Source organism: uncultured Microbacterium sp., assembly GCF_947632095.1.
Classification (GTDB): Bacteria; Actinomycetota; Actinomycetes; order Actinomycetales; family Microbacteriaceae; genus Microbacterium.
In genome coordinates this window covers 114,125-170,658 of record NZ_CANROA010000001.1, presented here as the reverse complement: position 1 = coordinate 170,658, position 56,534 = coordinate 114,125, and the positions used below count along the sequence as shown (strand labels likewise).

Sequence of the window (56,534 nt, the reverse complement as noted above, 5' to 3'; positions counted from 1 at the left end):
GTCGTAGATCGGCCCGCCGTGGGCGGCGCAATAGGCCAGCGCTGCCGCGGGGTCATCCGTCCAGGCACGTCGGAAGATGCGGTTGAACAGGGCGCGGACGTCCTTGATCTCCCAGTGCTCGCCCCGGTACTCGACGTAGTCGAATTCGCGGTCCCAGCCCGCCGGCCAGCCGCGACGGCGCACCGCGTCGAGCACCGGTGTCAGCCCGTCATCGTCGATCTCCGGGAGCGCCGGGCGTGCCCAGGTCTCCAGGAGGAGCTGAGTGAGATCGCGAGTCCGTTGGGCGATTGCGGCGGTTCCCCAAGCTTCCTGGTCTATCAGGGCGTGCGTGGCGGGCACGGCGCTTCGTGCATATGCCGTGTCGCGCTTGTCTGCGAAGGATGCTCCGAAGGCCCGCTCCGCCAGAGGCTGTTCGAGCAGCGTCAGGTTGCCCAGCGTCGGGGCAAGGGCGCGGTGGCTGTTCTGCTCGTCCTCGGTGTAGTCGCGCCAGGTGCGGATGCCGTCGCCCGACCAGGAATCGCCCGGCGACAGTGGAACGATGTGCTCGACGTCGAAATCGGTCGCATCGTCGACGTTTTCGATCCGGCTGAGGATGTAGGCGGCATGGGGGAGCTCCACATACTTCAGCACGGCAGCGACCCGCTCATCCGAAGGCGTGATGCGAGCGACGGCCCGCATGAAAGCATCACGACTCTCATCGCGGGCTCGGCACAGACGTGCGATCAGGCGCTCCATCGGAAGGCTGACCAGGGCGCGCCGAAGATAGAGCGCCTGAATCCACTCGAGCGACTCGATGAGCTCGGCGCGCGTCGTCAGCCCGCGTCGGTACTCGCTGAGGCTCCGCAGCACGAGCGGGTAGGCCGAGCGGCCGAACGTGTTCACCCCCTCGAGGTGTCGGCGGATCTTCTCGTCGTTTTCGAGAGCGGGCTCGAGCAGCGCGCCGTAAATCTCGGCGAAGTGACGCCAGGTCGCGGCATCCGACTGCAGGTGCTCGGCGTCGACGCGAGGGAAGGAACGTCGGAAGGCGCTGTACACTCCATGCTCACCATTCGCAGCGATCTCACGCCCGGTGGTCATGACGAGATAATGGCGCCAGAAGGCGCCGATCATCTCACCGGTGTGCTGCTCGATGGGCAACCAGAACCGATTCTCGACGTCGAGCTGCTCGGCGTGCGTCAGACCCATCAGGATGTAGTTGTGGATCAGCTCGTGATCGCGCAGAGGCTCACCGGTCGAGTTCAGGCTCTCGAAGATCTGCTGAGCGTTGGCCTGCGCGCCGAGGGTGATCGAGACGTGCTCGAGCTTCTGCAGACCTGCCCAGATCTGCGGAACCTCGTCGGCATGGATCTGGCTGCGGAAGAAGGCGTAGTTGTCGTCGAAGCGTGACTCGCGGTCGATGTCGGAGCGGCGGTCGAGCACGACGGAGTCGTAGAGGTCCGCCCAGGCGTCGTGCGGGCGCAGCTTCGTGCGCGACGGATCATCCGCGCGCACGAGCACGCGCTCGAGCTCCGCGGCGAGTGCCGGATCGTCTTCCTGCACCGAGTGGTGGAGGGCGGCGACCAGGAGCATGAGCGTGGTGATGCGCTGCTGGCCGTCGATGAGGATCAGATCGGTCTCGGAGGAGTCCTGGGCCGAGAGGATCGAACCGATGAAGTGCCGGTGGGTCTGGTTCTCGCCGGCGACGGCCCGAATATCGGAGAGGAGGCGCTCGCACCCGCCGATGTCCCAGCGGTACTGCCGCTGGTAAACGGGGACGACGATCGATGTTTCGGGTGCGGACAGCCACTGGATGGTTCCGACGGCGTTCGCTTCGACATTCGTGGCGGTGGCCATGGTGTTCGCTTCAGCTCCTCATAGCGGCGGAAACCTGCGCACCGCCCCGAACGAGTCTAGCCGCCGTCGAATTTCCACGGTCGTGTCACACGGCCTGTACAGCGCCCCCTGTTAGGATCGCCTTATCAGGGCTTGTTAAAACGTGCTCGCCCGCGATGAAAGGACATGACCTAACTCATGGGATACATCAAATCTGCAGCGCTTGAAGACAAGGGCTTCGTCATCCTCGACAGCTACGGCGCGGAGATGGACCCGAAGGAATGGCTCGACATCGAGTATGTCGACTGGAAGTCCTCTGGCGACACCCGCTTCGCGCCGCTGGCCAGTGCCAAGGGCGAGATCGAGTGCAACGGCTTCTGGAACCACAAGCCGCCGCGCACCGACAAGGACGGCGTCTGGATCGATTCCCAGACCGCGATCGCTCCGACCCTCACCGCACGCGCGCAGGAGCCGGGTGCGAACGTCGGCCGCTGCCGCATCATCGAGCTGCAGCCCACGCCCTATGGTGAGTGCCTCTACAACCTCCACCAGGATGACAACAACCGTCTGAACCCTGATGGCACCGGCTGGGTCGTCCGCGGATTCTTCAACCTCTCCGATGACAAGGACAGCTACTTCGTCCTGCGCGAGAACCGCACCGACCCGAGCATCGAGTACCGCATCGCGCTTCCCGCCGGAGCACAGCTCATCGTCGACACGCAGCGCCTGTGGCACGCGGCGACGCACAACGGCACCGAGCCGCGCTACTGCCTCATCACGTCGTGGGAGTCCGGCCCCGAGCTCGATGCCTACATCGAGAAGTACAACGGCACCGACCAGCACGAGCAGTTCGAGGTCGCGCAGGATGTCCTCGAGGCGGGTTACGCCGAGCAGGCCCGCAAGGATGCCGCTCGCGCTGCCTACTACGCAGCCAAGGGCCAGCAGGCCAAGCTCGCGATGAGCGAGGCATAAGCACCGCACGTCACTGCACCGATGGGGTCCGCGAGCATTCGCGGGCCCCATTCGTGCATGGGAGGATTCCACCGTGAAAAGTCGTTCTCCTGCACGAGTCGCCGTTGCTGTTGCGGTCTCCGCCGTTCTCGCCGTAGGCATGTCCGGGTGCGAGCAATGGCCGCGCGCAGCAGAGGAAGCATCTGCGATGCTTGCGGCGGTCGAGGGGTTGCCGGGCGTCATCGACGCCTATGAGATCAGCAGGGAGCGCACGTTCGACTCCGGCGCATACGCTTCCGTCACCGTGCAGATGGCCGACACCGCCTCCAGCGCCGAGATCCTCGACGTCGTGACGGCCTGGGGTGAGACCCACAGCGATGATTCGAAGACACGCATCGATATCCAGGTCGACATCGGCGACGACTGCCATCTCACCGTGGACGATGATGCGGATGACCCCCGACTGTCGGACACCGCCGACTTCTTCGTCGCGCTGTGCGATGCGGCGCCCGGCGCGGCCGTCTACCTGGAACTCGGATGGACCGTGCGCAGCGTCTTCGTCAACACGATGACGGACGCCGATGAAGAGAGGCTCGACGCGCTCGCCCAGCAGTGGCGCGAGCTGCCCGGCGCGCAGGTCGAACACGATCACTGGCGCATCGTCGACGCGGGACGGACCCAGAAGCTGTACCAGTGGTGAGCGGACCGCACGCTTGTCATTGCGGGCATGTTGGGTGAGAATGGCCTCATAACCGCATATCGTCCGCCACTTCGTGGATCAGGTCGTAGGGGAAGACGCACCTGACGAAACGGAGAGATCATGGCGACGGCTTACGCACGCGGAGTGGTGTATGTCCACTCGGCGCCTCGCGCGCTCTGCCCACACCTCGAATGGGCTGTCGGGCGCGCTCTCGGTCGTGCAGTGAATTTCGACTGGACGGATCAGCCCGTCCTCGAAGGCGCCCGACGCACCGAATTCTATTGGGACGGTCCCGCGGGCACCGGAGCCCAGATGGCCACGGCGATGCGCGGCTGGGAGCATCTGCGCTTCGAGATCACCGAGGATGCCACGGCGCGCAATGACGGCGGCCGGTGGATGCATACTCCGGATCTCGGCATCCACTACGCGCAGACCGACGCGGCCGGCAACGTCGTGATCGGGGAGGATCGCATCCGATATGCGATGGAGATCGCTGCGGGCGATGCTTTCGAACTGCAGCGAGAACTCGGTGTCGCTCTGGGATCTGCCTGGGATGACGAGCTCGAGCCCTTCCGGAACGTCGGTGATGCTGCCAGCGTCGTCTGGCTGCACAAGGTCGGGTGAGTGCGGCCGATAAGACTCGGCGCGGGAGGCACGAGTATCGGAGGCCGGTGACGAACCCTGGGAACTGAGAACGCGAATCCTGCTCCAACGCTGAAGGTCCTGACCCCGGACGAGGGCAGGACCTTCAGCGTTGGAGCGACGGGTCAGCCGTCGTAATCGGTGAACGCCACGACGGCGTTGTGGCCGCCGAATCCGAACGAGTTGCTGATCACGAGCTGTGGGCCGTCACCGAGCGCCTGGGCGTCGCGTGATACGCGCAGCGGGATCTCGGGGTCCTGCGTGGTGATGTTGATCGTCGGCGGCGCGATGCGGTCGCGGATCGCGAGCACCGCGAAGATCGCTTCGAGCGCTCCTGTGCCGCCCAGCAGGTGTCCGGTGGCGGACTTGGTGGCCGAGACGGGGATCTCGTGCACGCGGTCGCCGATGACGTTCTTCAACGCCGTGTACTCGTTCGGGTCGCCGACCGGGGTCGAGGTCGCGTGCGCGTTGATGTGGGTGATGTCGTCCGGGGTGCGCCCGGCGGATTCGAGAGCGAGCTTGACTGCGCGCTCTGCGCCCTCGGGGGCATTCGCGGTGATGTGGTAGGCGTCCGCCGTCACGCCACCGCCGACGAGCTCGGCGTAGATCTTGGCGCCGCGCGCCTTGGCGTGCTCCTCGGTCTCGAGGATGAGCACGGCCGCGCCCTCGCCCATGACGAAGCCGTCGCGGTCGACGGAGTACGGACGCGATGCGGTCGCGGGGTCATCATTGCGGCGGGACAGCGCCTGCATGGAAGCGAAGGAGGCGATCGTGATGGGGTGGATGGCCGATTCGGTTCCACCGGCGATGACGACGTCGGCCAGGCCCGCCTGGAGGTGCTCGTAGGCGTTCACGAGCGACTCGGTGCTCGACGCGCAGGCCGAGGCCACGGTGCGCGCGAAGGCGCGGGCGGTGAAGTGGAGGGAGAGATTGCCGGCGGCGGAGTTCGGCATGAGCATGGGCACCGTCATCGGCATGACACGGCGCGGGCCCTTTTCGCGGAGGGTGTCCCAGGCGTCGAGCAGCGTCCAGACGCCGCCGATGCCTGTGGCGAAATCGACGCCCAGGCGTTCGGGGTCGACATCAGGCGAGCCCGCATCCTCCCACGCTTCCATGGCGGCGATGAGCGCGAACTGCGATGACGGGTCGAGGCGCTTGGCCACCGGACGGGCAAGGACTTCCTCCGGACGCACGGACGCTTCCGCGGCGAAGGTCACGGGGAGTCCGAGTTCGGCCACCCACTCATGTGCGAGGGACTTGCCGCCGGAAACGCCGGCGAGCAGATTGGTCCAGTTCTCGGGGGCCGTACCGCCGATGGCGGAGGTGGCACCGATGCCGGTGACGACGATGCGCTTGGTCATGGGGTGTGGGTTCCTTGTCGAACGAAAAGCGGGGTGTTCTCGAGTGAAGGGAAAGCGGCGGATGCCACACCCCGCGAAGAGCGGGGGTGGCATCCGTCAGATGTCACTCCTGGCCGGAGACGATGAAGGAGACGGCGTCGTTGACGGTCTTGAGGTTCTTGACCTCGTCGTCGGGGATCGTGACGCCGAACTTCTCCTCGGCGTTGACGACGATCGTCATCATGGAGATCGAGTCGATGTCGAGGTCGTCGGTGAAGGACTTCTCGAGGGCGACCTCCGAGGCGTCGATGCCGGTCTCGTCGGTGATGAGCTCTGCGAGGCCGGCGAGGACCTCATCCTGGGTGAAAGCCATGTGGTTTTCCTCTTTCTTGCGGGTTGTATTCGGAACCGATGAACAGTTTAGGGAACCGGCGGGCCGGATCAGGGGAGGACGACGACCTGCGCTGCGAAAACGAGGCCCGCGCCGAAGCCGATCTGCAGCGCCAGACCCCCGGAAAGCTCCGGGTGCTCCGCCATCAGGCGGTGGCTGGCGAGCGGGATGGACGCCGCGGACGTGTTGCCCGTCGTCTCGATGTCTCGCGCGATGACGGTCGTCTCAGGCAGCTTCAGCTGCTTGGCGAATTCGTCGATGATGCGCATGTTCGCCTGGTGGGGGATGAAGGCGGCCAGGTCGCCGGGTTCGATGCCCGCGGCCTCGATCGCACGGCGGGCGACCTTCGCCATTTCCCAGACGGCCCAGCGGAAAACCGTCTGGCCCTCCTGTCGGAGCGTCGGCCAGGGGATCTCGCCATCGCCGTCGCGGTACTCGGTGAGCGTATGGTTCATGCCGACCGCTCCGGCCTTCGAACCGTCTGAGCCCCAAATCGCGGGTGCGATGCCGGGGGTTTCGCTGGGCCCGATGAGCGCAGCTCCTGCACCGTCACCGAGAAGGAAGGAGATGCTGCGGTCGGTCGGGTCGACGATGTCGGAGAGCTTCTCCGTGCCGATGACGAGGGCGTACCGTGCCGCACCGGCGCGGATCAGCGCATCCGCCTGGGCGATGGCATAGGCGTAACCGGCGCAGGCGGCGTTGACGTCGTATGCCGCGGCGGGGTTCGCGCCGACGCGGTCGGCCACGATCGCAGAGACCGAGGGCGACTGCTTCGGGTTGCTGATCGTCGCGACGATCACCAGATCGACGTCGGATGCCGGGATGCCGGCTGTGGCGATCGCCTCAGCGCCCGCATCCGCGGCGAGGTCGATGGCATTGGTCTCGGCGTTGGCCCGCGTGCGGGTGATGATGCCGGTGCGCTGACGGATCCACTCATCGCTGGAGTCGATCGGTTCGATGAGGTCATCATTCGGGACGGCGTTCTCACCGCGCGCCGCACCGTAGGCGAGGATGCGCGTGTACTGGGGGCCGGTGGCCTGCTTCAGGGTGATGCTCATGCGGCTGCTCCGTTCAGCAGCTCAGCCGCTGCATCGAGATCTTCGGGGGTCTTGACGGCCACGGTCGGCGTGCCGCGGAGTCCGCGCTTGGCGAGACCCGTGAGCGCCCCGGCGGGGGCGAGTTCGATCATGCCGCTGATACCTGCGTCGGTGAAGCTCGACATGCACTGATCCCAGCGGACAGGCGAGGAGATCTGATCGACGATGAGGTCGAGCGCAGCGCTTCCCGATTGCACCACGGAACCATCGCGGTTCGTCCAGAGCGTGATGCTCGGATCGTTCGCAGCGACATCGGCGACCGCCGAGCGGAGTGCGTCTACGGCCGAGGCCATGTAGGCCGTGTGGAAGGCGCCCGCGACCTGGAGCGGGATGACGCGCGTTCCCCTGAGCGGGGCTTCGGCGAGTTCTGCGAGGGACGCCAGGGCGCCGGCCACGACGATCTGGCCGCCGCCGTTGTAGTTCGCGGGGGAGAGGTTCAGCTCATCCAAACGTGCCAGAAGTGCATCTTCGTCTCCTCCGAGGACCGCGCTCATGCCCGTCGGCGTCTGTGCCGCGGCATCCGCCATGGCTCGCCCGCGGATGCCGACGAGACGCATTGCGTCCGCCGCGCTGATCACGTCTGCGCCGACGACGGCCGCGAGCTCGCCGACCGAATGGCCGGCGATGCCATCGGCGGTTCGTCCCGCACGTGCCCGAAGCGCGTCTCCGGCGATCAGTGAGGCGGCGACGATCAGAGGCTGGGCGATGCGCGTGTCGCGGATCGTGTCGGCATCGGATTCCGTGCCGTGCCGGATGAGGTCGACCTCAGCGGCCTCGGAGTATGCGGCGAGAGCCTCGCCGACTCCGTCGAGTTCGAGCCAGGGAGCGAGGAAGCCGGGGGTCTGAGAGCCCTGTCCAGGGCAGGCTACGACAATCACCTGTCCAGTCTGCCAAGGATCGCACCCAGACGGTGGATGAACCCTCACAAGATTCGGTGAATCCTTTATGGGCGTCACACAGGGGCGTGGGGGTCAGCGCGAACGACGGCCCGAAGGGCGCCGGCGGACGCTCTCGCTCGTGCCGATGGAGCCCAGAATCAACGCCGTCTGCAGGATCAGCGCCTCGCGCGGACCCGTGGCGTCCCAGCCGATGACCTCGCTGACACGTTTGAGTCGATAGCGGACCGTGTTCGGGTGAACGAATAGCTCCCGCGCAGTTGCTTCGAGCGAGCGGCCGTTGTCGAGGTAGCTCCACAGGGTGGTGACGAGATCCGTCGAGTGCGCCTGAAGCGGACGGTAGATGCGATCGATCAGCGTCTGCTTCGCCAGAGGGTCTCCGGCCAGGGCCCGCTCGGGAAGCAGATCATCAGCTTCGACCGGACGAGGAGCAGTGCGCCATGCGCGGGCGACCGCAAAACCGGCCAGCGCCGCGCGCGCGCTCTGCCCGGCGTCCACGAGCGCGGCCACCGGAGGGCCGAGGACGACGAATCCCGGGCCGAAAGACGACTCGAGGCGTGCTGCGATCTCCTCGAAGGCGAGGTCGTCCTCGGCTTCCTCCCGACCGGCCACCTGGGCCCGGCCGAGGACGAGCACGAGGCGCGAACCCTGAACGCCGATGAGTACATCGACGGCGAGTTTTCGCGCGGTGCGGCGGACGTGATCGACGTCGAACTGCGGGGGAGTCGTTCCCACGAGCACGCAGACCTCGCCGTGGCCATGCCAGCCGAGCGCCGCGATGCGACTGGGCAGCTCCTCATCGGCCTCGCCGGTGAGGATCGAGTCGACGACGAGGGCTTCCAGCCGAGCATCCCACAGGCCGCGCGCCTCCGCGGCGCGGGCGTAGACATCGGCAGCGGCGAACGCCACATCACGCGAATAGAGGAGGATCGCTTCCCGCAGGACCTCGTCCTTGTCGGCGATGCGCTCCTCGGTGATCTCGACCGTGACGCGGATCAGCTGCAACGTCTGCGTCAGGCTGACGCTGCGCAGCAGCTCTCGCGGAGCCGCGGCGAAGATATCCGCTGCGATCCACGGGGTCGACGTCGGATCATCGAACCACTGGATGAACGAGGTGATGCCCGCCTGGGCCACCAGCCCGACCGCAGAGCGGCGGGCTGGTGGCATATCGGCGTACCAGGGCAGCGTCTCTTCCAGACGCTGGATCGTCGCCGTCGCCAGGTCGCCGGAGATCCGGCGGAGCCAGGCGAGGGTGGCGTCCTTGTCCATCGAGGAGGCAGGCGACGCGGTCACGCGCCGCTCAGCTCTCGCCGCCGGCGTTTCCGCTCGTACCGGCGTTGACGTTGTGCAGGTCGTACTTCGCGATCGCCTCAGCGATCTTCGAACGCTCGATCTGCCCCTTGTCGGCGAGCCCCTGCAGGGCGCGGACGACCATGGACGGACCATCGATCTTGAAGTAGCGGCGTGCAGCGGCACGCGTGTCGGCGAAGCCGAAGCCGTCAGCGCCGAGCGTGTAGTAATCGCCCGGGATCCACTGGCGAACCTGGTCCTGGACCGCGTGCATGAAGTCGCTCGTCGCGATGAACGGGCCCTCGGCGCCCTGCAGCTTCTGCGTCAGGTACGCGACCTTCGGCTCGGCCTCGGGGTGGAGGAAGTTGTGCTCGTCGGCGGCGAGGCCGTCGCGGCGCAGCTCATTCCAGCTGGTGACGGACCAGACGTCGGCGGTCACGCCCCAATCCTTGGCCAACAGTTCCTGGGCCTCGATGGCCCACGGCACGCCGACGCCCGAGGCGAGCAGCTGCACGCGGGGCCCGGTGCCCTCGCCGACAGAGACGCGGTGGATGCCCTTGAGGATTCCCTCGACATCGACGTCTTCCGGCTCAGCCGGCTGCTTCAACGGCTCGTTGTAGACCGTCAGGTAGTACATGACATCGGGGTCGGGGTGGTTGCCGCCGTACATGCGCTCGATGCCGGCCTGGACGATGTGCGAGACCTCGTAGCCGTAGGCCGGGTCGTAGGACAACGTCGACGGGTTGGTCGATGCCAGCAACGGCGAGTGGCCGTCGGCGTGCTGCGTGCCCTCACCGGTCAGCGTCGTGCGGCCGGCGGTCGCGCCGATGACGAAACCGCGCGCCATCTGGTCGGCTGCCGCCCAGAAGGCGTCACCGGTGCGCTGGTAGCCGAACATCGAGTAGAAGATGTAGATCGGGATCAGCGGCTCGCCGTGCGTCGAGTACGCCGTGCCGGTGGTGGTGAACGCCGCGGTGGCGCCCGCCTCGTTGATGCCGACGTGCATGATCTGGCCCTGCGGGCTCTCCTTGTAGGCAAGGAGCAGCTCGCGGTCGACGGCCGTGTAGTTCTGGCCGTTGGGGTTGTAGATCTTCGCGGTCGGGAAGTAGGCGTCCATGCCGAAGGTGCGCGCCTCGTCCGGGATGATCGGCACGACGCGCTCTCCGAAGCCCTTGACCTTCATGAGGTCCTTGAGCATGCGGACGAACGCCATGGTCGTCGCGACTTCCTGGTTGCCCGAGCCCTTCTTGGGGAAGGCGTAGTCCTTGTCCTCGGGGAGCGTGAGCCCGACGTGGGTCGAGCGGCGCTCGGGGAGGAAGCCGCCGAGGTCGCGACGGCGGTCCAGCATGTACTGGATCGTCTCGTCCTGCGCGCCCGGGTGGTAGTACGGCGGGCGGTACGGGTCGGCCTCGAGCTGAGCGTCGGTGACCGGGATCTGCATGGTGTCGCGGAAGAGCTTCAGATCATCCAGCGTCATCTTCTTCATCTGGTGGGTCGCGTTGCGGCCCTCGAAGTGCGGACCGAGGCCGTAGCCCTTGACGGTCTTGGCGAGGATGACGGTCGGCTGACCCTTGTGCTCCATGGCCGCCTTGTAGGCTGCGTACACCTTGCGGTAGTCGTGGCCGCCGCGGCGCAGCTTCCAGATCTGGTCGTCGGTGTAGTCCTTGACCAGGGCCGCAGTGCGCTCATCGCGACCGAAGAAGTGGTCACGGACGAAGGCGCCGCTCTCGGCCTTGTAGGTCTGGTAGTCGCCGTCGGGCGTGGCGTTCATCAGGTTGAGCAGCGCACCGTCGGTGTCTCGGGAGAGCAGGTCGTCCCACTCGCGGCCCCAGACGACCTTGATGACGTTCCAGCCGGCGCCGCGGAAGTACGACTCCAGCTCCTGAATGATCTTGCCGTTGCCGCGGACCGGGCCGTCGAGGCGCTGCAGGTTGCAGTTGATCACGAAGGTGAGGTTGTCGAGGCCCTCGTTCGCTGCGACCTGCAGCTGCCCGCGGGATTCGACCTCATCCATCTCGCCGTCGCCGAGGAACGCCCACACGTGGGAGTCGGAGACGTCCTTGATGCCGCGGTTAGCGAGGTACTTGTTCGTCATCGCCTGGTAGATGGCGTTGATCGGGCCGAGGCCCATCGAGACGGTGGGGAACTGCCAGAAGTCGCGCATCATGCGCGGGTGCGGGTACGACGGGATGCCGTTCGGCGCGCCGGACTTCTCCTGACGGAACGCGTCGAGCTGGTTCTCGCTCAGACGGCCCTCGAGGAACGCGCGAGCGTACATGCCGGGAGAGGCGTGGCCCTGGTAGAAGATCTGGTCGCCACCGGAGGGGTGATCCTGACCGCGGAAGAAGTGGTTGTGGCCGACTTCGTACAGCGAAGCTGCCGAGGCGTAGGTCGAGATGTGACCGCCGACCCCGATGCCGGGGCGCTGTGCACGGTGCACCGTGACCGCGGCGTTCCAGCGGATCCAGTGGCGGTAACGGCGCTCGAGCTCTTCATCGCCGGGGAATTCCGGCTCGCTCTCGGACGCGATGGTGTTGATGTAGTCGGTGGTCGGAACCATCGGCACGTTGAGGTGCAGCTCCTTCGAGCGCTTGAGCATGCTGAGCATGATCTCGCGGCCGCGACCGGGGCCCTTGACGCCGACGAGCTCGTCAAGAGACTGCTGCCATTCGCCGGTCTCCTCCGGATCGCTGTCGAGGGGGCCCTGGGAGTACGGATCCTGGTCGTGAACGGTCACGTGGAGCCTTTCGTCAAGCTGGCAGGTCTTGCCAAGGAAACGGGAAGCGACGCGGGAAGCCTTGTCGGCACAGCACAACGCGCGCTTGGTTCAGCCTAACCCCCATTGAGGTGTGCGGCGCGCAACTGTGACATGGATATGATGGAAAGCACCAGGGCCTTTAGCTCAGCTGGTAGAGCGCCACGTTTACACCGTGGATGTCGTCGGTTCGATCCCGGCAGGGCCCACATCATCCGCATCCGTTGCTTCCGGGCCGCTTTCCGCTACAGTCCAGTCAGCGCCGTCGCATCCGCAGGCGGCTTTCCTATGCTGTGCATTCGAAAGGGGTTCTCATGGCCGACGCCGTTTCGCCTCGATCCACCACCGTTCAGGGCGGTTACCCGCCGGTGACGTTCACCTTCGACGGGGGAGCAGCCACCTGGCTCGGCGTCGGCATCGGCGGGTTCCTGATCACGGTGCTCACTCTCGGCATCTGCTACCCGTGGGCCGTCGTGATGACCTATCGCTGGAAGACCAAGCACACCTACCTCAACGGTCAGCGGCTGCGCTTCACGGGCAGCTCGATCGGCCTGTTCGGCATGTGGATCAAGTGGTTCCTGCTGTGCATCATCACGGTCGGCATCTACGGCTTCTGGGTCTACCCGCGTCTGCAGAAGTGGATCATCGAGCACCAGGTGCTCGACACCGCACGCTGAAGTCAGCTCTCCTCGTGAACGCGGGGATCGCCGTCGAACAGTCGGCCATCGGGACGCCCGAGGGCGGTGATCGCGTCGACTTCGTCGTCGGACAGCGTGATGGATGCTGCGGCGAGGTTCGCCTCCTGGTGCTCGAGCGAGGACGCCTTGGGGATCGCGACGCTCTCTCGTGCGACATGCCAGGCGAGCACCGCCTGAGCGGGGGAGATGCGGTGGGCATCGGCGATCTCGACGAGCACGGGCTCCTGCAGAACGTCGCGCGCCCAGCCGATCGGACTCCACGCCTCGGTGATGATGCCTTTCTCCCGGTGGTAGGCGAGCTGCTCGCTCTGCGGAAAGTACGGGTGTAACTCGATCTGGTTGACGACCGGTCGCACACCGGTCTCGCGCTCGAGCCGCTCGATGTGCTCGGGCAGGAAGTTCGAGACGCCGATCTGGCGCACAACACCGCGCTCGCGGGCATCGATGAGCGCGGCCCAGGCCTGGACGTACTCGTCCTGAATCGGGTTCGGCCAGTGGATGAGGTGCAGATCCGTCGCATCGAGGCCCAGTCGAGCGCGGCTCTCCTCGATGCTCCATCGTGCCTTTTCTCCCGAATGGTGCCGGCCGGGGAGCTTGGTGGTCACGATGACCGAACGGCGATCGGTCGAGGCATCCGCGACGGCCCGTCCGACGGCCCCCTCGTTCTCATAGTTGAACGCCGAATCGATGAGACGGTAGCCGGAATCGATCGCGGCGGCGATCGCTGTCGCCCCCGCATCGCCGTTCAGTCGATACGTGCCCAGTCCGATCGCGGGAAGCTCGAAGCCGTTGTGGGCGGTAGGGGTGGGAAGCGCGGGCATGGTGATCTCCTTCGATGACTGGGGCCAGCGTACGCGGCAGAATGGGGTCATGCGCTGCCCCTGTACATCCGGTGACATCTTCGACAGCTGCTGCGGGCCGATCCTCGCCGGTGCGCGGGATGCTCCCACTGCGGAGCGGCTGATGCGTTCGCGCTTCACGGCATTCGCTCTCGAGGATGCCGCGTACCTGCTGCGGTCGTGGCATCCATCGACCCGTCCCGCTGATCTCGACCTCGACGACGACGTGCGATGGACACGACTCGACATCCTCGATGTCGTGGAGGGCGGCCCGTTCGATGACTGCGGCGTTGTGGAGTTCGAAGCGTTCTACCGCGAGGAGGGCCGGGCGGGGTCGATGCGCGAGCGCAGCCGATTCCGGCGTGAGGATCGCATCTGGCGATATGTCGACGGCACGCCCGGTTGAAGAATCCGGGGCGGCGGATGTCGGCGCGCGCAGGTAGATTGGACGTGTGAACGCCAGCCCCGAGCAACAGCGCATCCTTCTCGACGTCGCCGACCTGGATCGTCGCCGCCAGCAGGCGGAACGAGCCCGAACCAATCCGGCCGAGGGCCCGCGCATCAATGAACTGGCCGCGCAGCGTCAGGAGCAGCTCCGCGAGCTGACCGCGCTCACCGGCACGCGCGATGATGTGCGCACCGAGCTCAGTCGGCTCGAGTCCGATGTCTCGGTCACCACGCAGCGTCGCACGCGTGATAGCGAGCGGCTCGCGACGTCGACCAACCCGAAGGACGCTCAGGCGCTCGAGCGCGAGGTCGCGAGCCTCGGGCATCGCATCAGCGCCCTCGAGGACGCTCAGCTCGAGGTCATGACCCGCGTCGAACAGGCGGAGGCGGCCGTCGCCGCGCAGCAGGCGCTGATCGACGCGACCACGTCCGAGGGCATCGCACTCACCGCGAAGGCGAAGAGCGCCGCGGCCGCGGCCGGCGAAGAGATCGAGAATCTCACGCGCGACCGCGCAGCGATCGTCGCTGACGTTCCCGCCGATCTGCTCGCGGATTACACGCGTCGTGCGTCGCGCGGAGTCGGCGTCGGACTGCTGCGTGCCAAGACGTGCGAGGGCTGCCGCATGGTGCTCTCCGAGACGCACCTCAGTGAGATTCGTCGTGCAGCGCAGGATGCCGTGGTCTCGTGCCCCGAATGCGGCGGCATCCTCGTCCGCACCGAAGAATCAGGACTGTGACGCGGCGGGCGGATCCGTCCGTCCGGCATTCACTGTGAACGTCCCCGCAGGCTGGCGTCCCGCTGACGGGATCCTGCTTTCGCGCTCATCTGCCGAGGGTCTTCTTGCCGTCCACGTCGACGCGGCGGGGAGTGAGATCGCCCGCCGATCCGTTGATGTCGAATGGGTGCGGAATGCGGAGTACGCCGACCATCCGCGCTGGATCCTTCGCAGTGCGCGTGACATCTACCCGGAACTGCTCTCGGCCGGCATCCGCCTGAGCCGGTCCCACGATCTGCTTCTCTGCCATGCCATTCTGCGCGACACGGATGCTGTGCCGCGCCCTCTGGCGCCATCGGTGCTCTGGCTCCCGGACGACCCGGCGGCGGTGCCTGCCGCGCCCGGGCTCTTCGACGTCGTCGACGAGCGCTCGGCCGCATCGGTCGGGACTCTTCTGGAACAGTTGCAGGAGCAGCGCCGGGTGATCGGCTCGGATCCCACCCATCGCCTCGTGCTGCTGTGCGCGGCGGAGTCCGCAGGCGGCCTGATCGCCGAGGAGATGCGCGCCGCGGGCCTTCCCTGGTCCGAGTCCGAGCACGACCGGATCCTCACCGAGGTGCTGGGCAGACGCCCGGCGGGTGGCGGCCCTCCGGAGAAACTCGCGGCTGCCACCGATGCCGTCCGCTTCCACCTGGGTGACTCCCACCTCCATCTCGACAGCCACCCGCGCCTGCTGCGGGCGCTGCATCGCGTCGGCGTGAACGTCGAATCGACGAGCCGGTGGGAGCTGAGAGAGGTCTCGCACCCGGTCATCCCGCCGCTGCTCGCGTACAAGAAGCTCTCGCGCCTGATGGCGGCGAACGGTTGGTCCTGGCTGTCGGAGTGGGTGCACGAGGGACGCTTCCGGCCGGTGTACATCCCGGGCGGGGTCGTGACGGGCCGTTGGGCTTCGGCCGGCGGCGGAGCACTGCAGCTGCCCCGCGTTCTTCGTTCCGCCGTGCGTGCGGACGACGGCTGGACACTGATCGTCGCCGATGTCGCCCAGCTCGAACCGCGCATGCTCGCGGCGTTGGCCGGCGACATGGCGATGGCCGAGGCCGCTCGTGGTCAGGACCTGTACGCCGGGGTCGTGGCATCCGGTGCCGTCGCCACCCGGGACGAGGCGAAGTTCGCGGTGCTCGGGGCGATGTACGGCGCGACCACGGGCGATAGCGGGCGTCTCGTGCCGCGGCTGCGCAAGGTGTACCCGCGTGCCATGAAGGTCGTCGACACCGCTGCGCGCATCGGTGAGAACGGGGGCGTCGTCTCGACTCGGTTGGGCCGTTCCTCGCCCCGGCCCGATCAGCAGTGGCATGACGACCACAGCGCAGCCGCCAGCGCCGATGCCGACCCCGCGCTGATTCCGCGGGTGCGCGCGCGATCGCGCGAGCGCGGACGCTTCACCCGCAACTTCGTCGTGCAAGGCACCGCGGCCGAATGGGCGCTGATCTGGCTCGCGGAGATCCGCCATCGGTTGCAGGAGCTTCCCCCCGCACGAACGGCTGCTCCGGCATCCGGCCCCTTTGGAACGCAGGCCCACCTGGCATTCTTCCTCCACGACGAAGTCATCCTGCACGTCCCCGAGGAGCAGGCGGATGCCGCGGCCGAGGCCGTGCGCACCGCGGCCGCCGTCGCTACGCGTCGGATCTTCGGAACGTTCCCCATCGATGTTCCGCTGGACCTGAAGATCGTGGCGTCCGCGGAGAAGTAGACTGGTCAGGCGAATGGGTCGGCTGGACGGTCGCGTTGCGGGCAACCGCACCGAGGAACGTCCGGGCTCCACAGGGCAGGACGGTGGGTAACGCCCACCCGGAGCAATCCGCGAGACAGTGCCACAGAGAGCAGACCGCCACGCGTTCCGACGCGCGGTAAGGGTGAAAGGGTGGAGTAAGAGACCACCGGGGGCCATGGTGACATGGCCCGCCAGGTAAACCTCGTCCGGAGCAAGGTCATACAGAGGATGTTGACGCGGCTCGCCGAGTCCTCGGGTAGACCGCTGGAGCGGCACGGCAACGTGTCGCCGAGAGAGATGGCCGTCGAAGGGGATCCTCGAGAGAGACCCCGGAACAGAACCCGGCGTACAGGCCGGCCCATTCGCCCTGAACGCGAGAAGAGCCCGACCGCCTTGGTCGGGCTCTTCTTCTCTTCGCATGACGGATCAGTCGGCGGCGAGGGATGCGGCGCCGATGATGCCTGCGTTATTGCGGTGGATCGCCGGAATGATGGGCGTCTTCAGCTCGAGCAGCGGCAGGAAATCGCTCGCGTTCTTGGACACTCCGCCGCCGACGACGAACAGGTCGGGGCTGAAGAGGAACTCGATGTGCGCGTAGAACTCCTGCAGGCGGGCCGCCCAGTCGGTCCAGCTGAGCTCCTCGCGGTCGCGAGCCGAGGTTGCCGCCCATTTCTCGACGGAGGTGTGCTCGCCGTAGTTCAGGTGTCCGAGTTCGGTGTTCGGGACCAGGACGCCGTTGTACAGGAAGGCCGAACCGATTCCGGTCCCGAGCGTCGTCAGGATCGTGAGCCCCTCGACATCGCGCGCGGCGCCGTGGCGCACTTCGGCGACACCGGCGGCATCCGCGTCGTTGACGAAGGTGATGTTGCGCCCCAGCTCGTCCTCGAAGAACTTCTCCGCATCGAAGTCGACCCACTTCTGGGAGATGTTCGCGGCGGAGAGCGTCTTGCCGCGCTTCACGATTGCGGGGAAGGCGACGCCGAGGGGGAGTGCCGAGTCTCGCACACCGAGCGTGTCGAGCACCTCGTGCACGGCCGTGAGGACGTCGGAGGGAGCGGCACCCTTCGGCGTGGGCACGCGCACGCGGTCCGATTCGAGGGTTCCTCGACCGAGGTCGACGATGCCCGCCTTGATGCCTGTGCCGCCGATGTCGACGCCGATCGCTTTTGCCATGCGAATAGCCTAGCGAGAGGGGCCTGCGCCGATAGGATCATGACAGGCACTGCTCACGGCGGTGCAGCCATGTCTCACGGGGAGGAATCGTCTATGTCCAGCGACGAGAAGAAGTACTGGTACAACTCCCGAACAGGGGAGGTCGAGCATGGTCTCGTATCGCCCGCCGTCGATCGGATCGGTCCTTTCGACACCTCCGAGGAGGCTGCTCGCGCACCGGAGAAGCTGAAGGAGCGCTCGGCGGCATGGGCCGAGGAAGAAGCCATTGAAGAAGACTGGCCTCGGGCGACCGACGCCAGCGGGAAGTAAAAGCACCTATGGGCATGGACAAGCAACGTGACTTCGTGCTGCGGACGATCGAGGAGCGCGGCGTCAAGTTCGTCCGTCTGTGGTTCACGGATGTCATCGGCACGCTGAAGTCGGTGGCGATCGCTCCGGCCGAGGTCGAGGGCGCCTTCGCCGAGGGCATCGGCTTCGACGGCTCGGCGATCGAGGGTCTGACCCGGACCTACGAATCGGACCTGCTCGCGCAGCCGGACCCGACGACGTTCCAGACTCTGCCATGGCGCGGCGAGATCGACCCGACCGCCCGCATGTTCTGCGATCTGACGACTCCGGACGGCCAGCCCGCGGTCGCGGATCCGCGACACGTCCTCAAGCGCGCCCTTGCGAAGGCCGCGGATGCCGGGTTCACGTTCTACACGCACCCCGAGATCGAGTTCTACCTGCTCAAATCGTCCGTGATCGGCCCCGAGGGCCCGGTCCCCGTCGACTCCGCGGGATATTTCGACAATGTTCCCGGAGGCACCGCGCACGACTTCCGGCGCCGTTCGGTGCGGATGCTGGAAGATCTCGGCATCTCCGTGGAGTACAGCCACCACGAGGGCGGCCCCGGACAGAACGAGATCGATCTGCGCTACGCGGATGCTCTGACGACCGCGGACAACGTGATGACCTTCCGCACGGTGATCAAGGAGGTCGCGATCGAGCAGGGCGTGTACGCGACGTTCATGCCCAAGCCGATGAGCGACCAGCCCGGCAGCGGAATGCACACGCACATGTCTCTGTTCGAGGGCGATCGGAACGCGTTCTGGGAAGAGGGCGCGAAGTACCAGCTCTCTCAGACCGGGCGTCACTTCATCGCGGGCCTTCTCAAGCACGCCAATGAGATCGCCGCCGTCACGAACCAGTTCGTCAACTCGTACAAGCGGCTCTGGGGCGGTGACGAGGCCCCCAGCTTCGTCACGTGGGGGCACACGAACCGTTCGGCGCTCGTGCGGGTTCCGATGTACAAGCCGAACAAGAGCCAGTCCTCGCGCGTCGAGCACCGCGGCCTGGATTCGGCGGCCAACCCGTACCTGGCCTATGCGCTCATGCTCGCCGCCGGTCTCAAGGGGATCGAGAACGAGTACGAGCTTCCGCCCGAGGCTGAGAACAACGTCTGGTCGTTGACCGATGGGGAGCGACGCGCGCTAGGGTATTCCTCGCTGCCGGCGAGCCTCGACCACGCCCTGGAGTACATGGAGCGGTCGGAGCTCGTCGCCGAGACCCTCGGCGAGCAGGTCTTCAACTATGTGCTCCTCAACAAGCGCAAGGAGTGGGAGGCCTACCGCGGGCAGGTCACGCCCTTCGAGCTGAAGAGCAACCTCGAGCTGCTCTGATCCGATGTCGCGTTCGCAGTCGGCTATCTCCCTCTCCGCTCTCGCCCGTTTCGGATTCGACGATCTGCGCGCGGGCGCGCAGGCGCTCGAGGAGCTGTCGGAGCTGATCGGCCAGGACGCCGGCGAAATCCTCGCCGGCGTCTCCGCGGCGGATCCCGACAGCGCAGCCGAGGGCATGATCCGCGTCGCGCGACGCGACCCCGCCGTGCTGCGCGCGCTTCTCGCCGACCCGGAGACCCGGATCATCGTCTGGCGGGTTTTCGGAGCATCCACCGGCTTGGCGGATTTCTTCCTGCGTCACCCGGACCAGCTCTCGATCCTGAACGAGATCGGGCAGCTCGTGCCGAGTGCGCCCGCCTTGGAAGAACGGATGCTGGCAGCGGTGCAGGTCGAGGATGGCTTCGCATCATCCGGCGATGAGAGCGCCTGGGTGTCGCTGCGCGTGGCGTACCGTCGGGCACTCGCCGAGATCGCGGCGATCGACCTGCTGACACCGGAGCCGGAGACGCGGATCGCCGCGGTCTCTGCCGCGCTGGCGGATGCCGCGGGCGCGGCGCTGGAGGCTTCTCTCGCGGTTGCGCGCACGCGGGTGGCGGCATCCTGCTCGCGAGAGGAAGTGGCACTCACCCGACTGTCGATCATCGGCATGGGCAAGGCCGGTGCGCGCGAGCTGAACTACGTCAGCGACGTGGATGTGATCTTCGTCGGCGGAACGGCCGATGAGACACGCCTCAGCGAGGCGCGGGCTATCGACATCGCGACGACTCTCGCCCGGGAGACGATGCGCGGCCTCTCCGGCGTCGAGATCGAACCGCCCCTGTGGGAGGTCGACGCGAACCTGCGCCCGGAGGGCAAGCAGGGGGCTCTCGTGCGCTCCCTCGATTCCCATCTCGCCTATTACGACCGCTGGGCGAAGAGCTGGGAGTTCCAGGCGCTGCTGAAAGCGCGTCCCCTCGCCGGCGACGCCGATCTCGGAGCCGACTACATCGAGGCGGTCCAGCCGAAGGTCTGGTCCAGCGCGGCGCGGGAGAACTTCGTCGAGAGCGTGCAGCGCATGCGGGAGCGGGTCACCGACCACATCGATCCCGACGACGTCCGCCACCAGATCAAGCTGGGTCCCGGTGGGCTCCGCGATATCGAGTTCACCGTGCAGCTCCTGCAACTCGTGCATGGCCTCACCGACCCCGACATCCGCACCCAGGGCACACTCGAAAGCCTCGACGCACTCGTCGCCGGCGGATACATCGGCCGCGAGGATGCCGCGATCTTCGCCGCGGACTACCGCACGCTGCGGCTTCTCGAGCACCGGTTGCAGCTACGCGATCTCAGCCGCACCCACCTCATGCCCCGCACGCCGGAGGGCCTGCGCGTGCTCGCCCGTTCGACGGGGCTGGCCGAGGACGGCGCCGCCATCTGGTCGCTCTGGGAGAGCCTGCGCCGTGAGGTGCGCGACATCCACACCCGGCTCTTCTACCGTCCGCTGCTCAACGCCGTCGCCGAGCTGCCCGAGGACGAGCGAAGCTTCTCGCCGGCACGCGCACGCGACCGTCTCGCCGCGATCGGCTTCCGCGACCCGGCCGGCGCATTGCGCCACATCGGTGCGCTCACGACCGGAATCAGCCGGAAGGTGACCGTGCAACGGCACCTCATGCCCATCATGGTGCGCTGGTTCGCCGACGGCAGCGACCCCGACTACGCGCTCCTCGCATTCCGGCGCATCAGTGAGCGCTTGGGAGATTCGTCCTGGTTCCTGCGGATGCTCCGGGACTCCTCCGGCGCGCTGGAGAACCTCACCAAGCTCCTGTCCTCCTCGCGCTATATAGGCGAGCTCATGGAGTGGATCCCGGAGTCCGTCGCCTGGCTCGATAATCGGGAACTTCTCCGGCCGAAGGGAGCGGACAAGCTGCGCGATGAAGCTCGCGCGATCCGCACGCGGCACGCATCGATCGATTCGGCGCTCACCGCGGTCCGGGCGCTCCGCCGGCGAGAGCTGCTGCGCACGGCGATGGGATCCGTGCTGGGTGTTCTGACGATCGAGGAGATGGCCGAGTCTCTGACGGCGATCACCGACGCCACGATCGATGCCGCGCTGCACGCGGTGCGCCGGAACGTCGTCCCCGCAGAGGACGAAGCCTTCCAGTTCGCGATCATCGGCATGGGCCGTTTCGGTGGTGCCGAACTCGGGTTCGGATCGGATGCCGACATCCTCTACGTCTTCGCAGCGAACGGCGTGGAACCGCAGCGTGCGCAGACGCTCGCCACCCAGATGGTCGCGGGGCTCCGGGAGCACCTGACCGATCATCGTCTTCCTCTGGAGCTGGACGCCGATCTTCGCCCGGAGGGCCGCAAGGGGCCCCTGGTGCGCTCGATGACGGCGTATGCGGAGTACTACCGGCGCTGGTCGGTGTCGTGGGAGGCGCAGGCGCTCCTGCGCGCGCGCGGCGTCGCCGGCAGCGAGGATCTCATCTCCGCATTCATGGGCATGGCGGAGAGCATCCGGTACCCCATGGAGGTCGATCAGCTCGCGGTGCGGGAGATCAAGCGCATCAAGGCGCGCATGGAGGGCGAGCGCCTTCCCCGCGGAGCCGACCCACGGCGGCACCTGAAGCTCGGACCGGGAACGCTCAGCGACGTGGAATGGCTCGTGCAGCTCCTCCAGCTCGAGAACGCCTCTCGCGTCCCGGCGCTGCGCACAACATCGACTCTCGACGCCCTCGAAGCGGCCCGGACGGCCGGACTTCTGGGGAACGAAGAGGCCGAGGTACTGAAGGATGCCTGGCTGCTCTCCAGCCGCCTGCGATCGGCGATCACCCTGCGCACCGGGAAAACGAGCGACATGCTTCCCTGGGACCGTCCGGAGCTCGACGCGATCGCCGACCTGCTCGGCTACCCGGAGAGGTCGGCATCGCTCGTGGAGGAGGACTACCTGCGCGTCACCCGCCGGTCTCGGCGCGTGTTCGAGCAGCTCTTCTACAGATGAGTTGCGCCGATCGTGCCGCTGGCCCAGGCTGAGCACATGAGCGACACGAGTATCGGGATCATCTGGAACCCTTCCAAGACGGATGCGGCTCTTCTGCGCGATGCGGTCGATAAGACCTTCGGGAATGCGGCGGAGGGAATCCGCTGGTGGGAGACGAGCGTCGACGACCCGGGCACCGGCATGGCGCAGGAAGCCGTCGAAGCCGGCTGCGGCACGGTCGTCGCCGTGGGCGGCGATGGGACCGTTCGCGCGGTCGCCGAGGCTCTGGCGGGAACGGGCGTCTCCCTCGGGATCGTGCCGCGCGGTACGGGTAATCTGCTGGCACGCAACCTCGCTGTCCCGCTGGACGACCTGGCGGGTGCGCTCGCACGCATCGCGGCGGACGAATCCACGGCGATCGACCTCGGCTGGGTCAGTCTCGACGACGGCCCCGAGCACGCCTTCGCTGTGATGGTCGGATTCGGCATCGATGCCCAGATGCTCTCGGAGACCGACGACGACCTCAAGGACCGCGCCGGATGGCTGGCCTACGTCGAGGCGATGGGACGGGCGATGGCCGGCACCGAGATGACGGACATCGTGCTCGAGATCGACGGCGATGAGCCTCAGGATGTGCGTGGACACACCATGATCATCGGCAACTGCGGCATGATCCAGGGCGGACTCCGCCTGCTTCCCGATGCCCGACTCGATGACGGGATGCTGGACCTGCTGCTGGTGAGCTCCGACGGGGCCCTGCAATGGCTCGAGACCGTGCGCTCGGTCGTCTGGGACAACGGCATCCTGCGGCGTCTCACCGGTGGCGACAAGGCCGTCAGCACGGAATCGACTCGTCACCTCACCGCCGAGAGCCTGCGCGTGCAGCTGGCGAGCCCGCTGACGTTCGAGATCGACGGCGAAGAGCTCGGCGACGTCTCGACGATCGCCGTGCGCGTGCAGGCAGCTGCGCTGCAGGTGTTGTGACGCCGCGCGCCGGAAACGCGGAAGAGGCCGCCCCTGAACGGGACGGCCTCTTCCTTCTGCCTCTTTCGGATCAGACTCCGAAGTAGAGCTCGAACTCGAACGGGTGCGGACGCTGCGCGATCGGCAGGATCTCGTTCTCCATCTTGTAGGAGATCCAGGTCTCGATGAGCTCCTCGGTGAACACGCCGCCCTCGAGCAGGAACTGGTGGTCCTCTCGGAGTGCCTCGAGCGAGTCGAGGAGCGAGTTCGGCACCTGCGGGATGTTCTTGGCCTCCTCGGGGGGAAGCTCGTAGAGATCCTTGTCGATCGGCTCGAGCGGCTCGATGCGGTTCTTGATGCCGTCGAGACCGGCCATGAGCTGAGCGGCGAAGGCCAGGTACGGGTTGCTCGAGGCATCCGGAACGCGGAACTCGATGCGCTTCGCCTTCGGGTTGGATCCCGTGAGCGGGATGCGGATGGCGGCGGAGCGGTTGCCGGCCGAGTAGGCCAGGTTCACCGGAGCCTCGAAGCCCTTCACCAGGCGGTGGTAGCTGTTCAGCGACGGGTTCGTGAAGGCGAGAACGGCGTTGGCGTGCTTGAGCAGACCGCCGATGTACCAGCGGGCGATGTCGCTCAGCTGGCCATAGCCGGCCTCATCGTAGAACAGGGGCTTGCCCTCGCTCCACAGAGACTGGTGCGTGTGCATCCCCGAGCCGTTGTCGCCGTAGAGCGGCTTCGGCATGAAAGTGACGGTCTTGCCCCACTGCTCGGCCGTGTTCTTGATGATGTACTTGAACTTCAGGATGTCGTCGGCCGCGTGCACCATGGTGTCGAAGCGGTAGTTGATCTCCTGCTGACCACCCGTGCCGACCTCGTGGTGCGAGCGCTCGAGAGCGAAGCCCGCGTCGATGAGGTTGAGGGTCATGTCATCGCGGAGATCCGCAGTCTTGTCGACCGGGGCGACGGGGAAGTATCCGCCCTTGAACGGCGTCTTGTTGCCGAGGTTGCCGCCCTCCTCCTCGCGTGCCGTGTTCCATGCGCCCTCTTCGGAGTCGACGCTGTAGAAGCTCTGGTTCGCCGTGGTCGAGTAACGCACATCATCGAAGATGTAGAACTCCGCCTCGGGGGCGAAGAACGCGGTGTCGGCGATGCCGGTCGAGGCGAGGTACTTCTCCGCCTTCTTCGCGACCTGGCGCGGGTCCTTCGAATAGATCTCGCCCGTGCGCGGGTTGTAGATGTCGAAGATCATGACGAGCGTCGTGGCTTCGCGGAACTGATCGATGTAGGCGGTCGTCACATCGGGGATCAGCTGCATGTCCGACTCGTGGATGCTGGCGAACCCGCGGATGGAGGAGCCGTCGAACAGCTGCCCTTCCGTGAAGAAGTCCTCGTCGACCGTGGAAGCCGGGATGTTGAAGTGCTGCTGCACGCCGGGCAGATCGGTGAACCGGATGTCAAGGAACTTGACGTCGTTCTCCTTGATGTAGCTCAGCACTTCGGACGAATCGGTGAACATGTATCACTCCTGGATGATTCGGGATCGCGGCCTTGAGGCCTTCATGAAGACTAGGCACGCGGGATTACTCGGCCGTGTCCTCTTTGTTTCAGCCATGTTACAGAGCCTCGGTAGGATAGAGGCGTGACGGATGCTGAAAACTCATACCCTGGCGAACGTCTCGGTCTCCCCGAAACCGGCCCCGGAAGCATCGGCCGGGCCGGTCGTCGCATCGGCGCTCTGCTCATCGACTACGCCGCTGCGACCATCATCGCCACCGGATTCTTCGGCTACGACCAGTTCGCACTGCCGGGAGAAGCGGGCGCGTCGCTGTTCACGCCGATGCTCGTCTTCGCCGCACTTCAGATCATCTTCATCCCCACGATCGGCGGCAGCCCCGGGCACCGCATCCTCGGAATGCGCATCGTGCTGCTGAACGGCCGATGGGTGGGGCTGTGGCGGCCGATCATCCGCACGGCTCTGCTCGTCTTCGTCATTCCCGCGGTCATCTGGGACCCGGACCAGCGCGGTCTGCACGACAAGATCGTCGGCACCGTGCTCATCCGCGCCTGAGGGCCGGATCAGTCGCGTCCGCGGTTGCGCCGTCGCGCATCTTTCGGGGCTCGCCCGCCGAGGAAGGAGCGCGCCGGATCCACGATGAAGCCGCGTCGGAGCGCCTCACGGCCGATCAGCATGCGGAAGCCCATCTCATCGCGATTGCTCAGGGTGACCTCCGACACCACGAGGCGCCCGACGAGCCGGATCGCCAGCAGCACCACGATGCGCTCCTCGGAGTGGCCCGAGGAGCTGCGAATGCTGCGCCGGTCGTGCACCGGGCACTCGACGATGCGGGAATCAGCATCCGAGTTCTGCCAGGGATTGACTCGGAAACGGACCCAGTCCTCGCCCTCGCGCTCGAAGGCCTCGATGTCGAAGGCGTGCAGAGACGAAGTGCGCGCGCCCGTGTCGATCTTGGCCTTGATCCAATCGATACCGGCATCGGGCAGGGACACCCACTCACGCCACCCCGTAAGAGTGTTTGAATGAGATGTCATAACCACGAAATCCATTTTGGCAGGAGAATCCCGTGAAGCTCGCCGTGCTCTCCCGTGCGCCCCACGCCTACTCCACCCAGCGCCTCCGCGCCGCAGCCATCCAACGCGGCCACGATGTCAAAGTGCTCAATACGCTGAAGTTCGCCATCGACCTCACCGGTGATGAACCCGATCTGCACTTCCGGGGCAAGCAGTTGAGCGACTACGACGCGATCCTGCCTCGGATCGGCAGCTCGATCACCTACTTCGGCACGGCCGTGGTCCGCCAGTTCGAGCAGATGGACGTATACACGCCCAATACCGCCAACGGCATCTCCAGCGCGCGAGACAAGCTCCGGGCGAACCAGATCCTCTCGCGCCATAACATCGCGATGCCGCCCACCGCGTTCGTGCGCAACCGTGCCGACGTGCGCCCGGCCATCGAGCGCGTCGGCGGGGCACCCGTCGTCATCAAACTCCTCGAGGGCACGCAGGGGATCGGCGTGATCCTCGCCCCGCAGGTCAAAGTGGCCGAGGCCATCATCGAGACTCTGCACTCGACGAAGCAGAACGTGCTCATCCAGAAGTTCATCTCGGAGAGCCGAGGACGCGACATCCGCGCACTGGTCGTCGGAGACCGGGTCGTCGCAGCGATGCGCCGCTCCGCGGCCGGCGACGAATTCCGCTCCAACGTGCATCGCGGCGGCAGCGTCGAGGGCGTGCAACTGGACCCCGCCTATGAGCGAGCGGCTGTGCGGTCCGCTCAGATCATGGGCCTGCGCGTGGCCGGCGTCGACATGCTCGAAGGCGATGACGGCCCGCTCGTCATGGAGGTGAACTCCTCGCCGGGACTGCAGGGGATCGAGCAGGCGACCAATCTCGACGTCGCCGGCGCGATCATCGACTACATCGCCGGACAGGTCGGATTCCCGGAGATCGACGTGCGTCAACGCCTGACGGTGTCGACGGGATACGGCGTCGCTGAATTGCTCGTTCACAACGCGGCCGAGCTCGTCGGTCGGTCCCTGGGGGAGTCCGGGCTCTGGGAACGGGACATCACTGTGCTCACGCTGCACCGCGGCACGATGGTCATCCCCAACCCCCGTAAGCACGTCGTCCTCGAAGCGGATGACCGCCTGCTGTGCTTCGGCAAGCTGGAGGAGATGCGCTCGATGATCCCCGAACGCCGACGTCGACGCGCCAAGGTCCGCCGCCTCCCGAAGGAGCCGCTCAGCTGATGACGAAGGCCGGTCCCCGCGGGGGAACCGGCCTTCGTCTTTCGTGAGGCTTTCGATCAACGCGGTCGCTGTGCGCGCACGCGGTTCGGATCGATTCCCTTCGGGATCGGAAGCGAGGTGACGGACTGCGAGACGGAGTCCACACGGCGGATGACAGCGGCCATCGTCGTCTTGTCGATCGCCTTGGGAAGCTTCTTGATGGTCTTCGCGAGCTCGGAGATGTGGACCTCGTCGTCGCCGTGGCCGACGTAGTACACATTGACCGGAACGCCGTGGGCGACGCGCTGCGCCTTGGTGCGCTCCTCGTTGACCAGACGCGTGAGACGGCCCCGCGCGCCCTCGCCCACGATCACGATCCCGCCGCGGCCGATGGCGCGGTAGACGGCCTCCTGGGTCTTCGGGTTGATTCCGACGGGAGTGTCGGATGCCTGCCACGAGCGTCCGAGGCTGGAGCTCATGACGTGACCTGCGGCACCGGGCATGCCGTCGATCTTGATGTACATCGCGCGCGTCGACAGACGCGTCATGAGGAAGAGTGAGCCGAGCACGCCGACCATGAGACCCGTGATGCCCCAGAGGACCAGCGTCCATACCTGGAACGGCGGGATGAGATAGCCGATGATGAGCCCGATGAGGATCGCGCCGACGAGGATCGCGATCTGGGCCCAGGGCAACCAGGGGTACTGCTCACGCGTGAACCGGAACAGGGACTTGATCTGGGAGAAGAACCCCTGACGCTTTTCGGGTTCTGGAGCACGCTTAGCCATAGGTATAAGACTACCGAGTCGGAGAGGGGAGGATGTGCGCGTTCGCGTGGGGCGCACTCGCTCTGCACCGTCACCGCGTCGGCGTCGTTCGTCCCCAGCCGGCGGAAGAGCGTTCTCGGTGATATCGCGGATGACCTCAGATGGAGGACATGGCAGAATCGCAGACCGCATCGGAACGTGCAGCACTCGTGCCGGGGGCGCACCGTGTGATCAGGGCGCTGGAGGGCTCTGAAGGGCCATTTCGTGGGAGGCTCCTGACCTCCGGGGATGCTGTGGTCGTCGGCGTCGCCGCAGAGGAGCTCGAAGCGTGGCCGGGCTGGGAGTTCTCCGGCGAGGACCATGTGTGCGGCGTATCGGATGTGCTGCGCCGTCCAGATGGGCACGATGCGCTGGTGCCGTGGTGCGTACACCGGGTGGAGACGTTCCTCGGGAAGCGTCGCGTCGCCCAGTGCCTGCTCGCGCCGGGGGAGATGGGGACGCTCGTGGTCAGCCTGCTGCGCGGCCTCCGGGCGCTGGGGGCCGCGGATGCGACGGCCGTGGGGGACTGGTGGATCACGGCCGAGGGGCGTCCGGTTTTCGCCCATGGGGACGGAGCCGGGGCACGGATGCGCACGGGCCAGCTCATGGTGAAGATCGCGGAGCATACGACGGATCGTTCGAGTCAGCGGATCCTCGAGGAGATCATCACGGCGCTGGGCGGGAGCCGTCACCGCATCGATGACGATTCCCGCTGGGAATCCGAACTGTTCTCGACCGCGGCGCCGCGCCCGCTGCGCCTCGACGTCTTCGGCCCCGAACGAGCCGCGGATCTGGGGGTCCCCGGGTGGGGTGATCTCGTCGTCACGGACAACGCCCGGGCGTCACGGCAAGCTCTTCGGCAAGAGCGGTCCAGAGACGATGGGGCCAGGGGCTCGCGCGCCCTGTGGGCGGCTGCTCGAGGGCGTGCGATGGCGCTGACAGCAGTCCTGGCGCGTTCGCGCGACCAGCGCCGAGAGGCGCAGCCGAACCGCTCAGAACGCGCATCTGTGGGCCATGGCAGACGGCGTTCGTTGATTCTTGCGGGGGTTCTCGCCGTCGGAGTCCTGACGGTGGGGCTGGCGTGGCCGCAGGCTGACCCCGATGATCCGAATACGCGCATATCGGCACCGGAAAAGCTGCTCCCAGCCGTCGACGAGGACGAGTCCCTTGAGATCGGCGAGAGCGGCGCGCAGGAACAGGAGAAGAGCCCGGCACCCGTCGGGAAGCCGGGCGCGACGGAGGGACACGGAGAGCTCATGACGACACTGCCCGCTCTTCTCTCTGCGCTCCACGAGTGCCGGGAGACGGGGGAGACCTCATGTTCAGCGGCCATCGCGGAGGGCTCGACGATGCCGATGCAGGGACTCGCGACGCGGGGGCCGGCAGCGAGCAGCCCGAGTCTCGTCGACGATTACGGAGATGTCGCCGTCGTGCGGCTGACTCCCCTCGATCCGGGATCAGCGGAAACGGATGCCGTGGCGGAGGTGGCCGAACAGATGCTCGTTCTCGAGCGCAGAGACGAGAAATGGCTGGTGCGCGACGTCTATGACGTCGCGCACCAGCCAGAATAACTCGTCGGAGATCAGGCTCCGAGGTCGGCGGCGAAGTTCGCCGCCTCGAGACGAGCCTTGACCGCGCCCAGGAAGCGGGCGGCATCCGCACCATCGATGATGCGGTGGTCGTAGGACAGCGCCAGGTAGACGTACGAACGGACGGCGATCGCATCCACGCCATCGACCTTGACCAGGCCCGGACGCTTGACGACCGTTCCTGTGCCGAGGATCGCGGACTGCGGCAGGAATACCACCGGCGTGTCGAACAGCGCGCCGCGCGAGCCGGTGTTCGTCAGCGTGAAGGTTCCGCCGGCGAGCTCGTCGGGCTTCAGCTTGTTGTCGCGGGTGCGGGCGGCGAGGTCGGCGATCTCGTGAGCGATCTCGGCGATGTTCTTCGATGCCGCGTCGCGCAGGACCGGTGTGAGAAGGCCGCGCTCGGTGTCAACCGCGATCGACACGTTCTCGGTGGCCGGGTAGACGATGTTCTCGCCCTCGACCGTCGAGTTGATGATCGGGAACGCGCGCAACGCCTCGGCCGCGGCCAGGGCGAAGAACGGCAGGAAGGACAGCTTGTCACCGGTCTTCTGCAGGAACTCTGCCTTGACGCTGTCGCGGTAGGCGGCGAGCGTCGTGACGTCGACCTCGACGACCGTCGTCAGCTGAGCGGTCTGCTGCATGGACTCGACCGCACGCTTGGCGAGGACCTTGCGCAGGCGCGACATCGGCTGGGTCGTGCCGCGCAGCGGCGAGACCTCGAGCGGAGCCGGCGCGGGAGCGGCCGCTGCGGCGGGTGCGGAGGCGCCTGCGGAGGCAGCGGCGAGGACGTCTTCCTTGCGGATGCGTCCCCCGACACCCGAGCCGTTCACCGTGGCGAGGTCGACGCCCTGCTGAGCAGCGAGGCGGCGCACGAGCGGGGTGACGTAGATGCTGTCGTTGCTCTCGGCGGCCTGAGCCTCAGCCGCGGCAGGTGCGGCCGGAGCGGGAGCCGGTGCAGCTGCGGGAGCCTGTGCCGGAGCCGGAGCCGGAGCCGGAGCGGCAGGAGCGGGAGCAGGAGCCGGAGCGGCAGGTGCCGGGGCTGCCGCGGGAGCGCCGGAGCCGACACGTGCGAGCACGCTGCCGACCTCGATGGTCTCGTCTTCAGCGGCCAGGATCTCCTGCAGAATGCCGGCGACCGGCGAGGGGATCTCGGTGTCGACCTTGTCGGTCGAGATCTCCAGGAGGGGCTCGTCGACGGCGATCTCGTCGCCGATGGCCTTCAGCCAGCGGGTGACGGTGCCCTCGGTCACGCTCTCGCCCAGCTCGGGGAGGACGATGTCGGTGGCGTCGCCGGCCGGCGCAGCGGCTGCGGGAGCAGCAGCGGGAGCCGGGGCAGCCTCAGGCGCGGCGGGCGCAGCTGCGGGCGCGGGGGCCGCAGCGGGCTCCTCCGCAGCGGGAGCGGCGGCGGAGCCGTCGCCGATCCGGGCCAGGAGAGCGCCGACCTCGACGGTCTCGTCCTCGGCGACCAGGATCTCTTCGATAACGCCGCTGACCGGCGAGGGGATCTCGGTATCGACCTTGTCGGTCGAGATCTCGAGCAGGCCCTCGTCCGCCTGAACGGTGTCTCCCACCTGCTTCAGCCAGCGGGTGACCGTACCCTCTGTGACGCTCTCACCGAGAGCGGGGAGGACCACGGATGTGCTCATGACGGAGTCTCCTTCAAGAATGTTTATGACTAGTTCAGCTTACTGACACTGACACCGGTTGGTGGTCAGAGTGCGTGCAATGGTTTTCCTGCAAGGGCGAGAAAAGCCTCGCCCAGCGCTTCGCTCTGCGTGGGATGCGCATGTATGAGCGGAGCGATGTCTTCCGGATGGGCTTCCCATGCCACGGCGAGTTGCCCCTCGGTGATGAGTTCACCGACGCGGTCGCCGAGGAGGTGCACCCCGATGATCGGACCGTTCTTGAGTCGCACGACCTTCACGACGCCGCTCGTTCCGATGATTTCGCTCTTGCCGTTGCCGGCGAGGCTGTACTCGTAGGAGTCGACCGCTTCAGCACCGTGCTCGGCGCGGGCTGCTTTCTCCGTGAGACCGACCGAGGCGACCTCCGGATTGGAGTACGTGATCTTGGGAATCTGCGATTCGGGCACCGGTACGGGGGAGAGCCCGGCGATTCTCTCGGCAACGGCGATTCCCTGAAGGAATCCCCGGTGGGCGAGCTGCAGCCCGGGGACGATGTCGCCGACGGCCCAGACGCCGGGGGCGCTCGTGCGCAACATGTCGTCGACAGCGACGAATCCTCGCTCGACGGCGACTCCGGCCTCTTCGAGGCCGAGATCCGCCGTCGCGGGGCCGCGTCCGACGGCGACGAGGAGGTAATCCCCCGTGTGAGTCGTGCCGTTCTCCAGCGTGACGGTTACGCTCGTGTCGTCCTGAACGGCGGTTTGGAAACGGGTTCCGAGCTCGTAGCGGATGCCGCGACGACGGAAAGCCCGCTCGAGGCCCTTGCTCAGGGTCTCATCCTCATTGGGGACGAGATGGTCGAGGCCTTCGATGATCGTGACCTCGGCGCCGAAGGAGCGCCAGACGCTGGCGAACTCGACGCCGATGACGCCTCCCCCCAGGATGAGGACGCGTTCGGGGATCTCGTCGAGCGCCAGGGCCTGTTCACTCGTGATGATCCGGCCGTTGATCTCCAGGTCGGGCAGCGAACGGCTGTATGACCCGGTCGCGAGGATGACGTCTGGTGCAGTGTACGTTTCGTTGCCGACCTGCACAGCGTGGTCGGCGGTGAGAGTTCCGCTGCCGCTGACCACAGTGATGCCTCGGGCCTTGATCAGGCCTTCGAGCCCCGCGAACTTCTTCGCGACGATCTTTTCGCGGTAGGTGCGAACCCCCGCAGCGTCCACGCCCTCCAGCGAGGCGAGGACCCCGACGGACGCGGCCGATCGCACGTGGTCTGCGACCTCCGCCGCATGCAGCAGAGCCTTCGTCGGGATGCAGCCTCGATGCAGGCATGTGCCGCCGAGTTTGTCCTTCTCGATTAGCGCGACCGACTTGCCGAGCTCGGCGGCGCGCAGCGCTGCGGCGTAGCCGCCGCTGCCGCCGCCGAGGATGACGATGTCGAACGTGTGCGCTGCCATCATGCGCCCGGGATGCTCGCCTCGGCGAGGGCGACCAGGGAGCGGACCGTCGCTCCGGTGGGCCCCTTGTCGGTGTAGCCGTACGGTGCGCTGCCGTGCTCGGCGGAGCCGGCGACGTCGAGGTGCACCCAGGGGATGCGCGGTGCGTCATCGCCATCGCCGGTGCGGCCGATGAAGCGCTGCAGGAACAGGCCCGCGTACATCGAGCCACCGGCGCGATCGCCCATATTGGCGTTCTGCATGTCGGCGATCGGCGAGTCGAGCGTGTCTTCCATGTACTCCGGGAGCGGGAGAGCCCAGGCCGGCTCGCCGGCGGTCCGTGCGGCCTCGAGATACTCGGCGACCGTTGCGTCGTCACCCATGACACCGGTGTGGCGGTGGCCGAGGGCGACGAGGATCGCACCCGTGAGAGTTGCGACATCGACGATCACATCGGGGTTCTCACGGCTCGCGGCGACCAGGCCATCCGCCAGGACGAGGCGGCCTTCGGCGTCGGTGTTGAGGACTTCCACGGTGGTGCCGTCGAGCATGCGCAGGACGTCGCCAGGGCGCGTGGCCTTGCCCGAGGGCATGTTGTCGGTGATGCACATCCACGCGGTCACGCGGACGGGCAACTGCAGCGCGGCGATCGCACGGATCGCGGCGAGCACGGTGGCCGAACCGGCCATGTCGAACTTCATGCCGACCATTGATGCCGCGGGCTTCAGGGAGAGCCCGCCGGTGTCGAACGTGATGCCCTTGCCCACGAGGGCGATGTGACGGCCGGATCCGGCCGGGGCGTATTCGAGACGCACCACGCGCGGTGCGCGGTCGGAGCCCTGTGCGACGCCGAGGACGCCGCCGAAGCCCTGCTCCGCGAGGTCCTTCTCATCCAGCACTTCGACGCTGATGTCTGTGCCGGACACGGCGTCCACGGCGCTCTGAGCGAGGTCTGCGGGGCTCTGCCACTCGGCGGGGGTGTTGACGAGGTCCTTGACGAGGGCGAGCGCATCGCCGAGCACGCGGGCGCGATCGGTCGCGGCATCCGTCAACGAATCGCTGTGAACGGTGACCTGCGCGGCGCGGGGCTTACCCGGCTTCGCCCGGTACCCCTCGAAGCGGTATCCGCCGAAGACGGCTCCTTCAGCAGCGGCCGCCGCGTGCTCGTCCAGGCCCGCGGCCAGCGCGAGGGAGACGTGCTCGAAGCCGGTCAGCGTGCGCAACGCCGTGCCGGCCGCTTCGCGGACAGCACCGGCATCCGGCGCGGAACCGACCCCGACGACGGCGAATGCTCCGGTCGCGACGGCGGGCAGATGCACGCGGGCGAACGCGGAGGCGGCGCCGGTGAAGCCGATGGAGTCGAGGATCTCCGCGAGTCCGGGATAGGCCTGGAGCGCCTCGGGGAACACGGTCGTGTCCGGAACGATGAGCACTGCTGCGTCGGCAGCGCTAGCGGGGAAGTTTTCAGTGCTGTGCGAGAGCGCGGGAAGCGTCATGCCTCCATCCTAGGTGCGTCGTGGCTCTCGCCGGCCCGTTGTGTTCGCTGTCAGCATGTCGGCGCCGCGTCCCCGACTGCCACAGGCTCGTAGCATGGATGTATGCCCGAACACGGAAATCTTCATGAGCGCGTCGCCAATGCACCCGACGTTCCCTCGGGGCTGCCGCTGGTCATTCTGTTGACCGGTTTCACTGACGCGGGCTCTGCGGTGTCCGGCCTGATCGAGCACTTGCGCGAGGTCACCGACCCCCAGCCGATCGTCGTGTTCGACAACGACCGGCTTCTGGACTACCGGGCGCGCCGTCCGATCTTCACCTTCGAGCACGATCATCTGAGCGAGTACCGCCCGGCCCGGCTGGAGCTGTCCCTCGCACACGACGCTCTCGGCCAGCAGTTCCTCCTGCTCTCCGGGTACGAGCCGGATTTCTCCTGGGAGGCCTTCACCGCCGCCGTCCTCGATCTTTCGACGGAGCTCGGCACATCCGGCGTCACCTGGGTCCATTCGATCGCGATGCCTGTCCCGCACACCCGCCCCATCAGCACCACGGTCAGCGGCAACAGCAAGGAGATCGCCGCATCCGTTTCGGTGTGGCGTCCGCGCACGCAGCTCCCGGCGACGGCCGGCCATCTCCTCGAGTACCGATTCTCCGAACGGGGCGATCGAGTGGTCGGGTTCGTCCTCCTCGTGCCGCATTATCTGGCCGAGACCGAGAATCCCGAGGCCGTCATCGCCGCAGCCGATCGGATCATGGGCTCTACGGGAATCGTCCTCGGTCTCGATGAATTGCGCGAACAGCGCTTGGAGTTCCTCGCGAAGGTGAATGAACAGGTCGACAGCAACGATGAGCTGCGTCAGATGATCCAGACGCTGGAAGGGCGATACGACGCCTATATGGCGGGGCGCGATCCGGACGCCGGTGATGATGGCGGCTTCGATGAGCGCGATCTGCCGAGCGCTGACGAGCTCGCAGCGGAGTTGGAGCGCTATCTCGCGACGCGTCCCCGGGGCGACGAGGACAAGCGTCCGCACTCATGACGTCACAGGATGCGCCCTTCCGGTCCATCCTGTGACATACTGGGTGTCTGACCCGTTGTCAATGACCCCGCCGCAAGGCTGGAGACTTGACAAGGGTCTTACTAGTGTCCGAAATGTCCCGGAGCGGCGTGCCGCTCCGTGAAAGGCGAAACGTGACTCCTGCCGCGACCAAGAACACCCGGACGACGAAGGCGAAAACCGACCCCGAGGCCGTAGAGACCGAGGCTGCTGACGCAGAGAAGCCCGCCGCGGCGAAGAAGCCTGCGGCGAAGAAGGCGACGACCGCGAAGAAGCCTGCTGCGAAGAAGGCTCCGGCGAAGCGCAAGAAGGCTTCCGACGACGATCTGCTCGAGGGCGACTCCGCAGATGCGGAAGCAGCTCCCGAGGAGACCGAAGAGGAGGAAGCGAAGAAGCCCGAGTTCACCGAGCCTCTTCCCACCGGCGCCATCGTCCTCACCTCCAAGGATGAGGACGACGTCCCCGTCTACTCGACCCAAATCACCGGCGCGACCGCCGACCCGGTCAAGGACTACCTGAAGCAGATCGGAAAGGTCGCGCTGCTGAACGCGGCCGAAGAGGTCGAGCTCGCCATGCGCATCGAGGCCGGTCTGTTCGCCGAGGAGAAGCTCTCAGCGATGTCCGCCGCTGAGAAGACCAGTCAGCTCGGGCTCGACCTGCAGTGGGTGGCCCGTGACGGACAGCGCGCGAAGAGCCACCTGCTCGGCGCGAACCTCCGTCTCGTCGTCTCGCTCGCCAAGCGCTACACCGGCCGCGGCATGCAGTTCCTGGACCTGATCCAGGAGGGCAACCTCGGCCTCATCCGCGCGGTCGAGAAATTCGACTACACCAAGGGCTTCAAGTTCTCGACCTACGCCACTTGGTGGATCCGTCAGGCCATCACGCGCGCCATGGCCGACCAGGCCCGCACGATCCGTATTCCCGTGCACATGGTCGAGGTCATCAACAAGCTCGCCCGCGTTCAGCGCCAGATGCTCCAGGACCTGGGCCGCGAGCCCACCCCCGAAGAGCTCAGCCGCGAGCTCGACATGACGCCCGAGAAGGTCGTCGAAGTGCAGAAGTACGGCCGTGAGCCCATCTCGCTGCACACGCCCCTCGGCGAGGACGGCGACAGCGAGTTCGGTGACCTCATCGAGGACACCGAGGCGGTCGTCCCGGCGGATGCCGTCGGCTTCACGATGCTGCAGCGCCAGCTCGAGCAGCTGCTCGACTCGCTCTCCGAGCGCGAGGCGGGCGTGATCCGTATGCGCTTCGGTCTGGGCGATGGACAGCCGAAGACGCTCGACCAGATCGGTGACACGTTCGGCGTGACGCGTGAGCGCATCCGTCAGATCGAGTCGAAGACGATGGCGAAGCTGCGCCACCCGAGCCGTTCGCAGTCGCTGCGGGACTACCTCGAATGATGCAGGCGAATGACGGAAAGGCGCTCGAGACGCGCGTCGACGGCACTCGTTATGCCCGCCTTCCGCTGCGCACGCGCGTGGTGATGCCCGGTGACGATCTCGACGAGATCATCACCGAGTACGCGTCCGGCTCGGTACAAGCCGGAGACCTGCTCTTCGTGACCGAGAAGATCGTCGCGATCACCCAGGGGCGCTCGTACCGTCTCGATGAGATCCAGCCTCGCAAGCTCGCGCTGTTCCTGTCGAAGTACGTCACACGCACCCCGTACGGGATCGGCCTCGGCATGCCCGAGACGATGGAGATGGCTCTGCGCGAGTGCGGCACGCCGCGGATCCTGTTCGCCGCGGCCGTCGCCGCTGTGACGAAGGCATTCGGTCGCAAGGGCGACTTCTACCGCATCGCGGGGGACAAGGCCCGAGCGATCGACGGCCCGACCTCGGGCACCATCCCGCCGTACAACCAGGCTGTCGTGCTGGGGCCGGAGCGACCGAACGAAGTCGCCGCTCATGTCAAGGAGATCATCGGCGGGATCGCCGATGTGGCGGTCGTCGACATCAACGATCTCGGCGGCAACATCCTGGGCTCGACCCTCGACAAGCCCGGCGAGGAGCGCCTTCTGAAGGTCCTCGGCGACAACCCGCTGGGCCAGGGCCACCAGTCGACCCCGATGGGGATCGTCCGCGCGGTCTGAGAGATCTATGAGAAAGGGTCCGGATGCTGAGCATCCGGACCCTTTCTCGTCGCCTCGCAAGAGGCGGCGTGATCGGCTCAGAAGCCGATGACCTCCTGATAACGGGGCTTGTGCCCGGTGCGGATGCCGCTGACGCTCGGCTTGTTCTCGTAGACGCCGCAGCCCCAGTTGCCCTCGACGAGAACCGGCCCGTCGGGGGAGACGACGATGTCCCATCCCACGTACTGAACCTGGGGCACTACGCGGGCGATGTCGTCGATGAAGGCGCGAACCTTTTCCATGTGCGGCAGCTGGAACTCGGCGATCGGGAAATCGGTGTCGGGGTGCTTCTCGTAGACATGGCCGTGCGAGTCGTAGCCGGCGCTCTTCGCGCGCCCGTTCTCGTCGAGCATCGTGTAGAAGCCGCCGAAACTCATCTGGTCGCTCACCTCACCGCGCCCGAACTTCTGAGCCATGGCGAGGATATGGGCCTTCTCTCCATCGAAGAATGCGGTGATGCGGGTGGTGTTGACCGTGCCCGGGCAGACCGCCGCAAGATCCTCATGCTGGCGGATGACCTCTTCGATGAGGAACTCTCCGCGGGAGAGGAGACCGGCGTGGAACTCGTCCCAGTCGGTGACATCGGCGGCGTGATAACGGTGGACGCCGAGACCGGCGACGCCGATAGGCTCCTTCGTGACGATCGTTCCCTGTCGCTCGGTGAAGGCGCGGACCTCATCGGCGTTGCCCTCATCGACGATCATCCATTCGCGGTTGAGGAACGTCGAGAAGCGCTTGTCGAATTCGATCTTGTCCTGGAAGATCCCTCGGTAATCGGGGTGGTCGTACTTCTGCGAAAGCTCGTTGGAGACCGGGTGCGTCATGAATGTCGACCGCTCTTCGCGGGTGAGCATGGCGAAGTCGTAGTCGATGTAGTCCTGGAAGCCCACGTTGCGCCGTGCGGCGGACCAGAGCATGTCGACGACGACGGCCGGAACGGCCTTGCCGTGCTGCTCAGAGGCTTCTTTCGCGCGCTCGACGACCGAGGCGACATCGATGCGGCGAGCACGGGCGAGAAGGTACTTGACGCGCGGGACGAGAGAAAGACGTGACATTGTGCTCCGGAGGTTGGGGACACCTCCAGTCTACGGGGCGGCGGCCTCGCGGAGCCGGGAGCGGCGATAGTGTGGAGAACGTGCACCAGATCCCATCCAGCGCCGCTCCTCGGGCGGTGCTGTCACGGTCGGCGCTGCGGGCCTCGGCTTCGACGGCCCTCGCCGGGGGAGGTCGAATCGCCGATCTTCGCCGCGACGCGCACGGCCACGGACTCCTGCCGGTAGCACGCGCGGTGATCGATGCGGGCGCCGAGCGCGTCCTCGTCGACGGGCCCGCCGAGATCGCTCAGCTCGCGCAGCATGCACTCCCGGCGACGGATGTCGGGACGGTCGACATCGACTCCCACCTCCTCTACGGGATCCCCGGGCAGGGAGCATCCGTCCCTCTGCCTCCGCTGCGTCTTCTCGGCCGCGTCATGTCGACCAAGCAGCTGCGCGCCGGCGACGGCGTCTCCTACGGGTACACCTACCGCGCGGTCTCCCCCCACCGCATCGCACTCGTCACAGGCGGCTACGCCCAGGGCATCGTCCGCGCGCTGGGGAACCGAGCCGCCGTCGAGATCGGCGGCGTCATGCGCCCCATCATCGGCCGTGTCGCAATGGACGTGTGCGTCGTCGATCTCGGAGAGAGTCGGGCCGAGGTCGGGCAGCCGGCGACCTTCTTCGGAGGATCGGGCCCTGCCCGAAGCGCTCTAGCGGAGTGGGCCGACGTCACCGGTCTCACTGCGGCAGAGCTGATGACGGTCGCCGCCAGCCACGCGATCCACGAGGAGGAGGACTGATGGGCCCGGCCCTGCACCTGTCGACGCGGACCTTCGCCGCGAACATCGAGGCGGTCCGTGCGCGGATCGCCCCATCACAGCTACTCCTCGTGATGAAGGACGATGCTTATGGGCACGGGCTGAGCTGGGCGGTCCCCGCGGCTCTCACCGCCGGGGTCAGCTGGTTCGGCTCCTACGACATCGCTGCAGGCCTGCGGATCCGCGAGCTGTCGAGCGATGCGCCCGCCCGCATCTTCTCCTGGGCGACCTCCACCCCAGACGAGGTCGAGCACGCGCTCGAGGCCTCACTCGACCTCGGTGTCGGCACCGTCGACTATCTGGCGCTCATCGTCGAAGCCTCGCGCCGCACGGGATCGGTCGCCCGGGTGCACCTCAAGATCGACACCGGTTTGAACCGCAACGGGGTCCGCCGCGAGGACTGGGGCGAGTTCGTCTCCGCCGCCAGAGCCGCCGAGCGCAGCGGCGCGATCCGCATCAGCGGAGTCTGGAGCCACCTCTCCGAGGCGAGCGATGACGAGGACGACGCTTCACAGCAGATCTTCCTGGACTCCATCGATGCGATCGAGTCCAGCGGGCCGGCTCTCGAGCACCGGCACCTCACGGCATCGGCCGCCTCCTGGTGGCGGCCGGAGCTGCGCGGCACGCTCAGCCGGATCGGCGCCTTCTGCTACGGCATCCGCTCCGCCGACGGCCCGGACCTCGACGGTATCCGCCCGGCCGCCCGGCTGAGCGCCTCCGTCCTGGAGATCCGCGCCGACCACGTCGTCATCGATCTGGGTTCCTTCGACGGCGTCCCCTCATCTCTCGCCGGCAGCAAGGTCGGTACGCCCGCAGGTCCTCGTGCCATGAGCGCACTCGGGCCCATGACATCGCAGGTGGAGGCCTGGCCGGGAGCGGAGATCGGGGACGAGGTCTGGATCTTCGGCTCCGGCGAGAACGGCGAGGACACAGCCACGGCTCTCGCCGAGAGCATCGATACCGTCGGCGAAGAAATGATCACCCGCCTCACCTCACGGGTGAGACGGGTGATCGAAGACTGATCCGGTGCGGTCAGACGGCGTCGACGAGACGGGCCGTCTCATCGTGCCAACTCGTGGCCACGCTGCGCAGCTTCTCTTCGTACTTGCGGCCGTGGTGGGCGCAGAACAGAAGCTCCGAGCCATTCACCTCGGCGGCGATGTAGGCCTGGGCGCCGCAGGAATCGCAGCGATCCACCGCGGTCAGACGGTACTCGACTGCGGAGGTCTCACGTTCGGTCGTGGCGTTCATCTCGGTGCCTCCTCGGGTATCGGCGTCCGGTCGTAATGTGCTCAATACAACCATGATCCCGGGTGAGTCATGCCCGGAAAGCGGTGTGTTTCGCTCACGGCTTACCCCGGTTCGCTCTGCGGCGCGCTCTCGGGGAGTGTCTGAGCCGTTCGACGTTCGCCGACGAATAGAATCGAGGATTGTGACCGCCGAGTATTCCGCCCATCATCTGCAGGTCCTTGAAGGACTCGAAGCAGTCCGCAAGCGTCCCGGCATGTACATCGGCTCGAACGGGTCGCCGGGCCTCATGCACTGCCTCTGGGAGATCATCGACAACTCCGTCGACGAGGCGGTCGCCGGCAATGGATCGAAGATCATCATCATCCTGCATGCCGACGGCAGCGTCGAGGTGCACGACCGCGGTCGCGGCATCCCCGTCGATGTCGAGCCGCGCACGGGTCTGACGGGCGTCGAGGTGGTCTTTACGAAGCTGCACGCCGGCGGCAAGTTCGGCGGTGGCTCCTATGCCGCTTCCGGTGGCCTGCACGGCGTCGGCGCATCCGTCGTCAACGCGCTCTCGGAACGTCTCGACGTCGAGGTCGACCGCGGTGGCAAGACCTATGCCATGTCCTTCCACCGGGGCGAGCCCGGCACTTTCCAGGACTCGGGCGAGAAGCGTCCGGATGCCCCGTTCTCGCCCTTCGAGAAGAGCAGCGCGCTGTCCGTGGTCGGCAAGGCGAAGCGCGGCGTCACCGGTACCCGCGTGCGCTACTGGGCCGACCGCCAGATCTTCACGAAGGATGCGTCCTTCCAGCTGAACGAGCTCGAGACGCGCGCACGGCAGACGGCGTTCCTCGTCCCGGGGCTGGAGATCGTCATCCGCGATGAGCGCGGTGAGGAACCGGTGGAGACCTCGTATCACTACGAGGGCGGCATCTCGGAGTTCGTCGAGTTCCTCGCCTCGGACGCTCCGATCACCGACACGTGGCGGATCCAGGGGGAGGGCACCTTTCGCGAGACGGTTCCCGTGCTCCAGGCGGACGGCACGATGGCATCGACCGAGGTCGAGCGGCGCTGCGCCGTCGATCTCGCTCTGCGCTGGGGGACCGGGTACGAAACCACCATCCGCTCCTTCGTCAACATCATCGCCACACCCAAGGGCGGAACGCACCAGCAGGGGTTCGAGCAGGAGCTGCTGAAGGTCCTCCGCTCGCAGATCGATCAGAACGCGCGCCGACTCAAAGTCGGCGCGAACGACAAGATCGAGAAGGACGATGTCCTCGCCGGGCTGACGGCTGTCCTCACCGTCGAAGTCCCCGAGCCGCAGTTCGAAGGACAGACCAAGGAAGTGCTCGGCACGCCGGCTGTGCGCCAGATCGTCGCCCAGGTGCTGCGCAAGGAGCTCGGCGCACGATTCTCTTCGACCAAGCGCGACGATAAGAATCAGGCCGCGCAGCTCATGGAGAAGGTCGTCTCCGAGATGAAGGCGCGAGTCTCGGCGCGGGCCCACAAGGAGACCCAGCGCCGCAAGAACGCGCTCGAGTCGTCGTCGCTTCCGGTCAAGCTCGTGGATTGCCGTGCGCACGACGTCGAGCGCAGCGAGCTGTTCATCGTCGAGGGAGACTCGGCGCTGGGAACAGCGCGGCGCGCGCGCGACAGCGAGATCCAGGCGCTGCTGCCGATCCGAGGCAAAATCCTCAACGTGCAGCGCGCCTCGATCGGAGACATGCTCTCCAATGCTGAGTGCGCGGCGATCATCCAGACGATCGGCGCCGGTTCCGGCCGAACCTTCGACATCTCCGCGGCCCGTTACGGGAAGATCATCCTGATGAGCGATGCCGACGTCGACGGCGCGCACATCCGTACGCTTTTGCTCACGCTCTTCTTCCGCTACATGCGCCCTCTGATCGAAGCGGGTCGCGTCTACGCCGCTGTACCGCCGCTGCACCGGGTGATCGTGATGAATCCGGGCTCGAAGCCGAACGAGACGATCTACACCTATTCCGAGCAGGAGCTGCATGCCCTGCTGGCGAAGCTTCGCAAATCGAATAAGCGCTGGCATGAGCCGATCCAGCGGTACAAGGGCCTGGGCGAGATGGACGCCGATCAGCTGGCTTCGACCACCATGGACCGCTCCGGTCGTCTTCTGCGCCGCGTGCGCATGGAGGATGCTGAGGAAGCCGGCCGCGTATTCGAGCTGCTGATGGGCAACGAAGTCGCTCCGCGACGAGAATTCATCGTGGAGTCTTCCGATCAGCTCTCGCGTGAGGCGATCGACGCCTGACCACGGCGCAGACGACGATGGCCCGCACCGTTCCCGGTGCGGGCCATCGCTGTTCGTGCGGGTCAGACGATAGGCCGTCCGATGGATCCGATGACGCTGTCGACGGGGACCCCTGACGCATCTCGTTTGACGAGAGCATCGGGAAGCTTCCGGACGGCTCCGTCCGGGCCGACCGCATAGGCGGGGGACGGACCGACCCATGCCGCGATCAGCCGGTCCTCGCCCTTCAGGAAGGCGTGCGCGCGCACACCACCCGTCGCTCGCCCCTTGGCAGGGAAATCGGAGTACGCGGATGTCTTGGCGCGCCCCGGATCAGTGCCCGCGATCGCGCCCTCCGTGCCGGAGACCGTCACGACGACCGTCTCCTGGGCCGGGTCGACGACGGTGAAGGACAAGACCGTGGCGCCGGCAGAGAGCTTGACTCCCGCCATGCCTCCTGCCGGGGCGCCCTGCGGACGCACCATCGCGGAGGAGTAGTGCAGGAGTTGGGCGTCGGAGGTGACGAAAACGATATCGGTGACATCCGGCGCGGGAGCCGCGCCCACGAGGGAATCGCCGGTCTTGAGAGCGATGATCTCCGTCTCAGGGCGGACGGGGAGCGTCGCCGGGACGATGCGCTTGACGATGCCCTGCTGGGTGCCCAGTGCGATCGGAACCTCGGAGGCGAGATCCACGAGGGCGAGGATCTTCTCGGACCGGGTGGTGATCCCCAGATACTCGCGCAACGATGTCCCGGCTGCGAGCTGCACCGAGCTGGCGGGCACGGACGGCAGATCAACGGGGGAGAAGCGCAGGAGCCGCCCCGTGCTCGTGACGGCACCGACATCGCCGCGGACCGTGGCGCCGACCGTCGAGAGGATCGCATCATGCTTGCTGCGGCGCGCGGGTCGGTTCAGCTCCTGCCCCTCGGCCGTCTCCACGCGCACGGCCCGACCGGTCGTGGAGAGTACGAGCAGCGTCGGCGCGTCCGCGATCTGGAGGTCGACATCTCCCGGCTTCGCACGCTTGGGCGTTGCCGGCTTCGCATTCAGCAGCAGCGTGCGCCGTGGCGTGCCGTACTGCTCGGCGGCAGCATCCAACTCCTTCGCGACCTGCGCGCGCAGAAGCGCCGGCGATCCCAGCAGCTCGCGCAGCTGATCGATCTCGGCCTGCAACGCATCGCGCTCGGTCTCGAGCTCGATCCGTGAGAACTTGGTGAGCCGGCGCAGGCGCAGCTCGAGGATGTATTCCGCCTGCACGTCGGACAGCTCGAAGACCTGGCGGAGCTTGGCTCGGGCCTGCTCCGAATCCTCGGAGGAGCGGATGACCTGGATGACCTCGTCGATGTCGAGGATCGCGATGAGCAGCCCCTCGACCAGGTGCAGACGCTCTTCGCGCCGCGCCAGTCGGTAGCGGCTGCGCCGCGTGATGACCTCGAGGCGGTGGCCGACGTAGACGCTGAGCATTTCCTTCAGGCCCAACGTGCGCGGCTGCCCCTCGACGAGCGCGACGTTGTTGATGCTGAAGGAGTCCTCCAGCGGAGTGAGGCGGTACAGCTGTTCGAGGACGGCATTCGGGTCGAAACCGGTCTTGACGCCGATCTGCACGCGCAGGCCGTTCTGACGATCCGTCAGATCGTTGACGTCACTGATCCCCTGCAGCTTCTTCGCCTGCACGGCATCGCGGATCTTCTCGATCAGACGCTCGGGACCCACCATGTAGGGCAGCTCGGTGACGACGATTCCGGTGCGGCGCGGGCCGATCTGCTCGACGGACACCTTGCCGCGCACCTTGAACGCGCCGCGACCGTTCTCGTAGGCGTCGCGGATGCCGTCGAGTCCCATGATGATTCCACCGGTCGGGAAGTCCGGGCCGGGGACGAAGTCCATGAGCTCATCGAGCGTCGCATCCGGGTTCTCGAGGAGGTGGATCGCCGCCGCGATGACCTCGATGAGGTTGTGCGGTGCCATGTTCGTAGCCATGCCGACCGCGATGCCGCTGGCCCCGTTCACGAGCAGGTTGGGGAAGGCCGCCGGAAGAACTGCGGGCTGCTGGAACTGGCCGTCGTAGTTGGGGACGAAGTCGACGACGTCCTCGTCGAGGTTCTCGGTCAGCGCGAGGGCCGATGGCGCCAGGCGGGCCTCGGTGTAGCGGGAGGCAGCGGGGCCGTCATCGAGGGAGCCGAAGTTGCCGTGGCCGTCGACGAGCGGCATGCGCAGCGCGAAATCCTGAGACAGGCGCACCAGGGCGTCGTAGATGGCCGAGTCGCCGTGAGGATGCAGCTTTCCCATGACTTCGCCGACGACGCGCGCGCTCTTGACATGGCCCTTCTCGGGTCTGAGCCCCATCTCCGCCATCTGGTACAGGATGCGGCGCTGCACGGGCTTGAGCCCGTCACGCGCATCGGGCAGGGCTCGTGAGTAGATGACCGAGTACGCGTACTCGAGGAACGAACCCTGCATCTCGTTCGACAGATCGATGTCTTGGATGCGCTCTTCGACGGGCTCGCTGGCAGAGGTGCGGGGCATGTGTTTCCTGGATGCTGTGGGGCCTGTGAAAGACTGGCTCGGATGCCTCCCATTCTAGTGTCGAGACCCCCTGCGGCCCGGATTCTCAGCGGGGTGGCGGACGAGCTGCTCGCCGCCGTCGACGGTGGTGGATCCCTCGGCCCCGCGCAGTCGGTGGTCATGGTCCTCATCGATGGGCTCGGAGCGATCCCGCTGCGGGCGCACGCGGGGCATGCGCGCCATCTGACAGCCGGGATGGCGAAGAAGGACATCGCCCACTCGGTCTTCCCCACGACCACCGCGGCGGCTCTCACGAGCCTCGTCACGGGCGCTGAGCCGGGGGAGCACGGGCTCGTCGGATACGAGGTCCTCGATTCCGGACGCGACCGGATCGTCAATCAGCTCTCCGGCTGGGAGGAGGGCGGCCTCGACCCCGTGCTCTGGCAGCCTCGCCCCACGGTCTTCGAGCGCTTCGTCGCCATGCAGCGGCCGGCGTTCGCCGTCGGGCTCGCCGCCTATGCGCACAGCGGCTTCACCCGGGCAACGCTGCGCGGCGCGACCTTCGTCGCCGAACGCACGCCGGCGGATCGCGTGGCCGTCGCTTACGCGCTGGCGGCCGACAACCCCGGCTCCGTCGTCTACTGCTACCTCCCGGAGATCGATAAGGCCGGTCACCGCCATGGCATCGATTCCGCGGAGTGGATCGCCGCTCTCGAGGAGATCGACGGGGCGCTCGCGTTGCGCGTTCCCCGTGACGTCGGCGTCGTGATCACCGCCGATCACGGCATGATCGATGTTCCGCGTCATCGCCAGATCGTCCTCGAGCCCGGCGATGCGCGCTTCGACGGCGTTCGTCACATCGGGGGAGAGCCGCGGATGCTGCACGTGTACCGCGAGCCGGACGCCGAGGCCTCGGCGCTCGCGGAGCGCTGGCGCGTTCTCAGCGCGGGCCACGCCGATGTCGTCACCCGTTCCGAAGCCATCGACGGCGGACTGTTCGGGCCGCGCGTCACGCCCGCCGCAGCGGAGCGCATCGGAGATGTTCTCGTGATCGCGCGGGGAAACCGGGCGTTCTACGACGGTCGGGACGGAGAACAGCGGTCGCAAGGGATGATCGGACAGCACGGGGCGCTCACTCCCGAGGAGTACCATGTCCCGTTCCTGCGCCGCGGCGCTTTCGCCCGCTGACGCGTCGCGGCTCAGTCGTCCGTGCGGGCGCCGAAGACGATTTCGTCCCACGAGGGCATGGCGTTGCGGCGGCGCTTGCGGCCGGCGCCCTCGTTCTGCGTCTCCGGGCGAGCGGGCGCCTCCTTCTCGGGCTCGCTCTTCTCCTCGGCCGGAGCCTCGAACAACGAGATGGGGCTCACCGACGGGACATCCTCGGCGGGGGGCGCCGGATCCTCGTCGATGAGAGGCGCGTTCTCGCGCTGTCCTCGACGCCGACGCAGGGCTTCGAGGAGGTCGGCGGTCTCGGCGCTGGTCGTCGATCGATCGGGAGCTCGTTTGATCGCGGCGTACTGCACGGCGGGGTCGGAGCGCTCCGGGAGGAACGGTTCGTCGAACGCGGCTTCCGCCGTGGGCTGGGGGAGCAGGCGCGGGCCGAATGCGCCGGAGTCGAAGCGACTGACATCCTTGTAGGGCGACTCGGTTCGTTCGCTGTCTACCGCGCGCAGGCGCGGGATCAATCCGTCGGGCAGCGAACCCTGTCGTGAGAGCTGCGTGGCGTCGCCGTTGATCGGCGAAAGCGCGCTGCGCCGGGGGTCGAAGCTCCATCGGGCGTCATGGGTGACGTCGTTCGCCACGAACTCGACCTTGACGATCCAGCCGGACTCATCCTTCCAACTGGCCCAGCGCTCGTCATGAGCGCTCAGATCGGCGAGTTTGGCGCGGATGGCGACGCCGAAGGTCGGCTGGGCATCCGGCTCGACTTCACTTCCGATGAGCACCGGAACCGCCAGAGCCTGTCCGATGATGTGCTCACGCTCTGCGAGGACCGGGCCTTCGAAGCGGGTGACGTCTTCGACGCCGATGCCGAGGAGTTCAGCGGTCTCGGCGGCGGAGAGCCCGGATCGGATGTGCGCCTGAATCTCGCGAGGACTCGCCGTGACGCGGGGTGCGTCCTGATCGTTGCGACGACGAGCGCGACGGATCTCGCGCTGCAGGACGTCGTCGATGGCGAGCGCGAAGCGCTCACCGCTGCCGGTGGCGAGGATCAGCAGGTCGTCTTCGGTGCCGACTATTGTGACGTTTTCCATGCGAATGCCCCTCTGATGGGTGTTGGTCAATCGTGTCACGGACTGGTGTCAACCGGCGGGAATACTCTGGGCGTGCCGCGGGTTTGGATGATGACGCACGCGCGGCATTTGCTTATCGCTCCGACTTCGTGCAAACTATGCCCGCCGCTTACCCGACGGCACACCCGACCACTAGCACCAGGAAAGTGGAGATTCACCGAATGGCAACCGACTACGACGCCCCGCGCAAGAGCGAAGACGACTCCTCCGAGTCGATCGAAGCCCTCAAGGAGCGTGTGCCCGACAAACTGTCTGGCGCGACCGGAGACGAGGACTCGGACAACCCGACGAGCTTCGATCTTCCCGGTGCAGACCTTTCCGACCTCGAACTCGACGTCGTCGTGCTGCCCGCACAGCAGGACGAGTTCACCTGCATGAGCTGCTTCCTGGTTAAGCACCGCTCGCAGCTCGACCACGAGGGCGCAGAGGGTCTCATCTGCAAGGAGTGCGCTGCCTGATCGCAGACGCTTCACCTATGCGCGCCCCAGCCGTCTCGGCTCGGGGCGCGTTGTCGTTCTCGGATCAGCGATCGGCCGCTGCGCGGGCGTCGCGGATCGCAGCCGCGAGCCGATCGGGCGTGCGGGTCGAGATCGACCAACTGGTCACGGGGTCATCCGGGTCGGTGTTCTCCACACGCACGAGACCATCGATGCCTCCGCGGATGAGATTCCACCCCCGCGCGGGCAGGCCCGGACCGCGCGCCTGTCGCGCCGCGTCTCCGGTGAACTCGGTCACCTCGCCCAACCATCGGGCATCGATGTGGGCACGGCCGGCGTGAAGGACGGTCCCCTCCACGCGGATACGCGCCGAGGTGATGATCAGCAGTGCCACGATCAGGACAGCGGCGCCTATTCCGATCAACAGCGCAGGGAATGACCCCAGAGGGGTGAAGGTCAGCGTGATCATCGGGCCCGCGAGTGCCGCGGTGACCAGGAGCCACAGGCTCGGAGAAAGTCGCTCGCGGTATCGAGCGCGCGTGTCAGCAATGGGGTTCTGCATTAGCCTCAGGGGGTGAGTGATTCCGTCGATCTCCCCATCATTGCATCCGTTGTGCCGCACTACGCCCATCCGGGCGATGCGGGCGCGGACCTCGTCGCGGCCGAGGCCGTGCGCCTCGAGCCCGGAGAACGTGCGCTCGTGCCGACGGGCGTTCGCATCGCGCTCCCGGACGGCTATGCGGCATTCGTCGTTCCCCGCAGCGGCCTCGCTGCGAAGCACGGCATCACGATCGTCAACTCTCCGGGCACCGTCGATGCAGGCTATCGCGGTGAGATCAAGGTGAGCCTGCTGAACACAGACAGCTCCACCGCGTACGATGTGGCCGTCGGGGATCGCATCGCACAGCTGATCATCATGCCCGTGACCCGCGCGAACTTCATTCCGGTCGACGCACTTCCGGACAGCGCGCGCGGTGCGGACGGATTCGGGTCCACCGGCTACCAGAACCCGGCGACTGAGCCCGGGCAGGCAGGAAACAGGAAATGACTGAAGAGATCACCCAGCCGACATCGAAGTCCGCACCCGCGAATCGCGCCACGGACGGCCCCTTCGACGAATCCGAGGCGAATCCGGTTCGCCCGTACATCGACCTCGGCGGCATCAAGATCCTCCCGCGCGAGGGCCTCAATCTCCGCCTCGAAGTGGAAGAGCAGTCCAAGCGCATCGTGGCGGTCGGGCTGGACTACGAGGGCTCGTCGCTCCAGGTGCAGCCCTTTGCTGCTCCGCGAACGCTGGGACTGTGGCACGAGACGCGCATGCAGCTCATCGACCAGGTCCGCCAGCAGGGCGGGCGCGTCCAGGAACGCGAAGGCGCGCTCGGGCAGGAGCTGCTCGCCGAGGTCCCCGGACCGGCATCCGAAGGCTCCCAGCTCCGTCTGGCGCGTTTCATCGGCGTGGACGGCCCGCGCTGGTTCCTCCGCGGTGTGATCAACGGCGCTGCGGCGTCGGATCCTGCGGCCGCGGAGAAGGTCGAAGACCTCTTCCGCTCGATCGTCGTCGTCCGAGGCGGGACTCCGATGCCCCCGCGCGACCTCATTCCGCTGAAGATGCCCGCGACTCCGGGAACCGCGTGACCGAGGAGCGCCCTCAGAGCGAGGCTTCCGAGCCGAGCGCCTCGGAAACAATCGGCGCCGCGCTCGGCGCCGCGGCGCGTCGCGCCGGGCTCGACCCGTCCGACAGCGCCTCCACGCAGAAGGTCGTCTGGTCTGCGATGGGCGGCTGGCGCGGCATCCTCGAATCGGTTCTGCCGACGCTGGCCTTCGTCATCGTCTTCACGCTTCGGCCCGAGCCGCTACTGCTGTCGCTCGGCGTCTCCGTCGGCCTCGCGGCTGTCTTCACGATCGTTCGGCTCGTGCAGAAGTCTCCTCCCTCGGCGGCGATCGGCGGGCTGCTCGCCGCGGCCGTCGCCGCGGCGCTGGCTCTGCTCACCGGCAAGGGCGCCGATAATTTTGTACCCGGCTTCCTCACGAACACCCTGTACGGCGCGGCGCTGCTCGTCTCGGCATTCGTCGGCTGGTCGCTGATCGGCCTCGCCGTCGGATTCCTCATGGGGGAGGGGACGGCCTGGCGGCAGCACCGCCGCAAGCGTCGAGCGTTCTTCTGGTTGGCGATCTCCTGGGCCGGACTCTTCATCGCCCGACTGGCCGTCCAGGTGCCGCTGTACTTCCGTTCGGTGGATGATCCGTCGATCACGGCCATGCTCGGCACGGCGAAGCTCGTCATGGGGCTTCCGCTCTTCGCGCCGATGATCGCCGTGACCTGGCTCGTCGTCCGGGCCCTGTACCCCCGCGCGTCGGACGCGGACACCGCGGACACCGCGGATAACGCGTGATAGATTTATCTTGACGTCAAGATAAATTTTCGACTTCCGCTGGGTGCCCACTCGGAGGACACTGTTAGGTGTGCCTTGCTGGCAGCCAGCTCCCCAGGCGAGCAAGATGGATTCGCCTGTCGCTCCCACAGACTAGAAGGAGACGGATTCGTGTCCACGGTGAACAGCTTCGGTGCCAAGAGCACCCTGACAGTCGGCAGTACCGACTATGAGATCTTCCGGATTGACACGGTCCCGGGCTTCGACAAGCTCCCGTTCAGCCTGAAGGTGCTCCTCGAGAACCTTCTTCGCACCGAGGACGGCGCGAACGTCACGAAGGCGCAGATCGAGGCCCTCGGATCGTGGGATGCCACGGCCGAGCCCAACACCGAGATCCAGTTCTCGCCGGCCCGCGTGGTCATGCAGGACTTCACCGGTGTTCCCTGCATCGTCGACCTCGCCACCATGCGCGAGGCCGTCACCGCCCTCGGCGGCGACGCCAACAAGATCAACCCGCTCTCTCCGGCAGAGATGGTCATCGACCACTCGGTCATCGCCGATCTCTTCGGCTCGGACAACGCCCTCGAGCGCAACGTCGAGATCGAGTACGAGCGCAACGGCGAGCGCTACCAGTTCCTGCGCTGGGGTCAGACCGCTTTCCAGGACTTCAAGGTCGTCCCCCCGGGAACCGGAATCGTCCACCAGGTCAACATCGAGCACCTGGCGAAGGTCATCTACGACCGCACGAACTCCGGCGTGCTGCAGGCGTACCCCGACACCTGTGTCGGCACCGACTCGCACACGACGATGGTCAACGGCCTGGGCGTGCTCGGCTGGGGCGTCGGCGGCATCGAGGCAGAGGCTGCCATGCTCGGCCAGCCCGTCTCCATGCTCATCCCGCGCGTCGTCGGCTTCAAGCTGACCGGTGAGATCCCCGCGGGCGTCACGGCGACCGACGTCGTCCTCACGATCACCGACATGCTCCGCCAGCACGGCGTCGTCGGCAAGTTCGTCGAGTTCTACGGCGCGGGCGTCGCATCCGTGCCGCTGGCCAACCGCGCCACCATCGGAAACATGAGCCCGGAGTTCGGCTCGACGGCCGCGATGTTCCCGATCGATTCCGTCACCACCGACTACCTGCGCCTGACCGGTCGCGATGAGCAGGCCATCGCCCTCGTCGAGGCGTACGCCAAGCAGCAGGGCCTCTGGCACGACGCCGACAACGAGCCCGTCTTCAGCGAGTACATGGAGCTCGATCTCGGCACCGTCGTGCCCTCGATCGCCGGTCCGAAGCGCCCGCAGGACCGCATCCTCCTCTCCGAGGCGAAGACCCAGTTCGAGCAGGACATCGTCAACTACGCGACGCCGTCCGTCTCCGACTCGATGGTCGACCTCGAGTCGAAGCACTCCTTCCCGGCCTCCGACCCGGGCGCCGTGCCCGGCGAGGAAGACGAGGACACCCGTCCCGTGCACATCTCCAGCGGTGTCAACGGTTCCTCGAAGCCCGTTCCGGTGACGACCCCCGAGGGTGAGAAGTACATCCTCGACAACGGTGCGGTCACGCTCGCCGCGATCACCTCGTGCACCAACACGTCGAACCCGTCGGTCATGATCGCTGCCGGTCTTCTCGCCCGCAAGGCGCGGGAGAAGGGCCTGAAGCAGAAGCCGTGGGTCAAGACCACGCTGGGCCCGGGCTCGAAGGTCGTCACCGACTACTATGAGAAGTCCGGACTCGACAAGGACCTCGAGGGCCTCGGCTTCTACACCGTCGGCTACGGCTGCACCATCTGCATCGGCAACTCGGGCCCGCTGATCGAAGAGGTTTCGGCAGCGATCAACGAAAACGACCTCGCCGTCACCGCGGTCCTCTCGGGAAACCGCAACTTCGAGGGTCGCATCAGCCCCGACGTGAAGATGAACTACCTGGCTTCGCCGCCGCTGGTCGTCGCCTACGCTCTCGCCGGTTCCATGCACTTCGACTTCGAGACCGATGCGCTCGGTCAGGATGCCGACGGCAACGACGTCTTCCTCAAGGACATCTGGCCGGCACCTGACGAGATCCAGACGATCATCGACTCGTCGATCTCGCGTGAACAGTTCATCAAGCAGTACGCCACCGTCTTCGACGGCGACGAGCGCTGGACGAGCCTGCCCACCCCGACCGGACCGGTCTTCGAGTGGGACGCGGATTCGACCTACGTGCGCAAGGCGCCGTACTTCGACGGCATGACGATGGACCTCACCCCGGTGAAGGACATCACGGGCGCGCGCGTCATGGCGACTCTGGGCGACTCGGTCACCACCGACCACATCAGCCCGGCCGGAAACATCAAGATCGGCACGCCGGCGGCGAAGTACCTGGAGGAGCACGGTGTGCGCCAGAAGGACTTCAACTCCTTCGGCTCGCGTCGCGGCAACCACGAGGTGATGATCCGCGGCACGTTCGCGAACATCCGCCTGAAGAACCAGCTCGTGCGGGCGGTCAACGACGGCGTCGAGGTCGAGGGCGGCTTCACCCGGGACTTCACCCAGGCCGGTGGCCCGCAGTCGTATATCTTCGACGCCTGCCAGAACTACGCCGAGCAGGGCACCCCGCTCGTCGTGTTCGGCGGCAAGGAATACGGGTCCGGTTCCTCCCGCGACTGGGCGGCCAAGGGCACGAGCCTGCTGGGCGTCAAGGCGGTCATCACCGAGAGCTTCGAGCGCATCCACCGCTCCAACCTCATCGGCATGGGCGTCGTCCCGTTGCAGTTCCCCGCCGGTGAGAGCTGGGATTCGCTGGGTCTGGACGGCACCGAGATCATCTCGATCACGGGCCTGGAAGAGCTGAACAACGGCACGACGCCGAAGACGGTCCGCGTCACCGCTACGCCGAGCGAGTTCTCCGCCGAGGGCAAGCAGACGGTCGAATTCGACGCGGTCGTCCGCATCGACACCCCCGGTGAGGCCGACTACTACCGTAACGGCGGAATCCTGCAGTACGTGCTGCGTTCGCTGGTCTGAGAGCGATAACCACGCACGAGATGGGCTCGGATGCTTCGGCATCCGGGCCCTTCCGGCTTTTCACCGCCAGGCTTCCCGGGCGGACGGCGGTAGGATCGTTCTGTCGGCGTCGATCCATCGAGACGAAGACGTACAGGAGGTTTCGATGCCCATTCTTCCCGGCATCACCGGCCCGCGTGATCTCGACCGCCTGAGCTCGGACGAGCTCGTCACGCTGTCAGAGGAGATCCGCGCATCCCTCATCGAGAACGTCTCGCGCACGGGCGGCCACCTCGGCCCGAACCTCGGCGTCGTCGAGCTCACGATCGCTCTGCACCGTGTCTTCGAGTCTCCGGATGACCCCATCATCTTCGATACCGGGCATCAGTCCTATGTGCACAAGCTCCTCACCGGTCGGCAGGACTTCTCAGCGCTGCGTCTGCGCGGGGGACTTGCCGGCTATCCGCAGCGCTCGGAGAGCGCTCATGATGTCGTCGAGTCATCGCACGCCTCCAGTTCTTTGAGCTGGGCAGATGGAATCTCCCGGGCTTTCTCCGCGACGGGACGCGACGACCGTCATGTCGTGGCTGTGGTCGGCGACGGATCCCTCACCGGAGGCATGACCTGGGAGGCACTCAACAACATCACCGATGACAACGAGCGCAATCTCGTGATCGTCGTGAACGATAACGGGCGTTCTTACGCGCCGACGATCGGCGGAATGTCGCGATACCTCAACCGGGTGCGCACAGCCGGGGCCTATCGCCACTGGCATCGCCGCTCAGATCGCATCTTCCACGCTTTCGGTCCTGTCGGGCGCGCGGTATTCCGCGGCGTTCGCGGCGGCACCCGTGGGTTCCTCTCCCGGTTCGTCAACAACGAGGCGCTCTACTCGAATCTCGACATCAAGTACCTCGGTCCCATCGATGGGCATGACATCGAGGCGCTGACGGAGGCTCTTCAGCTGGCGAAGTCATATGGGGCTCCCGTCATCGTCCATGCCATCACCGAGAAGGGGAGGGGCTACCAGCCCGCCCGCGACAATGACGCCGACCAGTTCCATGCGGTGAACCAGATCGATCCGGCGACGGGGGCATCACTGGGAAGCAGCGCGCGCGGGTGGACGGATGTCTTCTCGGATGCCCTCGTGGCGGCCGGTGAGCGCGATGAGAAGATCATCGCGATGACGGCCGCCATGCTGCGTCCGACCGGTCTCGCACCCTTCGCCGAGCGATTCCCCGACCGCGTCTACGATGTCGGCATCGCGGAGCAGCATGCGGTGGCCTCGGCGGCCGGTCTGGCCTATGGAGGCCTGCATCCGGTCGTGGCCCTCTACGCCACATTCATGGGCCGGGCCTTCGACCAGGTGCTGATGGATGTCGCCCTGCACCGCGCCGGTGTGACCTTCGTGCTCGACCGCGCGGGTGTGACCGGCCCGGACGGTGCCAGCCATCACGGCATGTGGGATCTTGCGATGCTCCAGATCGTCCCGCACATCCGCATTGCAGCTCCGCGAGACGGGACGCGCCTCGTCGAGGCTCTCGACGAGGCCGTGGCGATCGATGATGCTCCCACCGTCATCCGGTTCCCGAAGGGTCCCGTCGCCGAGGAGCTTCCGGCTATCGAACGCTTCGACGACGGCGTCGATCTGCTCTCCCGCGGAGAGAACGAAGATGTGCTGATCGTGGCGATCGGCGCGTTCGCCCCGCTCGCGATCGACGTCGCCGGCAGACTTCGCGCCCAGGGGATCGGCGCTACGGTGATCGATCCTCGTTGGGTCGTTCCCGTGCAGAGCTCCGTCGTTGACCTCGCGCGCGCCCATCGTCTCGTTATCACCCTGGAGGACGGTATCCGCGTCGGAGGCATCGGGACACGGATCCGTCAGGTTCTCCGCGAATCCGGAGTCGATACGGCTGTGGACGAGTTGGGGCTCCCCGACGAGTTCATCGATCACGCGACCCGCGATGAGATCCTCGTCGATGCGGGCCTGACCGCCTCGAAAATCGCGCAGGACATCGTCGCGCAGGTGCTGGGAACACGCATCCCCGTTGCACGCAGCACGGATGGCATCGGCCGGCTGAGCCTGCCCATCTCCGACCGCGGCTGATTCGCTCAGCCTGAGACGGGTGCGGTTGCTTCAGCACGACGCCGGTGCAGAAGCCTGAGGGTCGTCCGCGCCGCCCAGGCCCAGCCAGCCGCAACCGAGACGGCGCAGGCCAGCATCACGAGCCACGTCACCGGACTCTGGAACACCGTCACGACGTCTCCGGAACCGTTGGAGAGCGCGTTCAGCGCACACACGGCGAAGCCCAGAAGCCCGCCGAGGAGCAGATAGGCGACGATATGCACCGTGACGCTTTCGGACCGTCGCAGCAGACGACTCAGCGGCCAGACGATCGGCAGGGAGAGGAGCGTCACGATGGCGGCGACGATACCCCCGAACGGGATCCCGTACAGGAGGTACAGGAGAAGCGTTGACCCGAGTGAGCCCCACGGCATTCCAGCGGTGGCGATCGCGCTGATCATCAGCGTCACCGTGAGGATGATCATGAAAGCGCACCATGCGGCTATCGCGCCGGACCAGAATTCCCGACGTGTGAAAGACAGCGGTGTGGTGTCATGGGACATCACCAAAACCTATCACCGGCACGTCGACTGCTGAAGAAGACGTGGGGCAGGCCGCTGCTCAAGCAACGGCCTGCCCCACATCAGGATCGGCGATCGATCAGCCGCCGATGCCGCGGATCGGCGGGTTGTGGAACGTCGCGCCGAACACGCGCTCACTCGCGCCCTCGCGGTCCAGGTACGGCGAGGCACCACCATCGATGAACGGCCAGCCGGCGCCGAGGATCAGGCAGAGGTCGATGTCCTCGACCTCGGGGACGACCTTCTCATCGAGCATGAGACGGATCTCCTGCGCGAGGCCGTCCTGCACGCGGGTGAGGATCGTCTCGGCCGAAGCCGGCGATGAGCCGACGTTGCCCTTGAGGACCTTCTCCGCGGCCTTCGTCCAGCCAATCACACGGCCCCCCTTGTCCTTCGTGACGACCTCGTCGAGCTCTGCCAGCGCGTGGAAGTTCTCGTTCGCGTAGAAGCGCTCGGGGAAGTGGCGCACCATCGTGTCCTGCACGTGGGCTGCGACCTTCCAACCGACGAGGTCGATGAGCTGGAAGGGGCCCATAGGCAGGCCGAGCGGTCCGAACGCCTTCTCGACCTCGGCGATCGGCGTGCCCTCGTAGACCGCACGCGCGGCCTCGCCCATGACCTTCGCCAGCAGACGGTTGACGACGAAGCCGGGGGCGTCGGCTGTGAGCACCGCGTTCTTCCCGAGTCCCTTCGCGACGACGAATGCCGTCGAGAGGGTCTGCTCGCTCGTCACCGGCGTCTTCACCACCTCGATCAGCGGCATGACCGCAACCGGGTTGAAGAAGTGGAAACCGACGAGGCGCTCGGGGTGAGCGAGGTTCGCGCCGATCTCCTCGACCGACAGCGACGAGGTGTTCGTCGCGAGGATCGCGTCATCCGCGATGATCTTCTCGATCTCGCCGAACACCTGCTGCTTGACGCCGACCTCTTCGAACACGGCCTCGATGACGAAGTCG

Annotated in this window: 49 protein-coding genes, 1 tRNA gene and 1 other RNA gene (2 of these 51 running past the window's edge); 29 read left to right on the top strand and 22 right to left on the bottom strand. The window is 66.7% G+C overall.

Annotated elements, in window-relative coordinates:
• A protein-coding gene (locus tag Q0Z66_RS00825; protein WP_298036521.1) for a DUF262 domain-containing protein crosses the window boundary here: on the bottom strand, positions 1-1,833 show its 5' portion. It extends 165 nt beyond the left edge of the window; only the first 1,833 of its 1,998 coding nucleotides appear in the window; the start codon lies at positions 1,831-1,833; its stop codon lies beyond the left edge, outside the window.
• A gap of 177 nt (positions 1,834-2,010) precedes the next feature.
• Here Q0Z66_RS00825 and Q0Z66_RS00820 point away from each other — a divergent pair, with 177 nt between their 5' ends.
• From Q0Z66_RS00820 to Q0Z66_RS00810, 3 genes are all read left to right on the top strand, one after another.
• Positions 2,011-2,784, top strand: a complete 774-nt coding sequence (locus Q0Z66_RS00820; RefSeq protein ID WP_298036519.1) for a hypothetical protein — start codon at positions 2,011-2,013, stop codon at positions 2,782-2,784.
• A gap of 187 nt (positions 2,785-2,971) precedes the next feature.
• Positions 2,972-3,463 carry a hypothetical protein gene (locus tag Q0Z66_RS00815; RefSeq protein WP_298036516.1) on the top strand — a complete coding sequence of 164 codons (492 nt, stop codon included), beginning with the start codon at positions 2,972-2,974 and terminating at the stop codon, positions 3,461-3,463.
• A gap of 120 nt (positions 3,464-3,583) precedes the next feature.
• On the top strand, positions 3,584-4,087 hold the full coding sequence (locus tag Q0Z66_RS00810; protein WP_298036514.1) for a DUF3145 domain-containing protein: 504 nt from the start codon (positions 3,584-3,586) through the stop codon (positions 4,085-4,087).
• A 143-nt stretch (positions 4,088-4,230) separates the two neighbouring features.
• On the opposite strand, the gene Q0Z66_RS00805 is transcribed toward Q0Z66_RS00810, so the two are convergent.
• The 6 genes from Q0Z66_RS00805 to aceE form a co-directional block, all read right to left on the bottom strand.
• On the bottom strand, positions 4,231-5,466 hold the full coding sequence (locus Q0Z66_RS00805; protein ID WP_298036512.1) for a beta-ketoacyl synthase: 1,236 nt from the start codon (positions 5,464-5,466) through the stop codon (positions 4,231-4,233).
• A gap of 103 nt (positions 5,467-5,569) precedes the next feature.
• A complete protein-coding gene (locus Q0Z66_RS00800; protein ID WP_298036510.1) occupies positions 5,570-5,818 on the bottom strand; it encodes an acyl carrier protein in 249 nt (82 codons plus the stop codon).
• Positions 5,819-5,886: 68 nt separating this feature from the next.
• The gene (locus Q0Z66_RS00795) at positions 5,887-6,894 is read right to left on the bottom strand and encodes a beta-ketoacyl-ACP synthase III (RefSeq protein WP_298036509.1); all 1,008 of its coding nucleotides are present in this window, start codon (positions 6,892-6,894) and stop codon (positions 5,887-5,889) included.
• Complete coding sequence (locus Q0Z66_RS00790) at positions 6,891-7,811, bottom strand: ACP S-malonyltransferase (protein ID WP_298036508.1); 921 nt, start codon at positions 7,809-7,811, stop codon at positions 6,891-6,893. Before Q0Z66_RS00790 ends, Q0Z66_RS00795 begins: the two co-directional genes overlap by 4 nt.
• 93 nt (positions 7,812-7,904) lie before the next feature.
• Positions 7,905-9,098 (bottom strand): CdaR family transcriptional regulator, encoded by a 1,194-nt coding sequence (locus Q0Z66_RS00785; RefSeq protein ID WP_298036718.1) that lies wholly within the window; start codon positions 9,096-9,098, stop codon positions 7,905-7,907.
• 31 nt (positions 9,099-9,129) lie between these two features.
• Positions 9,130-11,856: a pyruvate dehydrogenase (acetyl-transferring), homodimeric type gene (gene aceE / locus Q0Z66_RS00780; RefSeq protein ID WP_298036506.1), complete on the bottom strand. Its 2,727-nt coding sequence runs from the start codon at positions 11,854-11,856 to the stop codon at positions 9,130-9,132.
• Between the two features lie 154 nt (positions 11,857-12,010).
• Here aceE and Q0Z66_RS00775 point away from each other — a divergent pair.
• Both Q0Z66_RS00775 and Q0Z66_RS00770 read left to right on the top strand, forming a co-directional pair.
• A tRNA-Val gene (locus tag Q0Z66_RS00775) sits at positions 12,011-12,083 on the top strand.
• A gap of 105 nt (positions 12,084-12,188) precedes the next feature.
• Entirely contained in the window at positions 12,189-12,551 is a 363-nt protein-coding gene (locus Q0Z66_RS00770) for a DUF898 family protein (protein ID WP_298036503.1), read from the top strand.
• Between the two features lie 2 nt (positions 12,552-12,553).
• Here Q0Z66_RS00770 and Q0Z66_RS00765 read toward each other — a convergent pair whose 3' ends face one another.
• The gene (locus Q0Z66_RS00765; protein ID WP_298036501.1) at positions 12,554-13,393 is read right to left on the bottom strand and encodes an aldo/keto reductase; all 840 of its coding nucleotides are present in this window, start codon (positions 13,391-13,393) and stop codon (positions 12,554-12,556) included.
• 49 nt (positions 13,394-13,442) lie between these two features.
• Here Q0Z66_RS00765 and Q0Z66_RS00760 point away from each other — a divergent pair, with 49 nt between their 5' ends.
• The 4 genes from Q0Z66_RS00760 to rnpB all read left to right on the top strand — a co-directional run bounded on the left by Q0Z66_RS00760 (position 13,443) and on the right by rnpB (position 16,710).
• Complete coding sequence (locus tag Q0Z66_RS00760; RefSeq protein WP_298036498.1) at positions 13,443-13,817, top strand: YchJ family metal-binding protein; 375 nt, start codon at positions 13,443-13,445, stop codon at positions 13,815-13,817.
• Between the two features lie 46 nt (positions 13,818-13,863).
• Entirely contained in the window at positions 13,864-14,595 is a 732-nt protein-coding gene (locus tag Q0Z66_RS00755; RefSeq protein ID WP_298036495.1) for a C4-type zinc ribbon domain-containing protein, read from the top strand.
• Between the two features lie 34 nt (positions 14,596-14,629).
• Positions 14,630-16,324 carry a bifunctional 3'-5' exonuclease/DNA polymerase gene (locus Q0Z66_RS00750; RefSeq protein WP_298036492.1) on the top strand — a complete coding sequence of 565 codons (1,695 nt, stop codon included), beginning with the start codon at positions 14,630-14,632 and terminating at the stop codon, positions 16,322-16,324.
• A 14-nt stretch (positions 16,325-16,338) separates the two neighbouring features.
• Positions 16,339-16,710: RNase P RNA component class A (gene rnpB, locus Q0Z66_RS00745), an RNA gene on the top strand.
• 61 nt (positions 16,711-16,771) lie between these two features.
• Here the strand turns inward: rnpB and ppgK are convergent.
• Positions 16,772-17,518 carry a polyphosphate--glucose phosphotransferase gene (gene ppgK / locus Q0Z66_RS00740; protein WP_298036469.1) on the bottom strand — a complete coding sequence of 249 codons (747 nt, stop codon included), beginning with the start codon at positions 17,516-17,518 and terminating at the stop codon, positions 16,772-16,774.
• Positions 17,519-17,611: 93 nt separating this feature from the next.
• On the opposite strand from ppgK, the gene Q0Z66_RS00735 reads away from it, so the two are divergent.
• The 4 genes from Q0Z66_RS00735 to Q0Z66_RS00720 are packed head-to-tail and all read left to right on the top strand — an operon-like array spanning position 17,612 to position 23,122.
• A complete protein-coding gene (locus Q0Z66_RS00735) occupies positions 17,612-17,827 on the top strand; it encodes an SPOR domain-containing protein (RefSeq protein ID WP_298036466.1) in 216 nt (71 codons plus the stop codon).
• A 14-nt stretch (positions 17,828-17,841) separates the two neighbouring features.
• Positions 17,842-19,179: a glutamine synthetase family protein gene (locus Q0Z66_RS00730; RefSeq protein WP_298036464.1), complete on the top strand. Its 1,338-nt coding sequence runs from the start codon at positions 17,842-17,844 to the stop codon at positions 19,177-19,179.
• A gap of 4 nt (positions 19,180-19,183) precedes the next feature.
• Positions 19,184-22,159, top strand: a complete 2,976-nt coding sequence (locus tag Q0Z66_RS00725) for a bifunctional [glutamine synthetase] adenylyltransferase/[glutamine synthetase]-adenylyl-L-tyrosine phosphorylase (RefSeq protein ID WP_298036461.1) — start codon at positions 19,184-19,186, stop codon at positions 22,157-22,159.
• A gap of 36 nt (positions 22,160-22,195) precedes the next feature.
• Positions 22,196-23,122 (top strand): diacylglycerol kinase family protein, encoded by a 927-nt coding sequence (locus tag Q0Z66_RS00720; protein WP_298036458.1) that lies wholly within the window; start codon positions 22,196-22,198, stop codon positions 23,120-23,122.
• 70 nt (positions 23,123-23,192) lie between these two features.
• Here Q0Z66_RS00720 and glnA read toward each other — a convergent pair whose 3' ends face one another.
• A complete protein-coding gene (glnA, locus tag Q0Z66_RS00715) occupies positions 23,193-24,617 on the bottom strand; it encodes a type I glutamate--ammonia ligase (RefSeq protein ID WP_298036457.1) in 1,425 nt (474 codons plus the stop codon).
• Positions 24,618-24,740: 123 nt separating this feature from the next.
• Here glnA and Q0Z66_RS00710 point away from each other — a divergent pair, with 123 nt between their 5' ends.
• Entirely contained in the window at positions 24,741-25,169 is a 429-nt protein-coding gene (locus Q0Z66_RS00710) for an RDD family protein (RefSeq protein ID WP_298036455.1), read from the top strand.
• An 8-nt stretch (positions 25,170-25,177) separates the two neighbouring features.
• Here the strand turns inward: Q0Z66_RS00710 and Q0Z66_RS00705 are convergent, their stop codons facing one another.
• Positions 25,178-25,651, bottom strand: coding sequence for an ATP-dependent zinc protease (locus tag Q0Z66_RS00705; protein WP_298036452.1), 474 nt, complete (start codon positions 25,649-25,651; stop codon positions 25,178-25,180).
• Between the two features lie 32 nt (positions 25,652-25,683).
• Between Q0Z66_RS00705 and Q0Z66_RS00700 the strand changes: the two genes are divergently transcribed.
• Positions 25,684-26,868: a RimK family alpha-L-glutamate ligase gene (locus Q0Z66_RS00700; RefSeq protein ID WP_298036450.1), complete on the top strand. Its 1,185-nt coding sequence runs from the start codon at positions 25,684-25,686 to the stop codon at positions 26,866-26,868.
• 56 nt (positions 26,869-26,924) lie between these two features.
• On the opposite strand, the gene Q0Z66_RS00695 is transcribed toward Q0Z66_RS00700, so the two are convergent.
• On the bottom strand, positions 26,925-27,635 hold the full coding sequence (locus tag Q0Z66_RS00695; RefSeq protein WP_298036448.1) for a DUF4191 domain-containing protein: 711 nt from the start codon (positions 27,633-27,635) through the stop codon (positions 26,925-26,927).
• 149 nt (positions 27,636-27,784) lie between these two features.
• Here Q0Z66_RS00695 and Q0Z66_RS00690 point away from each other — a divergent pair, with 149 nt between their 5' ends.
• On the top strand, positions 27,785-29,224 hold the full coding sequence (locus Q0Z66_RS00690) for a hypothetical protein (RefSeq protein ID WP_298036446.1): 1,440 nt from the start codon (positions 27,785-27,787) through the stop codon (positions 29,222-29,224).
• 11 nt (positions 29,225-29,235) lie between these two features.
• On the opposite strand, the gene sucB is transcribed toward Q0Z66_RS00690, so the two are convergent.
• The 3 genes from sucB to Q0Z66_RS00675 all read right to left on the bottom strand — a co-directional run bounded on the left by sucB (position 29,236) and on the right by Q0Z66_RS00675 (position 33,802).
• The gene (sucB, locus tag Q0Z66_RS00685) at positions 29,236-30,888 is read right to left on the bottom strand and encodes a 2-oxoglutarate dehydrogenase, E2 component, dihydrolipoamide succinyltransferase (protein ID WP_298036445.1); all 1,653 of its coding nucleotides are present in this window, start codon (positions 30,886-30,888) and stop codon (positions 29,236-29,238) included.
• Between the two features lie 65 nt (positions 30,889-30,953).
• Positions 30,954-32,327, bottom strand: a complete 1,374-nt coding sequence (lpdA, locus tag Q0Z66_RS00680) for a dihydrolipoyl dehydrogenase (protein ID WP_298036716.1) — start codon at positions 32,325-32,327, stop codon at positions 30,954-30,956.
• Entirely contained in the window at positions 32,327-33,802 is a 1,476-nt protein-coding gene (locus tag Q0Z66_RS00675) for a leucyl aminopeptidase (RefSeq protein WP_298036442.1), read from the bottom strand. The genes lpdA and Q0Z66_RS00675 overlap by 1 nt, the downstream gene beginning before the upstream one ends.
• A 102-nt stretch (positions 33,803-33,904) precedes the next feature.
• Between Q0Z66_RS00675 and Q0Z66_RS00670 the strand changes: the two genes are divergently transcribed.
• The 3 genes from Q0Z66_RS00670 (at position 33,905) to Q0Z66_RS00660 (ending at position 36,953) form a co-directional block, all read left to right on the top strand.
• The gene (locus Q0Z66_RS00670) at positions 33,905-34,840 is read left to right on the top strand and encodes a proteasome assembly chaperone family protein (protein WP_298036441.1); all 936 of its coding nucleotides are present in this window, start codon (positions 33,905-33,907) and stop codon (positions 34,838-34,840) included.
• Positions 34,841-34,992: 152 nt separating this feature from the next.
• A complete protein-coding gene (locus Q0Z66_RS00665; RefSeq protein WP_298036439.1) occupies positions 34,993-36,261 on the top strand; it encodes an RNA polymerase sigma factor in 1,269 nt (422 codons plus the stop codon).
• On the top strand, positions 36,258-36,953 hold the full coding sequence (locus Q0Z66_RS00660) for a coenzyme F420-0:L-glutamate ligase (RefSeq protein ID WP_298036437.1): 696 nt from the start codon (positions 36,258-36,260) through the stop codon (positions 36,951-36,953). The genes Q0Z66_RS00665 and Q0Z66_RS00660 overlap by 4 nt, the downstream gene beginning before the upstream one ends.
• 77 nt (positions 36,954-37,030) lie before the next feature.
• Here the strand turns inward: Q0Z66_RS00660 and Q0Z66_RS00655 are convergent, their stop codons facing one another.
• Positions 37,031-38,047 (bottom strand): sugar-transfer associated ATP-grasp domain-containing protein, encoded by a 1,017-nt coding sequence (locus Q0Z66_RS00655; protein ID WP_298036434.1) that lies wholly within the window; start codon positions 38,045-38,047, stop codon positions 37,031-37,033.
• A gap of 80 nt (positions 38,048-38,127) precedes the next feature.
• On the opposite strand from Q0Z66_RS00655, the gene Q0Z66_RS00650 reads away from it, so the two are divergent.
• Together Q0Z66_RS00650 and Q0Z66_RS00645 are read left to right on the top strand one after the other, a co-directional pair.
• Positions 38,128-38,829: an alanine racemase C-terminal domain-containing protein gene (locus Q0Z66_RS00650; RefSeq protein WP_298036431.1), complete on the top strand. Its 702-nt coding sequence runs from the start codon at positions 38,128-38,130 to the stop codon at positions 38,827-38,829.
• Positions 38,829-39,869, top strand: coding sequence for an alanine racemase (locus Q0Z66_RS00645; RefSeq protein WP_298036428.1), 1,041 nt, complete (start codon positions 38,829-38,831; stop codon positions 39,867-39,869). The genes Q0Z66_RS00650 and Q0Z66_RS00645 overlap by 1 nt, the downstream gene beginning before the upstream one ends.
• A 10-nt stretch (positions 39,870-39,879) precedes the next feature.
• Here Q0Z66_RS00645 and Q0Z66_RS00640 read toward each other — a convergent pair whose 3' ends face one another.
• Positions 39,880-40,098: a hypothetical protein gene (locus Q0Z66_RS00640; protein ID WP_298036426.1), complete on the bottom strand. Its 219-nt coding sequence runs from the start codon at positions 40,096-40,098 to the stop codon at positions 39,880-39,882.
• A 178-nt stretch (positions 40,099-40,276) separates the two neighbouring features.
• Between Q0Z66_RS00640 and Q0Z66_RS00635 the strand changes: the two genes are divergently transcribed.
• Positions 40,277-42,361 (top strand): DNA topoisomerase IV subunit B, encoded by a 2,085-nt coding sequence (locus tag Q0Z66_RS00635; protein ID WP_298036713.1) that lies wholly within the window; start codon positions 40,277-40,279, stop codon positions 42,359-42,361.
• Between the two features lie 62 nt (positions 42,362-42,423).
• On the opposite strand, the gene Q0Z66_RS00630 is transcribed toward Q0Z66_RS00635, so the two are convergent.
• Entirely contained in the window at positions 42,424-44,868 is a 2,445-nt protein-coding gene (locus Q0Z66_RS00630) for a DNA topoisomerase IV subunit A (RefSeq protein ID WP_298036424.1), read from the bottom strand.
• A 42-nt stretch (positions 44,869-44,910) separates the two neighbouring features.
• On the opposite strand from Q0Z66_RS00630, the gene Q0Z66_RS00625 reads away from it, so the two are divergent.
• Entirely contained in the window at positions 44,911-46,035 is a 1,125-nt protein-coding gene (locus Q0Z66_RS00625) for an alkaline phosphatase family protein (RefSeq protein WP_298036422.1), read from the top strand.
• A gap of 11 nt (positions 46,036-46,046) precedes the next feature.
• On the opposite strand, the gene sepH is transcribed toward Q0Z66_RS00625, so the two are convergent.
• Positions 46,047-47,102 (bottom strand): septation protein SepH, encoded by a 1,056-nt coding sequence (sepH, locus tag Q0Z66_RS00620; RefSeq protein ID WP_298036419.1) that lies wholly within the window; start codon positions 47,100-47,102, stop codon positions 46,047-46,049.
• Positions 47,103-47,302: 200 nt separating this feature from the next.
• Between sepH and Q0Z66_RS00615 the strand changes: the two genes are divergently transcribed.
• Positions 47,303-47,599, top strand: a complete 297-nt coding sequence (locus Q0Z66_RS00615) for a DUF4193 domain-containing protein (RefSeq protein WP_298036416.1) — start codon at positions 47,303-47,305, stop codon at positions 47,597-47,599.
• Positions 47,600-47,663: 64 nt separating this feature from the next.
• Here the strand turns inward: Q0Z66_RS00615 and Q0Z66_RS00610 are convergent, their stop codons facing one another.
• Positions 47,664-48,140 (bottom strand): DUF3093 domain-containing protein, encoded by a 477-nt coding sequence (locus Q0Z66_RS00610; protein WP_298036415.1) that lies wholly within the window; start codon positions 48,138-48,140, stop codon positions 47,664-47,666.
• Positions 48,141-48,152: 12 nt separating this feature from the next.
• On the opposite strand from Q0Z66_RS00610, the gene dut reads away from it, so the two are divergent.
• The 5 genes from dut to dxs all read left to right on the top strand — a co-directional run bounded on the left by dut (position 48,153) and on the right by dxs (position 55,039).
• Positions 48,153-48,626, top strand: a complete 474-nt coding sequence (gene dut / locus Q0Z66_RS00605; protein WP_298036413.1) for a dUTP diphosphatase — start codon at positions 48,153-48,155, stop codon at positions 48,624-48,626.
• Positions 48,623-49,213: a DUF3710 domain-containing protein gene (locus tag Q0Z66_RS00600; RefSeq protein WP_298036411.1), complete on the top strand. Its 591-nt coding sequence runs from the start codon at positions 48,623-48,625 to the stop codon at positions 49,211-49,213. The genes dut and Q0Z66_RS00600 overlap by 4 nt, the downstream gene beginning before the upstream one ends.
• Entirely contained in the window at positions 49,210-49,971 is a 762-nt protein-coding gene (locus Q0Z66_RS00595) for a DUF3159 domain-containing protein (RefSeq protein WP_298036409.1), read from the top strand. Before Q0Z66_RS00600 ends, Q0Z66_RS00595 begins: the two co-directional genes overlap by 4 nt.
• 150 nt (positions 49,972-50,121) lie before the next feature.
• On the top strand, positions 50,122-52,953 hold the full coding sequence (locus tag Q0Z66_RS00590; RefSeq protein WP_298036407.1) for an aconitate hydratase: 2,832 nt from the start codon (positions 50,122-50,124) through the stop codon (positions 52,951-52,953).
• 145 nt (positions 52,954-53,098) lie between these two features.
• Entirely contained in the window at positions 53,099-55,039 is a 1,941-nt protein-coding gene (gene dxs, locus Q0Z66_RS00585) for a 1-deoxy-D-xylulose-5-phosphate synthase (RefSeq protein ID WP_298036404.1), read from the top strand.
• A gap of 5 nt (positions 55,040-55,044) precedes the next feature.
• Here the strand turns inward: dxs and Q0Z66_RS00580 are convergent, their stop codons facing one another.
• Together Q0Z66_RS00580 and Q0Z66_RS00575 are read right to left on the bottom strand one after the other, a co-directional pair.
• Complete coding sequence (locus Q0Z66_RS00580) at positions 55,045-55,560, bottom strand: hypothetical protein (protein WP_298036401.1); 516 nt, start codon at positions 55,558-55,560, stop codon at positions 55,045-55,047.
• 97 nt (positions 55,561-55,657) lie between these two features.
• Positions 55,658-56,534, bottom strand: partial view of a 3-hydroxyacyl-CoA dehydrogenase NAD-binding domain-containing protein gene (locus Q0Z66_RS00575; RefSeq protein ID WP_298036398.1) — the 3' portion only. 1,271 nt of this gene lie beyond the right edge of the window; the window shows 877 of its 2,148 coding nt (coding positions 1,272-2,148); its start codon lies beyond the right edge, outside the window; it ends in the stop codon at positions 55,658-55,660.

What these genes read in the sequence shown, in the direction of transcription:
- Q0Z66_RS00820 (WP_298036519.1), top strand. Translation starts at nt 2,011, where the DNA reads ATGGGATACATCAAATCTGCAGCGCTTGAAGACAAGGGCTTCGTCATC.
- Q0Z66_RS00815 (WP_298036516.1), top strand. Translation starts at nt 2,972, where the DNA reads ATGCTTGCGGCGGTCGAGGGGTTGCCGGGCGTCATCGACGCCTATGAG.
- Q0Z66_RS00810 (WP_298036514.1), top strand. Translation starts at nt 3,584, where the DNA reads ATGGCGACGGCTTACGCACGCGGAGTGGTGTATGTCCACTCGGCGCCT.
- Q0Z66_RS00805 (WP_298036512.1), bottom strand. Translation starts at nt 5,466, where the DNA reads ATGACCAAGCGCATCGTCGTCACCGGCATCGGTGCCACCTCCGCCATC.
- Q0Z66_RS00800 (WP_298036510.1), bottom strand. Translation starts at nt 5,818, where the DNA reads ATGGCTTTCACCCAGGATGAGGTCCTCGCCGGCCTCGCAGAGCTCATC.
- Q0Z66_RS00795 (WP_298036509.1), bottom strand. Translation starts at nt 6,894, where the DNA reads ATGAGCATCACCCTGAAGCAGGCCACCGGCCCCCAGTACACGCGCATC.
- Q0Z66_RS00785 (WP_298036718.1), bottom strand. Translation starts at nt 9,098, where the DNA reads ATGGACAAGGACGCCACCCTCGCCTGGCTCCGCCGGATCTCCGGCGAC.
- Q0Z66_RS00770 (WP_298036503.1), top strand. Translation starts at nt 12,189, where the DNA reads ATGGCCGACGCCGTTTCGCCTCGATCCACCACCGTTCAGGGCGGTTAC.
- Q0Z66_RS00765 (WP_298036501.1), bottom strand. Translation starts at nt 13,393, where the DNA reads ATGCCCGCGCTTCCCACCCCTACCGCCCACAACGGCTTCGAGCTTCCC.
- Q0Z66_RS00760 (WP_298036498.1), top strand. Translation starts at nt 13,443, where the DNA reads ATGCGCTGCCCCTGTACATCCGGTGACATCTTCGACAGCTGCTGCGGG.
- ppgK (WP_298036469.1), bottom strand. Translation starts at nt 17,518, where the DNA reads ATGGCAAAAGCGATCGGCGTCGACATCGGCGGCACAGGCATCAAGGCG.
- Q0Z66_RS00735 (WP_298036466.1), top strand. Translation starts at nt 17,612, where the DNA reads ATGTCCAGCGACGAGAAGAAGTACTGGTACAACTCCCGAACAGGGGAG.
- Q0Z66_RS00730 (WP_298036464.1), top strand. Translation starts at nt 17,842, where the DNA reads ATGGACAAGCAACGTGACTTCGTGCTGCGGACGATCGAGGAGCGCGGC.
- Q0Z66_RS00725 (WP_298036461.1), top strand. Translation starts at nt 19,184, where the DNA reads ATGTCGCGTTCGCAGTCGGCTATCTCCCTCTCCGCTCTCGCCCGTTTC.
- Q0Z66_RS00720 (WP_298036458.1), top strand. Translation starts at nt 22,196, where the DNA reads ATGAGCGACACGAGTATCGGGATCATCTGGAACCCTTCCAAGACGGAT.
- glnA (WP_298036457.1), bottom strand. Translation starts at nt 24,617, where the DNA reads ATGTTCACCGATTCGTCCGAAGTGCTGAGCTACATCAAGGAGAACGAC.
- Q0Z66_RS00705 (WP_298036452.1), bottom strand. Translation starts at nt 25,651, where the DNA reads ATGACATCTCATTCAAACACTCTTACGGGGTGGCGTGAGTGGGTGTCC.
- Q0Z66_RS00695 (WP_298036448.1), bottom strand. Translation starts at nt 27,635, where the DNA reads ATGGCTAAGCGTGCTCCAGAACCCGAAAAGCGTCAGGGGTTCTTCTCC.
- Q0Z66_RS00690 (WP_298036446.1), top strand. Translation starts at nt 27,785, where the DNA reads ATGGCAGAATCGCAGACCGCATCGGAACGTGCAGCACTCGTGCCGGGG.
- sucB (WP_298036445.1), bottom strand. Translation starts at nt 30,888, where the DNA reads ATGAGCACATCCGTGGTCCTCCCCGCTCTCGGTGAGAGCGTCACAGAG.
- lpdA (WP_298036716.1), bottom strand. Translation starts at nt 32,327, where the DNA reads ATGGCAGCGCACACGTTCGACATCGTCATCCTCGGCGGCGGCAGCGGC.
- Q0Z66_RS00675 (WP_298036442.1), bottom strand. Translation starts at nt 33,802, where the DNA reads ATGACGCTTCCCGCGCTCTCGCACAGCACTGAAAACTTCCCCGCTAGC.
- Q0Z66_RS00670 (WP_298036441.1), top strand. Translation starts at nt 33,905, where the DNA reads ATGCCCGAACACGGAAATCTTCATGAGCGCGTCGCCAATGCACCCGAC.
- Q0Z66_RS00660 (WP_298036437.1), top strand. Translation starts at nt 36,258, where the DNA reads ATGATGCAGGCGAATGACGGAAAGGCGCTCGAGACGCGCGTCGACGGC.
- Q0Z66_RS00655 (WP_298036434.1), bottom strand. Translation starts at nt 38,047, where the DNA reads ATGTCACGTCTTTCTCTCGTCCCGCGCGTCAAGTACCTTCTCGCCCGT.
- Q0Z66_RS00645 (WP_298036428.1), top strand. Translation starts at nt 38,829, where the DNA reads ATGGGCCCGGCCCTGCACCTGTCGACGCGGACCTTCGCCGCGAACATC.
- Q0Z66_RS00640 (WP_298036426.1), bottom strand. Translation starts at nt 40,098, where the DNA reads ATGAACGCCACGACCGAACGTGAGACCTCCGCAGTCGAGTACCGTCTG.
- Q0Z66_RS00630 (WP_298036424.1), bottom strand. Translation starts at nt 44,868, where the DNA reads ATGCCCCGCACCTCTGCCAGCGAGCCCGTCGAAGAGCGCATCCAAGAC.
- Q0Z66_RS00625 (WP_298036422.1), top strand. Translation starts at nt 44,911, where the DNA reads ATGCCTCCCATTCTAGTGTCGAGACCCCCTGCGGCCCGGATTCTCAGC.
- sepH (WP_298036419.1), bottom strand. Translation starts at nt 47,102, where the DNA reads ATGGAAAACGTCACAATAGTCGGCACCGAAGACGACCTGCTGATCCTC.
- Q0Z66_RS00615 (WP_298036416.1), top strand. Translation starts at nt 47,303, where the DNA reads ATGGCAACCGACTACGACGCCCCGCGCAAGAGCGAAGACGACTCCTCC.
- Q0Z66_RS00610 (WP_298036415.1), bottom strand. Translation starts at nt 48,140, where the DNA reads ATGCAGAACCCCATTGCTGACACGCGCGCTCGATACCGCGAGCGACTT.
- Q0Z66_RS00600 (WP_298036411.1), top strand. Translation starts at nt 48,623, where the DNA reads ATGACTGAAGAGATCACCCAGCCGACATCGAAGTCCGCACCCGCGAAT.
- dxs (WP_298036404.1), top strand. Translation starts at nt 53,099, where the DNA reads ATGCCCATTCTTCCCGGCATCACCGGCCCGCGTGATCTCGACCGCCTG.
- Q0Z66_RS00580 (WP_298036401.1), bottom strand. Translation starts at nt 55,560, where the DNA reads ATGTCCCATGACACCACACCGCTGTCTTTCACACGTCGGGAATTCTGG.